This is a genomic window from Flavisolibacter ginsengiterrae DSM 18136 (genome assembly GCF_059568575.1).
In genome coordinates, this window is sequence record NZ_JCANTR010000010.1 from 1 (window position 1) to 57,671 (window position 57,671).

59 protein-coding genes and 1 tRNA gene (1 of these 60 running past the window's edge) are annotated in these 57,671 nt (G+C 42.7%); 33 read left to right on the plus strand and 27 right to left on the minus strand.

The genetic code is table 11. The features are described 5' to 3' along the window. The 5 genes from BP74_RS11520 to BP74_RS11540 all read left to right on the plus strand — a co-directional run. The coding region (locus BP74_RS11520; RefSeq protein ID WP_496374220.1) for a hypothetical protein at positions 1-451 on the plus strand (451 nt) is incomplete at its 5' end. A 257-nt stretch (positions 452-708) separates the two neighbouring features. Next, positions 709-1,146, plus strand: coding sequence for an SgcJ/EcaC family oxidoreductase (locus tag BP74_RS11525; RefSeq protein WP_496374222.1), 438 nt, complete (start codon positions 709-711; stop codon positions 1,144-1,146). Positions 1,147-1,317: 171 nt separating this feature from the next. Further along, entirely contained in the window at positions 1,318-2,280 is a 963-nt protein-coding gene (locus BP74_RS11530; protein WP_496374224.1) for a prenyltransferase/squalene oxidase repeat-containing protein, read from the plus strand. A gap of 364 nt (positions 2,281-2,644) precedes the next feature. Beyond that, positions 2,645-3,982: a PKD domain-containing protein gene (locus BP74_RS11535; RefSeq protein WP_496374226.1), complete on the plus strand. Its 1,338-nt coding sequence runs from the start codon at positions 2,645-2,647 to the stop codon at positions 3,980-3,982. A gap of 222 nt (positions 3,983-4,204) precedes the next feature. Further along, the gene (locus BP74_RS11540) at positions 4,205-4,759 is read left to right on the plus strand and encodes a hypothetical protein (RefSeq protein ID WP_496374228.1); all 555 of its coding nucleotides are present in this window, start codon (positions 4,205-4,207) and stop codon (positions 4,757-4,759) included. A 129-nt stretch (positions 4,760-4,888) separates the two neighbouring features. Here the strand turns inward: BP74_RS11540 and BP74_RS11545 are convergent, their stop codons facing one another. Further along, positions 4,889-5,863: an acyltransferase family protein gene (locus tag BP74_RS11545; RefSeq protein WP_496374230.1), complete on the minus strand. Its 975-nt coding sequence runs from the start codon at positions 5,861-5,863 to the stop codon at positions 4,889-4,891. Positions 5,864-6,101: 238 nt separating this feature from the next. On the opposite strand from BP74_RS11545, the gene BP74_RS11550 reads away from it, so the two are divergent. After that, on the plus strand, positions 6,102-6,758 hold the full coding sequence (locus tag BP74_RS11550) for a hypothetical protein (protein WP_496374232.1): 657 nt from the start codon (positions 6,102-6,104) through the stop codon (positions 6,756-6,758). Positions 6,759-6,997: 239 nt separating this feature from the next. Continuing rightward, positions 6,998-7,408, plus strand: a complete 411-nt coding sequence (locus BP74_RS11555; RefSeq protein WP_496374234.1) for a VOC family protein — start codon at positions 6,998-7,000, stop codon at positions 7,406-7,408. A gap of 221 nt (positions 7,409-7,629) precedes the next feature. On the opposite strand, the gene BP74_RS11560 is transcribed toward BP74_RS11555, so the two are convergent. Then, positions 7,630-8,514: a DUF4382 domain-containing protein gene (locus tag BP74_RS11560; protein WP_496374236.1), complete on the minus strand. Its 885-nt coding sequence runs from the start codon at positions 8,512-8,514 to the stop codon at positions 7,630-7,632. A 347-nt stretch (positions 8,515-8,861) separates the two neighbouring features. Between BP74_RS11560 and BP74_RS11565 the strand changes: the two genes are divergently transcribed. Continuing rightward, positions 8,862-9,260: a hypothetical protein gene (locus tag BP74_RS11565; protein ID WP_496374238.1), complete on the plus strand. Its 399-nt coding sequence runs from the start codon at positions 8,862-8,864 to the stop codon at positions 9,258-9,260. 11 nt (positions 9,261-9,271) lie between these two features. Here BP74_RS11565 and BP74_RS11570 read toward each other — a convergent pair whose 3' ends face one another. Next, entirely contained in the window at positions 9,272-10,786 is a 1,515-nt protein-coding gene (locus BP74_RS11570) for an alpha/beta hydrolase-fold protein (RefSeq protein ID WP_496374240.1), read from the minus strand. Between the two features lie 262 nt (positions 10,787-11,048). Between BP74_RS11570 and BP74_RS11575 the strand changes: the two genes are divergently transcribed. Continuing rightward, complete coding sequence (locus BP74_RS11575) at positions 11,049-11,444, plus strand: VOC family protein (RefSeq protein ID WP_496374242.1); 396 nt, start codon at positions 11,049-11,051, stop codon at positions 11,442-11,444. A gap of 51 nt (positions 11,445-11,495) precedes the next feature. On the opposite strand, the gene BP74_RS11580 is transcribed toward BP74_RS11575, so the two are convergent. The 5 genes from BP74_RS11580 to msrB form a co-directional block, all read right to left on the minus strand. Next, entirely contained in the window at positions 11,496-12,143 is a 648-nt protein-coding gene (locus BP74_RS11580; protein ID WP_496374244.1) for a hypothetical protein, read from the minus strand. Between the two features lie 76 nt (positions 12,144-12,219). Then, positions 12,220-12,293 (minus strand) — tRNA-Thr (locus BP74_RS11585). Positions 12,294-12,376: 83 nt separating this feature from the next. Continuing rightward, positions 12,377-15,223, minus strand: a complete 2,847-nt coding sequence (locus tag BP74_RS11590) for a M16 family metallopeptidase (RefSeq protein WP_496374246.1) — start codon at positions 15,221-15,223, stop codon at positions 12,377-12,379. 146 nt (positions 15,224-15,369) lie between these two features. Beyond that, entirely contained in the window at positions 15,370-17,271 is a 1,902-nt protein-coding gene (locus BP74_RS11595) for a S9 family peptidase (protein WP_496374248.1), read from the minus strand. 229 nt (positions 17,272-17,500) lie between these two features. Continuing rightward, positions 17,501-18,052, minus strand: coding sequence for a peptide-methionine (R)-S-oxide reductase MsrB (msrB, locus tag BP74_RS11600; protein WP_496374250.1), 552 nt, complete (start codon positions 18,050-18,052; stop codon positions 17,501-17,503). Positions 18,053-18,281: 229 nt separating this feature from the next. Between msrB and BP74_RS11605 the strand changes: the two genes are divergently transcribed. The 5 genes from BP74_RS11605 to BP74_RS11625 all read left to right on the plus strand — a co-directional run bounded on the left by BP74_RS11605 (position 18,282) and on the right by BP74_RS11625 (position 23,247). Beyond that, complete coding sequence (locus BP74_RS11605; RefSeq protein WP_496374252.1) at positions 18,282-18,905, plus strand: adenylate kinase; 624 nt, start codon at positions 18,282-18,284, stop codon at positions 18,903-18,905. 135 nt (positions 18,906-19,040) lie between these two features. After that, entirely contained in the window at positions 19,041-19,526 is a 486-nt protein-coding gene (locus BP74_RS11610) for a hypothetical protein (RefSeq protein ID WP_496374254.1), read from the plus strand. Then, positions 19,523-21,568, plus strand: coding sequence for a phenylacetic acid degradation bifunctional protein PaaZ (gene paaZ, locus BP74_RS11615; RefSeq protein WP_496374256.1), 2,046 nt, complete (start codon positions 19,523-19,525; stop codon positions 21,566-21,568). Before BP74_RS11610 ends, paaZ begins: the two co-directional genes overlap by 4 nt. Before the next feature lie 214 nt (positions 21,569-21,782). Then, on the plus strand, positions 21,783-22,559 hold the full coding sequence (locus tag BP74_RS11620; protein ID WP_496374258.1) for an enoyl-CoA hydratase/isomerase family protein: 777 nt from the start codon (positions 21,783-21,785) through the stop codon (positions 22,557-22,559). 52 nt (positions 22,560-22,611) lie between these two features. Next, positions 22,612-23,247: a DNA-3-methyladenine glycosylase family protein gene (locus BP74_RS11625; RefSeq protein ID WP_496374260.1), complete on the plus strand. Its 636-nt coding sequence runs from the start codon at positions 22,612-22,614 to the stop codon at positions 23,245-23,247. 103 nt (positions 23,248-23,350) lie between these two features. On the opposite strand, the gene fabG is transcribed toward BP74_RS11625, so the two are convergent. From fabG to lptB, 3 genes are all read right to left on the minus strand, one after another. Beyond that, a complete protein-coding gene (gene fabG / locus BP74_RS11630) occupies positions 23,351-24,106 on the minus strand; it encodes a 3-oxoacyl-[acyl-carrier-protein] reductase (protein ID WP_496374262.1) in 756 nt (251 codons plus the stop codon). A gap of 86 nt (positions 24,107-24,192) precedes the next feature. Beyond that, entirely contained in the window at positions 24,193-25,701 is a 1,509-nt protein-coding gene (locus tag BP74_RS11635) for a GH3 auxin-responsive promoter family protein (protein ID WP_496374264.1), read from the minus strand. Between the two features lie 107 nt (positions 25,702-25,808). Further along, on the minus strand, positions 25,809-26,591 hold the full coding sequence (gene lptB, locus BP74_RS11640; RefSeq protein WP_496374266.1) for an LPS export ABC transporter ATP-binding protein: 783 nt from the start codon (positions 26,589-26,591) through the stop codon (positions 25,809-25,811). Between the two features lie 198 nt (positions 26,592-26,789). On the opposite strand from lptB, the gene metF reads away from it, so the two are divergent. Further along, positions 26,790-27,743, plus strand: coding sequence for a methylenetetrahydrofolate reductase [NAD(P)H] (gene metF / locus BP74_RS11645; RefSeq protein WP_496374268.1), 954 nt, complete (start codon positions 26,790-26,792; stop codon positions 27,741-27,743). A 74-nt stretch (positions 27,744-27,817) separates the two neighbouring features. Here the strand turns inward: metF and BP74_RS11650 are convergent, their stop codons facing one another. Further along, positions 27,818-29,746 carry a peptidylprolyl isomerase gene (locus BP74_RS11650; protein ID WP_496374270.1) on the minus strand — a complete coding sequence of 643 codons (1,929 nt, stop codon included), beginning with the start codon at positions 29,744-29,746 and terminating at the stop codon, positions 27,818-27,820. Between the two features lie 7 nt (positions 29,747-29,753). Continuing rightward, positions 29,754-31,175, minus strand: coding sequence for a DUF5106 domain-containing protein (locus BP74_RS11655; protein ID WP_496374272.1), 1,422 nt, complete (start codon positions 31,173-31,175; stop codon positions 29,754-29,756). 259 nt (positions 31,176-31,434) lie between these two features. On the opposite strand from BP74_RS11655, the gene rlmD reads away from it, so the two are divergent. From rlmD to pdxH, 14 genes are all read left to right on the plus strand, one after another. Beyond that, positions 31,435-32,928 (plus strand): 23S rRNA (uracil(1939)-C(5))-methyltransferase RlmD, encoded by a 1,494-nt coding sequence (rlmD, locus tag BP74_RS11660; RefSeq protein WP_496374274.1) that lies wholly within the window; start codon positions 31,435-31,437, stop codon positions 32,926-32,928. Positions 32,929-32,937: 9 nt separating this feature from the next. After that, complete coding sequence (locus tag BP74_RS11665; protein ID WP_496374276.1) at positions 32,938-33,672, plus strand: rhomboid family intramembrane serine protease; 735 nt, start codon at positions 32,938-32,940, stop codon at positions 33,670-33,672. Between the two features lie 35 nt (positions 33,673-33,707). Then, positions 33,708-34,640 carry a rhomboid family intramembrane serine protease gene (locus BP74_RS11670; RefSeq protein ID WP_496374278.1) on the plus strand — a complete coding sequence of 311 codons (933 nt, stop codon included), beginning with the start codon at positions 33,708-33,710 and terminating at the stop codon, positions 34,638-34,640. 120 nt (positions 34,641-34,760) lie between these two features. After that, complete coding sequence (locus tag BP74_RS11675; RefSeq protein ID WP_496374280.1) at positions 34,761-35,882, plus strand: endonuclease/exonuclease/phosphatase family protein; 1,122 nt, start codon at positions 34,761-34,763, stop codon at positions 35,880-35,882. A 168-nt stretch (positions 35,883-36,050) separates the two neighbouring features. After that, complete coding sequence (gene cysS / locus BP74_RS11680) at positions 36,051-37,550, plus strand: cysteine--tRNA ligase (RefSeq protein ID WP_496374282.1); 1,500 nt, start codon at positions 36,051-36,053, stop codon at positions 37,548-37,550. Positions 37,551-37,804: 254 nt separating this feature from the next. Beyond that, positions 37,805-38,413: a DNA-3-methyladenine glycosylase family protein gene (locus BP74_RS11685; protein WP_496374284.1), complete on the plus strand. Its 609-nt coding sequence runs from the start codon at positions 37,805-37,807 to the stop codon at positions 38,411-38,413. 253 nt (positions 38,414-38,666) lie between these two features. Further along, the gene (locus BP74_RS11690) at positions 38,667-38,813 is read left to right on the plus strand and encodes a hypothetical protein (RefSeq protein WP_496374286.1); all 147 of its coding nucleotides are present in this window, start codon (positions 38,667-38,669) and stop codon (positions 38,811-38,813) included. A gap of 175 nt (positions 38,814-38,988) precedes the next feature. Beyond that, complete coding sequence (locus tag BP74_RS11695) at positions 38,989-39,246, plus strand: hypothetical protein (protein ID WP_496374288.1); 258 nt, start codon at positions 38,989-38,991, stop codon at positions 39,244-39,246. Positions 39,247-39,311: 65 nt separating this feature from the next. Further along, the gene (locus BP74_RS11700) at positions 39,312-39,932 is read left to right on the plus strand and encodes a class I SAM-dependent methyltransferase (RefSeq protein WP_496374290.1); all 621 of its coding nucleotides are present in this window, start codon (positions 39,312-39,314) and stop codon (positions 39,930-39,932) included. 113 nt (positions 39,933-40,045) lie between these two features. Next, positions 40,046-40,255 carry a hypothetical protein gene (locus BP74_RS11705; protein ID WP_496374292.1) on the plus strand — a complete coding sequence of 70 codons (210 nt, stop codon included), beginning with the start codon at positions 40,046-40,048 and terminating at the stop codon, positions 40,253-40,255. Positions 40,256-40,428: 173 nt separating this feature from the next. Next, positions 40,429-41,013 carry a nuclear transport factor 2-like protein gene (locus BP74_RS11710; protein WP_496374294.1) on the plus strand — a complete coding sequence of 195 codons (585 nt, stop codon included), beginning with the start codon at positions 40,429-40,431 and terminating at the stop codon, positions 41,011-41,013. Positions 41,014-41,232: 219 nt separating this feature from the next. Beyond that, on the plus strand, positions 41,233-41,946 hold the full coding sequence (pyrH, locus tag BP74_RS11715) for a UMP kinase (protein ID WP_496374296.1): 714 nt from the start codon (positions 41,233-41,235) through the stop codon (positions 41,944-41,946). Between the two features lie 73 nt (positions 41,947-42,019). Next, complete coding sequence (locus BP74_RS11720) at positions 42,020-42,976, plus strand: hypothetical protein (RefSeq protein WP_496374298.1); 957 nt, start codon at positions 42,020-42,022, stop codon at positions 42,974-42,976. Between the two features lie 33 nt (positions 42,977-43,009). Further along, on the plus strand, positions 43,010-43,654 hold the full coding sequence (pdxH, locus tag BP74_RS11725; protein ID WP_496374300.1) for a pyridoxamine 5'-phosphate oxidase: 645 nt from the start codon (positions 43,010-43,012) through the stop codon (positions 43,652-43,654). A gap of 69 nt (positions 43,655-43,723) precedes the next feature. Here pdxH and BP74_RS11730 read toward each other — a convergent pair whose 3' ends face one another. The 4 genes from BP74_RS11730 to BP74_RS11745 form a co-directional block, all read right to left on the minus strand. Further along, a complete protein-coding gene (locus BP74_RS11730) occupies positions 43,724-43,846 on the minus strand; it encodes a 30S ribosomal protein THX (protein ID WP_496374302.1) in 123 nt (40 codons plus the stop codon). Between the two features lie 147 nt (positions 43,847-43,993). Continuing rightward, a complete protein-coding gene (locus BP74_RS11735) occupies positions 43,994-44,314 on the minus strand; it encodes an HU family DNA-binding protein (protein WP_449401670.1) in 321 nt (106 codons plus the stop codon). A 243-nt stretch (positions 44,315-44,557) separates the two neighbouring features. Next, a complete protein-coding gene (locus BP74_RS11740; RefSeq protein ID WP_496374304.1) occupies positions 44,558-44,914 on the minus strand; it encodes a DUF4286 family protein in 357 nt (118 codons plus the stop codon). 66 nt (positions 44,915-44,980) lie between these two features. Then, positions 44,981-45,751 carry an exodeoxyribonuclease III gene (locus BP74_RS11745; RefSeq protein ID WP_496374306.1) on the minus strand — a complete coding sequence of 257 codons (771 nt, stop codon included), beginning with the start codon at positions 45,749-45,751 and terminating at the stop codon, positions 44,981-44,983. Positions 45,752-45,833: 82 nt separating this feature from the next. On the opposite strand from BP74_RS11745, the gene BP74_RS11750 reads away from it, so the two are divergent. Further along, positions 45,834-46,625 (plus strand): LOG family protein, encoded by a 792-nt coding sequence (locus tag BP74_RS11750; protein WP_496374308.1) that lies wholly within the window; start codon positions 45,834-45,836, stop codon positions 46,623-46,625. Between the two features lie 26 nt (positions 46,626-46,651). On the opposite strand, the gene BP74_RS11755 is transcribed toward BP74_RS11750, so the two are convergent. The 4 genes from BP74_RS11755 to BP74_RS11770 form a co-directional block, all read right to left on the minus strand. Then, positions 46,652-46,963 carry a DUF952 domain-containing protein gene (locus tag BP74_RS11755; protein WP_496374310.1) on the minus strand — a complete coding sequence of 104 codons (312 nt, stop codon included), beginning with the start codon at positions 46,961-46,963 and terminating at the stop codon, positions 46,652-46,654. A gap of 15 nt (positions 46,964-46,978) precedes the next feature. Then, the gene (locus BP74_RS11760) at positions 46,979-47,971 is read right to left on the minus strand and encodes a 2-hydroxyacid dehydrogenase (RefSeq protein WP_496374312.1); all 993 of its coding nucleotides are present in this window, start codon (positions 47,969-47,971) and stop codon (positions 46,979-46,981) included. Positions 47,972-48,081: 110 nt separating this feature from the next. Beyond that, positions 48,082-48,795 carry a LytR/AlgR family response regulator transcription factor gene (locus tag BP74_RS11765; RefSeq protein ID WP_496374314.1) on the minus strand — a complete coding sequence of 238 codons (714 nt, stop codon included), beginning with the start codon at positions 48,793-48,795 and terminating at the stop codon, positions 48,082-48,084. Continuing rightward, a complete protein-coding gene (locus BP74_RS11770; protein ID WP_496374316.1) occupies positions 48,770-49,909 on the minus strand; it encodes a sensor histidine kinase in 1,140 nt (379 codons plus the stop codon). The genes BP74_RS11765 and BP74_RS11770 overlap by 26 nt, the downstream gene beginning before the upstream one ends. A gap of 230 nt (positions 49,910-50,139) precedes the next feature. On the opposite strand from BP74_RS11770, the gene BP74_RS11775 reads away from it, so the two are divergent. After that, entirely contained in the window at positions 50,140-51,561 is a 1,422-nt protein-coding gene (locus BP74_RS11775; protein ID WP_496374318.1) for a vanadium-dependent haloperoxidase, read from the plus strand. Between the two features lie 182 nt (positions 51,562-51,743). On the opposite strand, the gene BP74_RS11780 is transcribed toward BP74_RS11775, so the two are convergent. From BP74_RS11780 to BP74_RS11800, 5 genes are all read right to left on the minus strand, one after another. Further along, on the minus strand, positions 51,744-52,244 hold the full coding sequence (locus tag BP74_RS11780; protein ID WP_496374320.1) for an SRPBCC family protein: 501 nt from the start codon (positions 52,242-52,244) through the stop codon (positions 51,744-51,746). A gap of 497 nt (positions 52,245-52,741) precedes the next feature. Further along, positions 52,742-53,257 (minus strand): DUF6691 family protein, encoded by a 516-nt coding sequence (locus BP74_RS11785; RefSeq protein ID WP_496374322.1) that lies wholly within the window; start codon positions 53,255-53,257, stop codon positions 52,742-52,744. Positions 53,258-53,262: 5 nt separating this feature from the next. After that, positions 53,263-53,820: a YeeE/YedE family protein gene (locus tag BP74_RS11790; protein ID WP_496374324.1), complete on the minus strand. Its 558-nt coding sequence runs from the start codon at positions 53,818-53,820 to the stop codon at positions 53,263-53,265. A 185-nt stretch (positions 53,821-54,005) separates the two neighbouring features. Continuing rightward, complete coding sequence (locus BP74_RS11795; RefSeq protein WP_496374326.1) at positions 54,006-54,311, minus strand: rhodanese-like domain-containing protein; 306 nt, start codon at positions 54,309-54,311, stop codon at positions 54,006-54,008. A 241-nt stretch (positions 54,312-54,552) separates the two neighbouring features. Continuing rightward, positions 54,553-54,966 (minus strand): putative signal transducing protein, encoded by a 414-nt coding sequence (locus tag BP74_RS11800; protein WP_496374327.1) that lies wholly within the window; start codon positions 54,964-54,966, stop codon positions 54,553-54,555. Positions 54,967-55,096: 130 nt separating this feature from the next. On the opposite strand from BP74_RS11800, the gene BP74_RS11805 reads away from it, so the two are divergent. Beyond that, entirely contained in the window at positions 55,097-55,648 is a 552-nt protein-coding gene (locus BP74_RS11805; protein ID WP_496374328.1) for a GNAT family N-acetyltransferase, read from the plus strand. Between the two features lie 89 nt (positions 55,649-55,737). Here the strand turns inward: BP74_RS11805 and BP74_RS11810 are convergent, their stop codons facing one another. Further along, a complete protein-coding gene (locus tag BP74_RS11810) occupies positions 55,738-56,562 on the minus strand; it encodes a hypothetical protein (RefSeq protein WP_496374330.1) in 825 nt (274 codons plus the stop codon). A gap of 276 nt (positions 56,563-56,838) precedes the next feature. On the opposite strand from BP74_RS11810, the gene BP74_RS11815 reads away from it, so the two are divergent. After that, on the plus strand, positions 56,839-57,671 hold the beginning of the coding sequence (locus BP74_RS11815; protein WP_496374332.1) for a PAS domain-containing sensor histidine kinase. It continues 1,552 nt past the right edge of the window; the window shows 833 of its 2,385 coding nt (coding positions 1-833); it begins with the start codon at positions 56,839-56,841; its stop codon lies off the right edge, out of view.

Here is a 57,671-nt window from a genome sequence, read left to right on the forward strand (position 1 = left end):
GCGAAGGACCCTTGCCAATCTATGCAGGAAAAAAGGCATTGCCTATGCCCATGAACGGATAGGCGATGAAGAAGTGTTACGCAGGGTACACAGCTTTTTAGACTCGCTTCACTGTATGGCGATAAGTGCAGCAGATTTTGAGTTATGTATTCCCATGCTGGTTAAAGAGGCAGATGCCAGGTCTAGCAGTAAACTCAAAAAGCCTGTGAAAGAGAAAAAGGAAAGCGTGACCTTCATTATGAGTGAGCCACCAACAGCAGATGATAAGGAATTACTCACGCATGAAGAATATGACTTTGACTGGAATGTGGTGTTTGCAGGAGCGTTTCCAAAAGACTATGAGATACCGATTGCCATGGCTCTGCGCGTAAAGGAGCGATTCAGGGGACTAAAAACAGTGCTGGTAAAGCCAAGAGAAAAGATCATGGATGAATGGGTACCGTTGGAATAGAAACTACTGAAGATTTTTAATTGTCAATTGTAAATTGATATCCCTGAATTGAATAGATTGATGAGGTAGGATAAAGAATTTTGGATATTGCTTTTAATTAGTTTGCCAATAATATTGCGGTATCAAAACACAACCCATTATTTGCATGTTGGCAAAGAGAACCTATTTATAATTGAAAGTTCTCCTGACAATACCAGGGAGAATACAATGGGATGGCTGATTGGCACAATGCGCAATAGAATTAAAAACAGTATTACATGGACGACACAGCAATTAAAGAATTACATAGGCAACTTCTGACTTTTTGGAATAATCAAGATGGAGTTGGCATGGCTTCTTTGTTTAGCGAAGATGCAAATGTTGTGGGATTTGATGGAAGTCAAATGAATGGACAATTACAGATTGAAACAGAACTAAAAAGAGTTTTTGCTCATCATAAGACAGCAAGATATGTTTGGAAAATTGAAGAAATTCGATTCTTAAATTCACAGACTGCCTTACTAAGAGCAATTGTTGGAATGGTTCCACCAGGCAAAAATGAACTGAATCCAGCAACGAACGCTATTCAATCCCTAATTGCTATTAAACAAAATGATCTTTGGAAAATTGCACTTTTCCAAAATACTCCTGCGCAGTTTCATGGACGTCCAGAATTAGTTGACTCCATGACAAAAGAACTGAGTAAGTTAATATAGATACCATCTAAAAATTTACGAACGTACAACAAGGACTCCTGTCGTGCTGCGGGTTAACATATCCTGGTCGATATATTGCTTTACAGCTGTAGTCCCAGTTAAACAAACATAACCGAGCTTTGGAATATCTCATGCTTAAGGGATAATGGTGACCTTACAAATCTTAATATAATGTGGCTGGATATTTTCAAATATGACCCGATAGCTCCCATGGTTGAACATACAAACAAAGCAGTTTCACTCTCGGCACAAAGGGATCTATTACATAAAACAATTTCAGTACAGGAATTGTGGCAGCTTACTGAGCCCCAAAATATTTTAAGAAAGCAAAATAAAAATGGTTCATGGGATTATCCGGGTGCAAAAGAGCATATACGGACAAAAGAAAATTATAACCAATTGGAGACTTACAGAAATGTAGGGATCCTAATTGAAAAGTTTGGATTTACGAAACAACATTCAGCCATACAAAAAGCAGCCGAATATCTTTTTTCATTCCAAACCAAAGAAGGTGATTTCAGAGGTATTTACGGCAATCAATATACCCCTAACTACACGGGTGGTATTGCAGAACTATTAATCAAGGCAGGTTTTGAAGAGGATAAGCGAATTGATAAAGTGTTTGATTGGCTCATTGCCATCCGGCAATCAGACGGAGGATGGGCCATACCTTTCAGGACAACAAAAAATAATATCCATATCATTTCGACTAATGACCCGGTCATAGAACCGGATAAACTACAACCTTTTTCCCACATGGTTACAGGTGTTGTATTAAGAGCTTTTGCCGCACATTCATTCTACCGGAAATCAACAGGGGCAAACAAAGCAGGCAGGCTGTTGTTATCAGGCTTGTTCAAAAAAGATAAGTACGGGGATAGAGGGGAAAAAGAATATTGGTTAAGGTTCACTTTTCCGTTTTGGTTTACAGACCTGGTTTCTGCCCTTGACTCACTTTCCTTATTGGAGTTTTCAAAGAAAGACCCTGAAATAGAAAAAGCCCTTCACTGGTTTGTAACGCATCAAGGAAAAAAAGGATTGTGGAATTTGCGAATAACTAAGGGTCAAAACAAAGATGTTACCCAGGCATGGCTTTCGTTGGCAATCTGCAGGATATGTAATAGGTTTCTATGAAAATAAGTTTCCTGCAAAGACGAATTCTATATTCTGGTGGTTAGCGTAGAAACATTGGTATTGCCAATGTTGGGACCTGACATGAACTAATCAAAAATCCTTTCGCATAAATCCCAACGGAGGCTTTGCCATTTATATAAATTGTCTTATCTTTTAATATGTTTTCAGCACCCTTTGCTAACTGCAGCACATCCTAAAATGTCGCATTCTTACCACTAATTACCCTTACCGGACCAGAACTTTATACCAGGAAAAGATGTAAAGAATTCCTAAGAAATACCGCATTACCCAATTCTTTTGAGAGTCCTCAGTGAAACCTGGCAAGGTGCGCAGGAAAACGTATTCAACACCTTAATTATATAAAATGAAATGGACTTTATTACCAATATTGTTTGTAGCAACAAGCATAGCTATTCTTATCCCTGCTTGTAAAAAAGATAATTCTTGTGAAACCTGCGGTAAAGACAACAAGCCACCCAGAGCTTGCGCAGGCCTGGACCAAACCATTACTTTACCTTTAAATTCCGTGCATTTAAATGGCCGTTGTTCCACTGATCCCAATAATGATATTGCGGGTTACCTCTGGACAAAGATTTCTGGACCTGGCCTGATCAGCATAGACAATGCAAGGGATGTTGAAACACAGATAAGTGGCCTGGTAGAAGCCACCTACCTGTTTCAATTGAAAGTTACAGACGCAGGCGGATTGTTTTCGATGGATACCGTGCAGGTGGTTGTAAATCCTCAATCAAATGTTGTATATCAACCAGGCAATGATTCGCTTGTAAATATCTACGTGGCAGGAGACCTAAATGGCCAGGCTACTTATTGGAAAAATGGCCAGCCTGTAACACTAAAAAGCAAATCTAATAATTCCGGTGCCACTTCGATTGCTGTTGCGGGCAGCGATATATATGTGGCCGGGTGGGATGGCGATGGTTTTGTACAACGTTTTAATATAGCCAAATACTGGAAAAACGGCGAACCGGTGGAGCTGACCGGTCCTACAGGTGCAGGTGCGAATTCTATCGCGGTGTCAGGCAACGATGTGTATGTAGCGGGGTGGGAAGTTAAAGGATCCGCGTCCATAGCCATATACTGGAAAAACGGACAGCCAGTTGCACTCACGGATGGAACAAAGGAAGCCGAGGCCAGATCCATTATTGTTGCAGACGGCAATGTGTATGTTGCTGGTTATGAGAATGGGGTAGCCATGTATTGGAAAAATGGCCAGGCAGATGCCCTTACTGATGGAACTCAACAGGCTTTTGCCTATTCTATAGCTGTTTATGGCGGTGATGTATATGTTGCCGGATCACAGTCTAATGGAACGGCGCACGTAGCCAGGTACTGGAAAAACGGCCAGCCTTTTACACTAACCAACGGTTCAGCAGTTAATGCTACTGCTAATGCTATAGCTGTTAACAGCACTGGTGTGTATGTTGCCGGGTGGGAAGGCGACTGGGTTGGAAGGGCAGGTGGGACAGGAGCTGTAGCTAAGTACTGGAAAAACGGCCAGGAAGTGCAACTTACCAACGGATCAAGTTACACTTACCCCACTTCTATAGCTCTCTTTGGCAGCAATGTATATGTGGCAGGAACTGAATCTTATACGGCTTTATATTGGAAAAACGGGCAAACCGTACCTGTTACCGTGTCCAATAACGCCTGGGCAACTAGTATATTAGTTGTACCGAAGTAAATCAGCGGGGCAGGAATTGTTCTCTGTTTCTCAGACAACAATAATTAAGAAAAAACGGTCCTGAGCTTAAAACCAAAAGCTATGAAATTCGATGCCATAGAATAAAATTGTATAATGCCGATAAGGAGCGCATCCTCTTTCCAGGGTCCATCAAAAAATGTATATTAGAGCCATTACAATCATTTTAAACCATCCTCAAAAACTGGTTGTTGGATTGACAATATGATCAGAATTTTTACGGTCTTAGTAATTGTTTGTGTTTTTGCTTGTAACAAAAAAGATGCTTACGTGAATGCTCCCGGGATATTAATGTCTCATGTATGGTATCCCTACAAAACAGCAATCATCACCGTTGACAGTGTTTCTATTGCAACTGTGGATGTTTCGGGCAATACCCAGGTTCAAAAAAATGTAAAAAGATCCGATACCTCTTATGTACTATCCCAGTGTGTGCAGCAATCATTTTACCATTTTGAACAGAACGGAGCTTTGACCATCAATGACATGTGTAATACTTCCCAACAGCCATTACATGCCTCATGGACAATTACACAGACCAATATGATGACGATTCCTTTTCCATGGAATACAACATCAGGGTATGGGGGCTTTATGCCGGGAAGCGGACAACTAATGCAATTGGATAACAGGCAATTTGTTTTCAACACAGCCAGTGGAAGGTCAACCTATGCCAGCTCAACAAACGCAGATGGTTCAAAGGTTTATGAAATGCATGCTATTTCCATTAATGAAAGCATCACTTTTAATAGTTTATAGAAATTCGCGGGCAAAAATTTAAACTTCCCGTCGCCATTTTTTTCCCAGGTATTTCCTTACCGGTATATCGTAAAACCGCATTACCAAATAAGCAATCAGAATCAGCAACATGATCCCCGGTATGATGATTTAGGGCAGATCCTCTACCAGTGGTTTCTGAGTTGTATAATAATTACCAAAGATCCAAATGACGGCATAATGTGTCATATACAGAGGATAGGATATATTGCCAGAGAACCGGCAAACTTTTTTCCATTGAGGCGAGAGGCTGGAACCTGCACCAAGAGAAACAACCAACGGAAAAATGATCAGCACTGTCAGTGCCTCTGTCAGCCAGTTCCACTCTGAGCCGGGCATCATAAAGACTACAAACAATACAATGGCCAGCACGGGAAAACCAATCCTGTTTTTAATGATCCAATTGGAACGGTAAAGCAGGAGACCTGCTAAAAAAGAATACGCAACACGGGCACCACCATCCAGGAAGTTGTCTTTTGACCATCCGCCCAGGAGGTTACCTGCCCGGTAACTAACGAAACAAATGCCTGCAGCAGCCAGAATAGTCAAACCAGCAAGGGACCGGCGGCCTATTTTGTAAAAAATAAAAGCATACAATATATTGGCGACATATTCCCAAAAAAGCGACCAGGATGGCGCATTAAAGGCAAATAGGTTAAAGGCCCGTTCCTCCATTAAAGGAAGAGGAACCAGGAAAACTGAGCCAATAAAGAGTAAAGCAATCTTGCCTGCGCTGTAGGCTAAGGGCGCTGCAAAAGGATCCAGGAAAAATCCCAACAATCCCAATACAGAACCCAGGACCACTAAAGGATGCAACCTTATAAGCCTTGACTTAAAAAAAGCGGCTACCCCCATTTTCCGGAACCGGTCATCATAAGCGTAACCAATGACAAAGCCAGATAAACAAAAGAAAAAGTCAACAGCTAAGAACCCATGACCAATAAAGTTTTTGTCAGGATCAGTGAAAATCCATTCCATAAAATGGAAAATAACAACAGCCAGTGCTGCAATTCCTCTTAATCCATCAAGGATGTCAAAATGCTTTTTCGTTTGAAACGGGTCCGGAGCTGGTTTTTCTTCTTTCATCAGATTCAACAAATGGATGTAATGCCAATATTACAAGATCATGGGTCTTACAGTATTGGCCAGGCAATGGTGCTAAATGTAAGCATCAATCTGCTACCACGCGTGGTAGCAGATTGAAATACCAGGCTTTCCAGGTGTTGAAAAAAATAATTGCCCCTGGTGGTTATGTTTTTTGTTTTTGTGTTTACTACAACTTGTTCATCGTATTCATTCATTAAAAATCAGAACAACAAGTAACATGAAAAGCAAATTTACTTCCGCACTTCTCCTCTCTATGAGTGTAGCCTTCCTTGCACTGGAAAGCTGTCAGAAAACCGAGATCCCTACCAATGCCAATCCAGGCAAGGTGAATACTGCCTCTGTCAATGCCATAAGTAAAGGTTCAGTAGGACAAAACTCCCTGGGTAAAAATTCTACAGGTGGAAGTGGAACAAGTACTGGTGGGCACAATGGTGGAAGCAGTGGAGGTGGAACTGTTACCACTACGGATCCGTCACTTGCACCAGCCGATACTACAACTTCACAGCTTCCTGTGGGAGACATCATTACTGCCGGAAGGTGGAAGCTGACTTCTTTTGTCCAGGGCAATGACAACACCACTTCACAATTTGCCAATTATATTTTTACATTCAACAGCGATGGTAGCATGATAGCCGATGATAACGGAAACCAGACCATAGGCTACTGGCACTACCAGGAAGCCATTTTTTATTATGGCATTCCTGTTTATGGCAGCAGTCCTTACGGATTTACGATGACCATTGGATCTGGTCTTCCTTTAACCAGTTTGAATGAAAATTATTTTATCAGTAAAAAAACACTGACCACTATTTACATAGACAGTATCAATCCTAATGAAAATGCCCATATAACCTTTTCTAAGCTTGCACAATAAGAGGTTTCGTTTTTTATTCGAAAAGGGCTATTGCATAATAGCCCTTTTCTTATTGAATGAATCTACAGTGTTGAACATTAGTAATAAATTTAAGGTCAGAACAAAGAATGCAATGCAGGTACGAACCTGGTGAATATTTGCTGGTGTGCATCAATAAAGCAGGAAGTGAAAACCGAAGACAATATAACAGCTGCTACCAACAGCAGATTTCCGGGCAAGTAAAGACAAAATCATAATCAATGAATACTGACCAATCACTACAACTGGATATTTATATCAACTACCCGGGACATTGCGAAGAGGCATTCAGGTTTTACGAAGAAAATCTTGGGGGCAAAATAACCATGATGATGGCTCATCAACAAGCCCCACCCCATTTTCCAAAGGAATGGAAGAAACCAATTCTTCATGCCATTATTGAAATAGGTGGTACCCTTGTCAGGGGTGCCGATGTACCAAATGCCGAACCCATGCGCAGTGCCTATTTAACACTGCGACTGGAAACGGCGGAGAAAGCAGAACATATCTATAACCTGTTTTCGCAGGATGGTGAGATCTTCATGAAGATGGAAAAAACCTTCTTCGCCAATCGCTTTGCCATGCTGCGTGATAAATTTGGAACCTCCTGGATGCTGCTTCATGAAAATTAGGGATCTACTCTTTCAGGTTTAAAAACTGAATATTCATTTTCGTTCGCTGTAAAGTTCTTTAGGATCTGCAATTGTAAGGACTGACGGAACAAAGCATTCCGCCCTATTAGACAACCTTTGGACGTTACGACTCTTTGCCAGCGTATTGCCAATTACCTCGAGGGAAAAGAAAAAGGGTGTCCCGGACATCCGGGGCACCCTCCTGATGTTATTTTAACCTTCTATTGGTGCAAGGTTACCGTTCCGATATTGGTCTCCTTACCAGGATGCAATTGTATACTGTTTAGTGTGGTATCTGCATAGCCATTAGCAGTTGCGTTGACAAACAAATTGGCTGTAGCAGACCTGATGCCCCGTATTTTGAAATATCCATCCAAACGTGGCATGGCTACCAGCGTATCGCCATTACTGATAGTGGAAACAATGGCATTGGCTTGCGCAGGCTGCACCCTTCCTTCAATGGCTGCTGTGGATCCTGGAGTAAACAGGTGAATGCTGGGCCTGAGGTAAAAATGATTATCCTGTTCTTTTATAATGGAGTGCCCTGCATCAAAATCAAGCCATAACTGTAAGTTGTTACGTCCCTGGTTTTCGAATTCATCATCCTTCGGCTTGATAATAATTTGGTGATGATTGCTATGAAGATATAAGGGATAGCTGACACTGTCTGCTACCACGGTATTATGATCACCCAGCGTGATGCGCACTTTACGAATGGCGCCCGCAGGTGTATAACCTGTTGCCAGCAATGTGTCGGTGCCATTGCTCAGATTAAGCAGGTTGTAAACCCCTGGACGAATGGACAAGGTATCCCATTTACCACAGCCGGATCTTTGTTCAGAACTATCTTCATCATGATCATCTTCATGTTCATCGCCGCGATCATCGCTTCTCTTGTCCCGACAACAATCAGGTAAGGTCCAGACTTCTACACGCATTATGTCGATATTGACAGCATCAAACCTGGCAGGGCCATCGGTAAGAAATATTTTAACCTGGCGGGTTCCGGGAGAAGAGGCGCTATTTTCCTTTTTACAGGAGGCCAGCAATAAGGTAAAGACAAGGAAAAGCGAAAAGGTCACGGGGTACCTGTGGATGTTTTTCATTTTTTGTTTTATTAGGTTACAAATTATATGGATACAGGTTTGCTTGTATCCCAGGATTAACGCTGCAACCCAGCAAGAAAAATGCCACTTCCTGCAACCAGGTGCTTACCCGGGTAAGATTGCGAAATAATACGCTGAAAACGGTTAGATATGTACGTTGCCAGGCAGTAAGGAGAGAAAGGCAAGTGGTCCACGGCGCTATACAGCAATGATTATTATACATTCAAAACCATTAATAAAGATGTCTATGTAAAATGCAATGATCAAAACTTAATACGGGTAGCTTTAGCTGCAACCAATGCAACGTTCCATCTTGTTTGCTTGTCAAAGCCTGTAAATGTTATCATATGCCTGGTACTTTTTTAAGGTTGGTATTTATTTTGTCCAGTGTTTTATTCTTTTCATGTAAGAAGGATCGCGATCAGTTTCCCCTAATTACAGGCAGCTGGGAATTGCGTACCAGCTATAATGGCCAGGGAGGGGTTTTGAACTACCCTGCCGGAAATGACAATCTTTTACAATTCACTTCCACCAATTACCAGAGGTATTCAAATGGTGTCATTCAGCAAAGCGGCAGTTACAAGATCATAAAGCATAACTCACAGGTGATGGGAGGTGTAAGAGACAGGATCGTTTATGATAACGACATGGACGCACCTGCCATTATTATTAGCCTGTCGCATGATAGCCTTATGTTCCAGATTGATGCATATGATGGTCCGGGATCGCTGTATGTTAAAGAATAAGCGGTTAATGATTATTGCTTTTTCACATGGCCTTTAAAAGTGCCATTGGGCTGCACGGAAGTAAAACCAGTGGCCTTGTGATCTTCCACCTTGAAATGCACGTTATACCCATTGACATTCTTTAAAGTAAATGTATCAGCGGAAAGCGGCACCATTTCTTCATCCACATCACCGGGCACATTGGCCCAAAGTGCACCATTCTTTATATAAAATGTTACGGTTACCGAAGGTCCTTCAATTTCAAAAGCACCTGTATACTGCTGCAATTCCTTTTCTGACATGGTGAAATTCGGCTTCCCTTCGAGTACATTTAATTTTCGCCTGGTATCTGCATTGAATTGTATAGTCAATGCTTTATTGTAATTAGCCATTGCATTAAGGGTATCTTTTTGTGTGGCAAGCAGATCGGCATAGGAATCATATACATTACTACTGGTGGGATAATTCTCCATGTTCATTTTGAAAAGAGCAGCAGCCTTGGTAAAATTCTTTTTAGACATGGCGTCGTAACCCAGGAAATTGATGAATGATTCAGGGGGCGAAACTTTGTAACCCATTTCCTTTGATACCTGGCTGTAATGTTTCCTGTATTTAGCTACAAGCGCAGCAGAGGTATCGGAAAACTCCTTACCCGTTATATGTATCCGGTAGAAATTAAATATGTACCGCAATCCATCATATTCGCTTACCAGTGGAACTGAGCCATGGTTATCATCTGCATAGTATTTACTGGCATATTGCAAATTGTTTTTCGGGTTGGCCTTTATGTATGTATCCAATGCAAAAATGGAACGTATGTGCCGGGTTTCATCAGAAGTATCCTTTTTCATTTGCTGCAATGTCATTCCATCAGGCATGGTGTTGGCGATACCGATGAACAATTTGGTTCCGTCATACCTGTTCGAGGATAACTTCTTTTTTACCGCTGCAAGAAATCTTTGATGATCGTACCACATGCTGGGGTCAATAGCTATATAGGCATTGAATAACCCGGGATGATTGGCGAGAGCATCGATAACGGTTAAACCTCCAAATGAGTGCCCTACCAATACCTTATAGGGCGCAGCAGGATATACAGAGTCAATATGAGGCACCAGTTCCTTTTCAATGAATGCAAGGAAATTTTTGCCACCACCTGAATTTTTAGAGAAGTTGGAATCCATTGCTGGCAGATCACTGGCAACATGCGTAGGTGTAAGGTCCCTGGTTCTGTTCGTATTGGGAATACCCACTACGATCATCTCCGGCAATACCGTATTGCCATTGACCTGGCTTAGTTGCTGGATCAAGCCTGTTACAGAAGGAAAATGCCCATCGCCATCCAGCAGGTAGAGCACAGGATAGCGTTGCGTAGCTACATGATTAGGCGCTGTTATATCCGGTGTATAAACCCAGACCTGTCTTTTTTCACCCAAAATGGTGGAGTAAACGGTATCGATTTTCCCGATCACTATTTTATTGTCGGCCTGAGCCTGGACAGCTAATGCGATGAATAAGCCAGGCAGTAAAAGCAATAATTTTCTCATGCGTTTGTTTGGTTGTATGTAATTGAATGAAGGTGAGGGGGCGAGGAATAGTGTAGCTTTTATAAGCTCACCAGTTTCCATTGCATGAGCGACACTATCTATCCCTTTATCCAAATTTAAAACTTAAGTACAAAAACTCTTATTAATATATTAGGTACACTACCCTCTTGAATAGTATAACGCCGCCTAATATCCTCTATCAGCAATTCACGCCATTTTGTTTAAATTAATTTGAACAACTTTGACTTCAAATTTCTTTACCATGAAGGATATTAATAAAACCTTCTTCGCCCCGCAGCTTTTTATAAAGAATGGAACAAAGGATATCAGTTTTTATGAAAAGGCTTTTGGTGCCATCGAGCGGATGAAACTGACTAATGACGATGGCAGCATACATGTGGCTGAATTAGCTATTGATGACACCATATTTCATCTACACGAAGAAACATCGAACCCCCGTCATTTTAACCCGCAAAAACATAATGGCACTACCGTTATTATCGGCCTATTTGTTCCGGATGTTGATGCAGTCATGGGTAAAGCGGTGGAGGCAGGTGCGGTAGTATCATCTCCTGCACAAAGCTATGACTACGGCTACCGGCAGGGCCAAGTCATAGATCCATTTGGGCATGTGTGGATGATAGAAATGAAAATATAAAGGTCATACCTACACGAAGAAAGACAAAAAGACATTCATTTTATTGTAGTCCTAAACAGTAAAGCGTATTATATCATGCTTTACTTCCAGTTTATAATTTTGATTTTCCCCACGGATGTATTCGGCCAGGGCTTCAATCCGGGGATAATCTCCTTTCCCGACAAACAACCTGGCGTCGTCAATCAAAATCACATGCTCATAAACACCCTGATCCAATATGGCATGTAGTTCCTCGAATATGGGACAGTCCTTATCTCCTTTGGCAGTTTTACCTTCTGAGTAATGACCATCCAACCAAAATATGGCAGGTTCGTTTACAGTCTTTAAAATTTCCGGGAGTTGTTTTCCACTGTCTCCCTGGACGATCAACACATTTCTGTCATTCTTAAATCTCTTCTTTGCTTCCAGGTACAATTCATTACTCAATTCAATGGAAATAAGTTTTTTGAAACTACTTTTCTGAGCCTCCACCATATCACCCAGGTAAGTTCCTGTTTCTATAAATGTTGAATAATTATGGCGCTGCTGGTATTCTTTAATGATTCTTTGTTTCACCACATGAGGTGGTGGAACAGGACAACCATTCCTTTCCCATTCTTCCATTATTGCTGCTTCAGTTTTAATACCTGGTCTGTTTGGTTGATACTGAAAGCGAAACCTACCGAGTATATTCCTGAACGTTTTTTTCATAGGTTTCATTGGTAGTGATTTATACTGGTATAATATAGAATATCATCATAAAATGACTGGCGGAAGTATGATGTATAAAAAGTAGAGCCATCTATCGGAATCGAACCGACGACCTGCTGATTACGAATCAGCCGCTCTGGCCAACTGAGCTAAGATGGCTTGGGAAGAACAGGTAAACATTCCAGTACTAATTTAAAAAATCCTGCACCAAAATGCCAGCCTGTTCTCCTGATAGTGATCAGTTAAAAGGTCTTTTTTACACCACCCGGTACCTTGGCATTCTCAGGGTATAAAACTGCCTTCACATAATTGTCCATGGTTAGAAATTTCTGTGCTGCCTTTTGCAGGTCGCCAACCGTTAATTGATCAACCTTCTGCTCATAGTCCAAAATGTTTTCAGGATTTACCTGGTCAATGAAGGCACGGGACAAATTATCCAGCCAGTAATTATTTTCCTGCAACTGTGAACGGTAATGCTTCTTCCATGTTTCTTTTACCTTATCAAGATCCTTTTGCTCCACTCCTTTCTGTTGCGCATTTTTGATAATGGTCAGCAAGGCATTGGTGAGTTTGTCCACGTTTTCGGGTCCCGTAGGTATGGTTGCGGAAACGGAATAATGCACATACGGTCTTTTTTGAATGGCGCCTCTTAATCCGCCACTATACATACCTCCCAGTTCTTCCCTGAGCTTTTCGATGATGGAAATATTCAACACATCGAGCAATGCCTGGAAGGCCATGTTTTCCTCGCGGCTGTATTGGGTTTCGCCCGTCCACAGCATAGTAATAAGAGCTTTTTCCTCCTTCCCCTTTTTAATATTCGCTTCAACTACACCCTTAACCGGCCGAATGTTATTGTCCTTAAACAAGTGGTCCGAAGGTGTGGCGGGTAAAGAGCCCAGGTACTTCTCCAGCAATGGTTTGGCCTTTGCCAGGTCAATATTGCCTACAAAGGTGAAATGCATACCATCGGCATTGCCAAACACCTGTTTGTAAATGGATAATGCTGTATCCAGGTTCAGGTTATTGTACTCTTCTTCTGTAGGAATGACACTGACCCATGGATTGTTGTTATAAACGATCTTCATTAGTGTATCCTGGTAAAAGGCCTGGGGATTGCTTTTCATGAATTGCACCATGCTCTTCTCCTTGGTCACCATGGATCTGAACAGGCTCTCATCCTTCCGGGGCTGTGTAAGATACAGGTTGACCAGCTGCAGGAATGTTTCAAAATCCCGGACACTGCTGCTGCCTTCTATTCCTTCTTCATGTTCATTGATATACGGTGTTACTTCAACTGTTTTTCCTGACAGGAATTTCTGAAGGTCCGTGGGTGAAAGGTCTTTCACTCCCATTTCATTTACCACGTTGGCTGCATGTTTGGCGTTATCCTTTTCAGCTAACGGAAACCGCTGATAACCACCCCAGCGCCAGGCATCCATCAATACCTGGTCATTTTTATAGGTAGTCGGCTTGAGTGTAACCGTCACTCCATTGCTCAACGTAATATTGGTAGTACCCAGTTTATCATTCTTTGTTTCGGAAGTGATCTTTCCAGGTGTTGGTGTTTCACTCATCAGGTTTTGCGCCACCGCCTTTTCCTCGTAAGGTTTTACTTCCTGTTTAGTTGCAGCAATCATATCGGACAAAAGCGCCTCATTGGAAGGTAGTTTGTCTTTCATTTTCGAGGGTGCCATCAGCAAGGCAAAAGCATTTTTATTATCAGGCATCTTCCTGGCTACAGCATTGATCTCTTCTGCGGTGATACCTGGCAAGACCTGGCTAATGAATTTGTAGCGGTTCTCAACACCTGGTATTGGTTCGCCCTGCAAAAAATTATTCAGGTATCCCTGCACCAACTGTGCAGATTGCAATTTATCTTTTTCATGAAAGGCTGTTTCAGCGCTGTTCAACAGGGAAGCTTTTACCCTTTCAATCTCTGTAGGTAGAAAGCCATATTTGCGGGCCCTTTCCGTTTCTGCTACCACGGCGTCCAGGGCTTCCTTGGATGTATTATTTCCCAATACTGCAAAAGACACAAAAGCTTCGTACCCGCGGATAAACGATTGCTGGCCGGTGAAAGCATATACAAAAGGTGGATTCTCTTTGGTGGTCAGTTCCTGCAGGCGCTCGTTGATCAGTGAGTTCACCAGGTCATTAACCAGGTCCTTGCGATAGTCGGCCCATGTCTTTATTTTTTGAGCAGGTCTCAGGTAGTTGATCACTTCCAGGATGGTGTTGGTATTCTCTTCATCTGTCAGTACCATGGCCTCTGGTTTTGTTCTTGGTTTTATAGGGATGATGGAGGGACGCGGTTTGCCTGCGACAGGATTTTTAAAACTGCCGAAATGAGCTTTGATCTTTTTTTCCGCTTCTGCAGGGTCAATGTCACCCACAACGATAACTGCCATCAGGTTGGGGCGGTACCATTGTTTATAAAAGCGCTGCAGCGTGGCGGGCTGGAATGTTTTTAATATGGAGTCCGATCCAATAGGCAGGCGTTCTGCATACAGGGAGCCATTGAATAATTTAGGGAAATACTGGCGCAGCATTCTTTGCTGGGCACCCTTGCTCAGGCGCGACTCTTCCAGCACTACGCCCCTTTCCTTGTCAATCTCTGATTTGTCCATCAGGTTATTGAAGGCCCAGTCTTCTAAAACTGTAAATCCCTGTTCCACGATCTTAGGATCATCTGTTGATATGGGAAGGATATACACGGTTTCGTCAAAGCCTGTGTAGGCATTCAGATCTGCACCAAACTGCACCCCAATCTTTTGCAGGTAATTCACCAGTTCATTCTTCGGAAAATGTTTGGAGCCATTGAAGTTCATGTGCTCCATAAAATGCGCCAATCCACGCTGGTCCTTATCTTCCATTACAGAACCTGTATTCACAGCCAGGCGCAGTTCCACCTTATTATCAGGGAGGGTGTTTTTTCGAATGTAATAGGTCAGCCCATTGGATAGTTTGCCAACCCTGACATTAGGGTCTACAGGAACAGGGGCTGATAAATTGATCTGAGCGATGGATTGTAATCCTGTAAGGAATACAAGCAGGAAGACATAACAATGCCGGAGCTTCAATATCATAAGAGTTTTGTTAGAATACTAATATAATCGAATTGTTCTATTTGAAAACGGGTATATAAAATTTAAAAGAAGGATAAACGTTGAACAGTTGTATAAAAAAGTTAGCCCTCTAACCAGAGGGCCAACATTATTCCTATTCATTTTTCTTAAAACGCCTTCTTCTTTTCTGAAGAAGCGGCACCATTTCCTGAAAGGTATTTGTCCAGGAAATCGAGGGTGACCTTTGCTGCCTTTATCTGGTTCTCTTTTTTGATGAAGCCATGGCCTTCATCAGGGAACAGAACATATTCCACCGGCGTTCCGTTTTTGCGGGCCCCGGCCACTATCTCATCACTTTCAACCTGCAAAACACGTGGGTCATTCGTTCCCTGTAGCACCAGGAGTGGCGTTTTGATCTTATCCGTATTGAACAAAGGTGAAATATTGTGCAGTCTCACACTGTCTTTTTCAGGATCACCCATTTCCTCATACAAAGCTTTTTTAAAGCTTTCCCAGTAAGGCGGAACGCTTTTCAGGGTACGTAACCAGTTGGTGACACCAAACAGGTCCACACCTATTTTAAATTCATTGGGGTACTGGATGATTCCTGCCAGTGACATGAAGCCACCATAGCTGCCACCATAAATACCGATCTTATTGGGATCAATATAGGATTGGGATGCCAGCCATTTTTTACCCCATACGCAATCCTTAAGGTCCTTATCACCATGGTTCCGGTTATCCATTTTGTAGTACGACTTACCATAACCACTACTGCCCCTGTTGTTAACAGCAAGTATGGCATACCCATGATTGACAAAATATTGAATGGCCTGTGAATAACCGGCACGACTTTGTCCCCCAGGACCACCATGCACCCATACTAATGCCGGCACCCTTCTTCCGGCAGATGCCTGTTTGGGCTTATAAAAAATGGCAGGCACTTCCATACCATCAAAAGACTTAAACCGAACCACCTGTGTATCCACCAGGTCATTAGGATTGATCTCCGGGTTCAGTGCAGATGTCAGCTTTTGCATCTTACGGGTATCGAAATTATACCACCACAGGTTAACGGGCGAACGATCGCCGGCTACGTAGATGATCATGTTTTTTTCTGACGGCGAAATGCTGACACCCTGTACATTCCCCTCCTTAACTGCAGGAAAAGGAATTTGTTTCCCGGTATGGTGATCAAAGAATAATACCTTATTGCGACCATCCTCATTGATGCCAATAACGTGATATTTACCGTTTTCGCTGAGGTACATATACATCACATCCCATTTATCGGAATACACGGTTTCTTTTTTACCAGTGGACATGTTGTATTTCATCAAACGGGCAAATTCATTATCCTCATTGGTGAGGTAATAAAAAGCACTGTTATCCAGTTCAAATGCCTGTGGGGAATAGGTGGCTTCGTCTTCGACAGAGATCTTTTTCAAATCACCGGACTTCCTGTCCAGCAGGTACATTTCATTTTTATCCGTGGTGATATTCTTCACCAGTAATATGTGATTCTCATCCGGCGAGATGCTTCCCACATCAAATCCCTTATCGTTGGTATAGAGCAACTCTGGTTTCCAATCGGCAATGCTCATTTTATACACATCAAAGTATTTGGGATCACGAACATTGGATTGGTAGTAGAACGCTGTTTTGGCCTTGTTCCATCCAAAGAAACCAGCCTTTTCTTTTTCCCCGGGTGTCAGGTCCCTGGTAGAATCGCCTGATTGCAGGTAAATGTGATCATTTTCGTTACCGCCCTTGTCAGCAGTATACAGGAAGGCATTAGATCCCGGGATATAATCGATCATGAAATAGGACTCTTTGGTAGATTGTGTTAGGGGCTTCTTTACTTTGGAAGCCAGGTCCAGTTCGTAGACATTGAAGATGCCCGTACTGTTGTCATGCAGGAGGATCTTATTTTCCTGCTTATTAAAATTGCCACCGCCAAAATTGATGGTCTTGTAAAACTGTTCAATGGTGTACTTTTTTACAAATTGCTGTGCGTTCAGGGTTTGAATGAATAATAAAAAAAAGAGGGAGAACAATGCCCGGTTCATATGCATAAGTTTTAGTCCTTAAAAGTTAGTGCATTAAATAACCGGGGCAAAAAAATATATGATGGAAGGAGAAAGGGTGAAAAGATGATAGGTTAAAAGATTAAAATGGAAGGAATTAGGTTTGAGGATAAATAAATTATTAGTTTGTATGAATACGTAGGTAATTCATGAATTGCCACAATTCAGGAAATCCAATTCTCCCCAAAAATCCAGTTCGATCCCAAAATTCCTAATTCTCTTTTTTGTACTGCTTCTCCGCTTCCTGTGCTTTTTTAAAATCCAGCACTACCCCATTGATGCAATAGCGAAGACCTGTGGGGGGCGGACCATCATCAAAAACATGTCCCAGGTGCGATTTGCACCGACCGCACATCACTTCGGTGCGCTTCATGCCATAGGCATTATCAGGCGCGTAGATGATGCTACCCTTGCTCACCGGCTGGTAAAAGCTGGGCCAGCCACAGCCGCTTTCAAACTTGGTATCGCTTACAAATAAAGGGTTGCCACAAACGGCGCAATAGTAAGTGCCCTTGTCTTTAATATTTTCCAATGGGCTGCTCCAGGGCCTTTCAGTCCCTTTTTCCCTGGCCACCTGGTACACATCTGCTGGAAGGATCTTTTTCCATTCCGCATCGGTCATCGTTACTTTCGAGCTGTCAGAATGGGAATATACCGGGTTATTTTGATTGGTTGAGTCCATTGTTGCCTGTTTTTTGGATTGAGAATAAGTGCAAAACTGCAATCCCAATGCCAGTGGTAATAAAATAAGTATTCGTTTCATGAAAAAGGTTATTCCAAATTTACGAAGAATGAAAAGGAGCGGTTTTGTAAACAAATGTGAAAGCCTTGCTGCTGCCTGGGTTGCTGAACATACCTATTTATAATAGCATGTTCTTTTACTTAGGTGCTATTAATGTATAACCTAACGAAAATCATATGGCTGCAGTAGCAATGAACCCCCGGCGAAGCGCTTTTTCCTTATATTTGTTTTTCAAGCTTAGGAAGCGTCTATGTTCAATTTGATCTTATTTGGCCCCCCGGGAAGTGGAAAGGGCACCCAATCCGAAAAAATAGTAGAGAAGTTTGGTTTGATACATTTATCAACAGGTAATTTGCTGCGCCAGGAAATAGCTGATAAAACCCCGCTGGGTCTTGAAGCCAAAAACTTTATGGACAAAGGGCAACTGGTGCCAGACGAAGTAGTGATCGGTATGATCGACTCTTCGCTGGAAAAGCATGCGGATGCCAGGGGTTTCCTGTTTGATGGTTTTCCACGCACGATCGCCCAGGCAGAAGCCCTGGACAAATTGCTCGCACTGAAAAAGACCGGCATTTGTAAAGTGCTGGCCCTGGAAGTGACAGAAGATGAACTGGTAAAAAGACTGGTAAAAAGAGGCGCCACCTCCGGCCGCAGTGACGATACGGACGAGCAGATCATCAGGAAGCGCTTTAGTGTGTACAAACAGGAAACGGAACCAGTGGCTGCCTATTATGAAAGCAAGGGTAAGCTGGAACGCATACATGGTGAAGGGTCCGTGGAAGATATCTTTTCGAAACTCAGTGGTTGCATCACCACAGAAATGGATAATCTCTCCGCTGCCATTGCCGAAGGCAACAACAGTGACGAAGCATAATTAATAATTTACCTCATATTTTATATAAGCCCTGCACTGGTAGGGCTTTTTCTTTGCTCCTGTACCTGAAACAGGGGACCACTACTCACCGGGCCGCAATTTTTACCTAAATTGGCAGCTACTTACAACTTGCATATGAACGAAGAGAAATTGCAATTTCTACAACACAGGCTGGTAACCCTGTTACGCCAGGTTCCCAGTGACACCCCTCCGCAATGGGGAAAAATGACTCTTCAGCAGATGGTTGAACATTTTTCTGACTCCGTACGCATTGCATCCGGGAAAACAAGCTATACAGATATTGTAACACCCGAGGAGGACCTGGATAAAATGAGGAGCTTTTTGGTTAGCGAGAAACCATTCAGGGAAAACACGATGAATCCATTGATGCCGGAAGTGCCGGCACCTGTACGAAACAAATCGGCAGAAGAGGCGATCAACGAACTGAAAACGGAAATAGCAGATTTCTTTTCCTTCTTTGACAGGAACCCTGTCCAGGCCACCCGTAATCCTATTTTCGGCGACCTGAACTTTGAAGAAAATGTGCAATTACTCTACAAACACGCCCTGCATCATTTAAAGCAATTTGGAATAACCCTTGAAAAAGAAACACAGGCATGAAGAAACTCGGGAATTATATTACAGGTAAATGGATAACTGGCGACGGTGAAGGACAACCACTCTATGATGCTGTAACGGGCGAAGCCATTGCTGCCGCAACTACCAAAGGACTTGATTTTGCAGCAGTGCTCCGGTACGGACGCGAGGTGGGTAACCCTGCCCTTCGCAAAATGACTTTTCACGAAAGGGGACGCATGCTGAAGGCGCTGGCTACCTACCTCATGGAAAAAAAAGAAGGGTTTTACAACATCAGCTATCATACAGGAGCCACGAAAGCAGATAGCTGGATAGATATTGAAGGCGGAATAGGCAATCTATTTTCCAATGCCTCTCTCCGACGAAAGTTTCCTGACCTGCCCTACACAACTGATGGTGATCCTATCGGCTTGAGCAAGGGAGGCAATTTTATGGCACATCACCTCTTGGTTCCCAAGGAAGGCGTGGCTGTTCACATCAATGCCTATAATTTCCCCGTCTGGGGCATGCTGGAAAAATGCGCGGTCAACTGGCTGGCAGGGGTGCCCGCTGTAGTAAAGCCCGCAAGCATTACATCCTACCTTACCGAAGCCGTAGTAAAAGAGATCATTGCCTCAGGCATACTGCCTGAAGGTGCCTTGCAGCTGCTTTGCGGAAGTGCCGGCGACATGCTGGACCATGTGATGGCCCAGGATGTGGTAACCTTCACCGGATCAAAAACCACAGGCCTGATGCTGAAGTCGCATAAGAACATCCTGGCGGAAAGCGTGCCTTTCAATATGGAAGCCGATTCGTTGAACGCACTGGTATTAGGTATGGATGTAACACCAGGCAGCCCGGAGTGGGATATTTTTATTAAAGAAGTTCGCAAAGAAATAACAGTAAAGGCAGGGCAAAAATGCACGGCTGTAAGGCGCATATTTGTTCCACAACATTTACTGGAAGATGCGACTATTGCGTTAGGTAAAGCTTTGTCTCAAACTGTAATAGGTAACCCGCTTAACGATAAGGTAAGGATGGGGTCATTAGCCAGCCTGGGGCAGAGAGAAGAAGTGCGACAGAATGTTCAAAAATTGTTGGCCAGCGCACAAATAGTGTACGGATCTCTTGATAGCCTGGAAGTAATCGATGCGGATGCCAGTAAAGGCGCTTTCATTTCCCCTATATTGCTATTAAACGAACAACCGTTCAGATCTGAAGCGGTTCATGATATTGAATGCTTTGGTCCTGTAAGTACCATCATGCCTTATGAGGATATAGGGGAAGCCATTGCACTGGTTAAAATGGGAAAAGGTTCTCTTTGTTGTTCCATTGTTACCAATGATGATCGTATAGCTACCGAATTTGTGATAGGTGCAGCCACACACCATGGAAGGATATTGGTATTGAACCGCGATGATGCCAAAGAAAGCACGGGGCATGGTTCTCCGCTCCCATTGCTGGTTCACGGAGGTCCCGGTCGTGCGGGTGGAGGAGAGGAAATGGGTGGCATTAGGGGCGTGAAGCATTACATGCAAAGGGTGGCCATCCAAGGATCACCAACCACCATTACCGCCATCACGCAATCTTTCCAGCCCAATGCAAGAGGCATCCAAACAGATGTGCACCCCTTCCGTAAATATTTTGAGGAACTGCAGGTAGGTGACCAGGTGATAACAGCTAAAAGAAAGATTACCTCTGAAGAAATAGATGCCTTTGCCGATTTAAGTGGCGATCATTTTTATGCACATAAAAAAGGTACTGATTTCACTGGAACCATGTTCGAGCAACAGGTGGCTCATGGATATTTTATCCTAAGCGCAGCTGCCGGATTGTTTGTTGATGGCAGTGAATTGGGGCCAGTGTTGCTGAATTATGGAATAGATGAGCTGCGGTTCACCAAGCCGGTATACCCTGGTGCGGAACTGACAGTGAGGTTTACCTGCAAGGAAAAATTGCCACAAGACCCCAAAGATGAAAATGATATTCCAAAAGGCATTGTCAAATGGCTGGTGGAAATGCTGGATGAAACAGGGGAACATGTGGGTATAGCTACCATCCTGACAATGGTGAAAAGAAAACCCTAATCATTGATTCATTATATAAACAGGCACAGGATTCCCCACCTTGCCTTTATTAATGCAGGCATTATTTTTTGATACCTGTATTAAATTAATATTGAATAAAATAACGATACACGACGGTCATTCTTTAGCAAAGAATCTTGCGGGTATTCAATAATTTTGAAACAGGCAAGGAGGTATAACCTGAACTTCTTTCCATCTTAATAAAATTGTAGCTATGGCAAAAGACATGACCAACGGATATGTAAACACAGAAACGCACAATGGAATAACCACAATAGAATTCTTTCATCCACAAAGCAATTCCTTACCCTATAGGTTGCTGGAAGACCTGGCAAATGAAATACACGCTGTAGGCACTGATAAGGAAACGAAGGTCATTATTATTCGCTCCTATGGCGACAAAGCATTTTGTGCCGGCGCTTCTTTTGATGAACTGACTCAAATAGAAAATGAAAAAAAAGGTTTTCATTTCTTTAGCGGGTTTGCCAATGTGATCAATGCCATGAGAAAATGTCCCAAGATGATCATTGGCCGCATTCATGGCAAATGTGTGGGTGGCGGGGTAGGTCTTGCTGCAGCTATGGATTATGCCATTGCCCTGGAAGGAGCAGAAATAAAACTCAGCGAACTGGCAATTGGTATAGGTCCATTTGTAGTGGGTCCTGCCATACAAAGAAAATTAGGCCTCTCTGCTTTTTCGCAATTAGCCATTGATGCCGGAATGTGGCGCAATGGAGACTGGGCGCGCAGGAAAGGATTGTATGCAGAACTGCATCCTTCCATAGAAAGTATGGATGAATCCATATCAAGACTTTCCGGCCAACTGGCAAAGAGCAGTCCTGATGCCATGGCCGCACTTAAAAAAACGCTTTGGCAGGGAACAGAAGATTGGGACGACCTGTTAATTCACAGGGCCGAGATCAGCGGAAAACTGGTGCTAAGCAATTTCACCCGGGAAGCCATTACCAAATTCAAGAATAAAGTTTCCTAAGGATACAATTACATTGTAAGGGCTGGCACACTGCCAGCCTTCTTTTTATTCCATGATTGAACGATTCACTGAAGCAACATTGCCGGGATTATATAAAACTATCATTCAAAAGGATGAACAGCTTGGCATGATCGTGAAGGAGTATGGGCATCCTCCCCTATGGATACGACCTAATAATTTTGAAACACTGGTGCTTACCATATTAGAACAACAGGTATCGCTGGCATCTGCCTACGCAGCCTACAAAAAATTAAAGGAAAAGATCAGTAACATCACTCCGCATGCATTACTCCAGTTGTCAGATGATGAATTACGCAGTTGCTATTTAAGCCGCCAAAAGATCGTTTATACGCGGGGGTTAGCCAGGGCCTTAACAGGGGAATCCATCAACCTGCGGAAGCTGCAGCATCAGCCAGACGAAGTGGTGCGGCATGAATTAAAAAAGCTAAAAGGCATTGGCGACTGGACGGTTGACATATACCTGTTGCATGCACTGCGTCGCACTGACATCTTCCCGGTTGGCGACCTGGCACTGTTGAACGCTATTAAAATGGTGAAAGGAATAGATAAGCTTTCAAAAGAACAGGCTCTTGAGATGGCTGAAGCATGGAAACCCTATAGATCTATCGCCACGATGCTTTTCTGGCATTATTATATCAAAAAGAAAAACATCCGGATACTGCATTGAAACATTTAATCAATTATCCCAACTCATAAAAATATAAAAGCACTTCCGGGGAAGCGCTTTTATACAATATCCAGGAAGGTTTTTTATCAACCTTATTTTCTACTTACATATACAACCCACCATCCACACTCAACACCTGTCCTGTTACATATGCACTCAGGTCTGATGCCAGGAATAAGGTAACATTAGCAATATCATCGGTAGTTCCAAAGCGTCCCAGCGGAATGCCTGCCTTGTATTTATCGGCTTGCTCACCTTCTTTCAGGTATCCTGTCATATCAGTTTCTACAAAGCCGGGAGCTATGGCATTGCAACGGATGTTGCGCCTGCCTAATTCTTTTGCCACTGATTTGGTAAACCCGATAATACCAGCCTTGGAAGCCGCATAACTGCTTTGACCGGCATTACCCATTAACCCGATCACGGAGCTCATGTTGATGATGCTACCTGCCTTGGCCTTCATCATGGGACGAATAACCTGCTTGGTCATATTGAACACACTTTTGAGATTGATCGTCATTACATCATCCCATTGTTCCGGCGTCATGCGTAAGAGTAAATTATCTTTAGAGATACCTGCATTATTTACACAGATATCTACCTGTCCAAACTCTTTGATCACGTTATTCACCAATGTCTCACACTCGGCAAACTCCCCTGCATTGCTGCGATAAGCTTTTGCTTTCACACCTATTGCCACCAGCTTTTGTTCCAGGGCTTGTGCTTTTTCAGCGCTGCTTTCACTTACATAGGTAAAGGCAATGCTGGCGCCCTGCTCTGCCAGTTTCAAAGCAACTCCCTCTCCTATTCCACGGGCAGCCCCCGTAACAATGGCAACTTTTCCTTCCAATAATTTCATGCGTTAATTTTTACAGGCAACAAATGTAGGTAACAGGCAGAAATTACATCGGAGAAATTGAGAAATGAATTAGAATACTCTTATGCTTACAGCATAAAGGACTTGATATCGTCCAGGATAGTTCTTTCGTTAGACAATCTTGGCACCTTGTGTTGTCCGCCAAGTTTTCCCTTGCTGCTAAGCCAGTTGGTGAAAGTATTGAGTGGCACTGATTTGATCAGGGGCATCCTTAAGGCTATATCCTTATATCTTTTGGCTTCATAATCGCTGTTGATGTTCTTTAAAGCTGTGTCAAGTTCCGAGGTAAATCCTGCCAGGTCCTGGGGTTCTTTTTCAAATTCAATGAGCCATTCATGGGCACCATTACCTTCTTCTGAAAAATACACAGGTGCTGCGGAATAATCTTTCACCACTGCCCCGGTTTTTTGACTGGCAACAGCAATTGCCTTATCCGTATTATCAATAATGATCTCTTCGCCAAAAGCATTCATATAATGCTTGATGCGACCGGAAACCTTGATGCGGAATGGATCCAACGAAACAAATTGAATGGTGTCTCCCACCAGGTAACGCCACAATCCTCCATTGGTAGTTATCACCAATGCATAGTTTACCCCAGTCTGCACATCGTCAAGCTGAATGGTTTCCGGAAACTCTTTCCCGTATTCACTGAGTGGCATGAACTCATAGAAGATACCATGATCGCACATCAGCAACATACCTTCTCTTGTAACATCGTCCTGCGCCGCAAAAAATCCTTCAGATGCATTGTACATCTCCAGGTAATTAATAGGCGCACCAATTAATTTTTCAAACTGTTGCTTATAAGGAACAAAGCTTACTCCACCATGCATATACAGTTCAAGGCTGGGCCATACTTCTTTAATGGTATCCTTTCCTGTTATCTCCAGTATACGCTTTAACAGGACAATAAGCCAGGTGGGCACCCCAGCCATGGAGGTTACGTTCTCTAATATGGTTGATTGGGCAAGCTTTTCAATTTTACTTTCCCACTCGTCCATCAAAATTATGGAGGTATCCGGTGTCCTGATCCAGTTGGACCAGAATGGAGAATTCTGTACAATAACCGCACTCAGATCGCCATAATGCACTTCTTCATTCACCTGGCTTATCTGGTGACTGCCTCCAATAATGAGACTCTTACCCGTGAGTAGATCACTTTCGGGATGAGTGGCGTAATAAAAGCTTAATACATCTTTCGATGCCTTGTAATGATTATCCTGCAGACTTTCCTCGCTGACAGGGATGAATTTACTTTTGTCGCTGGTGGTGCCGCTGCTTTTGGCGAACCAGGATATTGGAGTGTTCCACAGTATATTTTCTTCCCCCTTCATCATCCTGTCTATATAGGGTTTCAGGCTATCGTACTCCTGTATGGGTACTGTTGATTTGAAATCCTCCAGGGATTGTACGTTTGAGAAACTATGCTTTCTGCCAAACTCCGTGTACTGTCCTGCAGCCAGCAGATCCTGCCACACATCGAACTGGTTTGTCGCCGCATCACTCATCCATTTTTCTATGGACCAGAGGCGCCAGCGGGCAAAACGCGATATGGCAGGGCTAAGCAACTTCATGAGTCGGGGCAAAATACGAAAGAAGAATCATTTAAAACGGAAAACAAGCCAATGGCAGGTATAGCGGACTGAGCCATAGATGCAGGTTTTAGCTCATATAAAGCGCTTTACAGGCTGTCAGTTAAAGCTTCGGGATTAAAATCCTGCATCAGGTAATCTTTCCTTTTCAGCTCAAAATTTCTTCCCAGGTATAGTTTCTTCACCTGCTCGTCTTCGGCCAGTTCTTCGGCCGTGCCATGTTTGAAGATTTTGCCTTCAATAAGCAGGTAAGCCCTGTCACAAATAGATAGGGTCTCGGTAACATTATGATCGGTGATCAATATGCCAATATTCTTAAACTTTAATTTAGCCACAATAGCCTGTATATCTTCCACGGCTATAGGGTCAATTCCCGCAAATGGTTCATCGAGCAATATAAATTTGGGATCAACTGCCAGCGCCCTGGCGATCTCAGTTCTCCTTCTTTCACCACCGCTTAATACATCACCATGGCTTTTGCGCACATGTGACAGACGGAATTCTTCCAGCAATGATTCGAGCTTTTCTTTTTGTTCCTTTTTAGGAAGCCTGGTCATTTCAAGGACGGCCTTAATATTATCTTCTACACTGAGCTTACGGAAAACAGAGGCTTCCTGTGGAAGGTAACCAATCCCCATCTGTGCCCTTTTATACATAGCCAAAGGAGTGATGTTCTCATCATTGAGGAATACTTCACCTTCATCTGGCTTGATCAAACCTACCACCATATAGAACGTAGTAGTCTTTCCCGCTCCATTCGGACCAAGCAATCCCACGATCTCGCCTTGCTTGACCTCTATGGAAGTATGATTGACAACAGTCCTGTCTCCATAGCGCTTTACCAGTTCATTGGTATGTATTCTTATACTCAAAAGAAAGTTTTGGTAAAAATAATTGTTTCAAAGGTTGCTGAACAGTTAAACAATAGGTAGGTGCAGAAAGGATATATAAAAAACTTCAATCGAATCGGCTGATTTATAATTAAAAGGGGTTAACTGATCTATATTACTCATGGTCCTTTATCTTGTGCCCTGCCAACTTATCAACTTTACCTAAGTTTGCGGCTCTTTATGAAAGTTATCGACCACATCAGGAATGGCGAAGGAACACTGATCTCCTTCGAAATATTACCTCCACTTAAGGGCAAGGGTATCAATGCGCTTTGGGAGCATTTGGACCCTTTACTGGAATTCAATCCTTCCTTCATCAATGTTACCTACCACAGAAGCGAAAGCATGTTCAAACGCAAAAGCGATGGCACCTTTGATAAGGTTGAGGTACGTAAACGGCCAGGTACAGTAGGTATTTGTGCTGCCATTCAGAACCGCTACAAGGTTGACGCGGTAGCACACCTTATTTGCGGAGGGTTCAGCAGGCAGGAAACCGAAGATGCCCTGATCGACCTGAACTTCCTAGGTGTAGATAATGTACTTGTACTTCGTGGAGATGCACCCAGGAATGAGACTTTCTTTGAACCTGAACCAGGAGGACACCGTTTTGCCATTGAATTAATGCACCAGGTGATTAATATGAACAATGGGATCTACCTTGAAGAAGATCTTAAGAATGCTGTGAAGACAAATTTTTGTATTGGCGTAGCAGGCTATCCTGAAAAACATTTTGAAGCGCCCAACATGCAAACAGACCTTCAATACCTGAAGGCAAAGGTTGACGCAGGTGCAGAATATATTACTACGCAAATGTTTTTCGACAACAAGAAATATTTTGACTTTGTAACGTCCTGCCGCAATGCAGGTATTACAGTCCCCATCATACCCGGACTAAAACCTGTAAGCTCTAAAAAACAGCTTACCGTAGTGCCAAGAACCTTTCACGTGGATATTCCGGCAGAACTTTCAGGTGAAATATTGAAATGCAAAACGGATGCAGATGTAGAGATCGTAGGAACGGAATGGCTGCTGCAGCAATCAAAAGAATTAAAGGCAGCAGGCGTACCCGTGCTGCACTACTATACTTTAGGAAAACCAAATATCATTTCTAATGTAGTGAAAGAGATCTTATAGTAGTGACAAAGATCTTATAATAGAAAAGAGACCTCTAGGGGGTCTCTTTTCTATTATTGCCTAAATTGTAAAGCTTAATATCTTTTCGTTTTCTTCAGTTCTTCCAGTGCTTTCTGGTTCATTACAACCGGGTATTTTTTTTTCAATTTTTCCAGCCAATCCTTTTCAAGTTGTGACTGGTAATCTGTGATCACCAGTCCTTTGGCATCAGCAAAATTGCGGGGTTCTGTCTCCGGGTAATATTTCAGTATATAAGCAAAAGAAGCTGTGTTATCTGCTTTGTTTACCAATGGAGCTGTAATGGTACCTGGCGTTATAGAAACATGTGCAGGGTTAGGCAATTGCTCCAGTTCAAACCTGGAAGAATCAGCAGCTATCTTTTCACTCCTGTCACTCACCAGTGACCGCCATTGTGATGGGGCTTTTTTTAATTCAGCGGCCAGTTCATTTGCACTCGCCAGGTCGTTGGCATAAAAGATCACCGCATCTGCACTTTGCTTCCAGTTATATTTATTCTTATGTGCATTGTAATAACTGACCAAAGCTGCAGAATCATTTTGGGCTGGTCCCCACACTTCTCTTTGCATGATCTCGAAAAACAGGTTTCCATCCCTGAATTCATTGATCTGCTGGCGGAAGTCATCATTGTAATCTTCCAGGTGTCGCTGGTAATAATCAATGGCGCTGGCATCAATAAATTCGTCCATTACCTGCGCATAGGGTTTTATCCCGCTGCCATCGGCCATGAACCTGAAATTCTGGGCATAATTGATCCAGTCATTCACTGTTATGTTTTGTTTTCCAACCGTGAACAAGGTGGAAGCGCTGGTAAGCTGTAATGCACTTTTTGGCGATTGATGATTGAATACACTGTCAGAGTAAGCCCAAAGTTCTGTATTACTAAACACAGCTTTTTTGAACCTGGCATCCTTCATTATTTTCTTTGCCAGCAAGGATTTGGTGGTGTTGATACGGTCACTTTGTTCCACTTTAGCCTGCATAGCTGCCAATGCCGTAGTGGAAGGTTGAGAAGGTATGGCCACCTTACTGATCCTTTTTACAATATGGTAACCATATGGTGTAAGAAAGGGAGCAGTTACATCACCATCTTTTGATAAGGAAAATACCGTTTTTTCAAATACAGGATCATAGTCACCAGTGCCAAATTCCTGCATTTGCCCATTAGATGCACCAGACACCATATCATTACTAAACTGGGAAGCGAGTTTTCCAAAATCATCACCTTTAAGTATGCGGTTGTACAAAGAGTCAGCTAACTTTTTTACAGCCGACTTTGAAGCTTCATCAGCATCGGGAGGAAAGGCAAGCAGGATCTCGGCTGCTTTCATTCTTCCCAGGGTTTTTCTTTCACCAAGGTTTTTAAAGATATGGTAGCCTGCCTTTGACCGGTATAATGGCGAAGTTTTACCCACTGGCGTAGAGTAGGCAAGGTTCTCCAACTCATAGGGCAGGTTGAAAACCGTAATATATCCCATATCCCCGCCATTGGTTTTAGAGGAGGGGTCATCTGAATATTTCTGAGCCAGGTCCGCAAATGGCTTACCTTTTTTTAGATCTGCCTGCAATTCGGCAACGGTCTTGCGGGCTTCAAGGGTATCAGCGCCCCTGGCGGCAATAAAGATGTGGGCCAGGTGAATATCTTTTTGAGAACGGGCAAATGCCTCTTTTACCAGTTTCTGGGTGCTTTCTTTATCTGTAAGGTATGAAGGCAGGATTTGTTGCCGCAGGCTTTCCAAGTCTGTAACGATCTGTGGTAAGGTATCATATCCTTTGGAACGGGCTTCTGCTATCTTAAGTCTCGATGCGATATAGAGATCAAGGTAATCAAGGAATGCTTTTTCTGTTTTGACCCCTGTATTATTTTTCTGGTAGGCTTTCAGAAATTCATTTACTGAAACAGAGTCCTTCCCATAATGAAATAAAGTTTGTGCTGTAGCCGAAAATGAGGCCCAGAGAAGAGCAAAAGCAATTAGTTTTTTCATAGTTCCTTTAGCGATTTTTGAGCTTGTATTGCAATATTTCATCTACCTGTTCAAACGTCACCTTTTTAGCGATAATACGTTTGTCTTTATCAAGCAGGTACAAAGTAGGAAAAGTTTGAACATCATACAACTGCGAGTAGCTTGGTATATTGGCACTGGTACGTGCCCGGTCATCTTCTTTTGAATAATACACATTCACCCAGTCGGCCAGGTGATGGCTGTCAATAAAAGAGGTCCAGTCCTTCCTGCTGCCATCCGTTTCCTTGGCAAGTGCAAATACTTTTAATCCATAGCCTTTCCATTTGGCGCGGTACATACTATCCAGTTTTGGTAAGGTTTCCTTACAGTGGCCGCAGGTGGGATCCCAGATTGCTACCAGCACAAACGGTGCTTCCACAGCATAAAGGCTTTTTTTCTGTCCAAGGCTATCAGGTAGTTCTATCTCCGCTGCCGGCGAGCCCATAATATTCGCCATAAGGCTATAGGCCCGGTCTGTGATCAGCTTCTTCCCTTTTTCCGTGAGCCATGGATATTCCTTTTGAGCAAAATACTTTTCAAAGAGATGAACAAAGACGGCGTCTTCCCACATGTATTTCTGGTTAAGGTACCTGTTCACAAATTTCAACAACATGAAACGCTGCATTTCATCATTCACGTTGGCATAACTCATCATCCAGTCCATTTCTTTAATGACAGAATCTGCTGCTGGATAAACCAGGTTCTCCATGTATTTATCCACGCGGGCATCAAAGAAAGGCGTACGGGCCAGCCTGTCATCAGACAGGTTCACATCATCCCAATAATGCTTTTTAAAATAATGGTAGGCAAACATCGAATCAGTTTTTTCCGCAGGGTCATTTTTAGGCACCTCTGGTTCCTTCATGGCCTTTAGCAACACGGCCAGGAAACTTTGCGGTTCTTTAGCTATTAACGATTGGCGATAATCCCTGATCTTTTTATTGTATGTTTCTACCTGCGAGGTAAGCTTTAAAGAATCCTCTTTAGCAGCACCTTTTCTTTTTGCCAGCAAGGCATCGATGGCACGACCATTAGTGGTCATAAATTCCTGGTAAGCCTTAAAGGCTACATTCTCCGGTGAATTGGTAAAGCTTACTTTTTGAATATGGGCCGTGTCTCCCTGAATTGAAAACTTCTGATTTTTATCTATCAATATCTCGAAGTTCTGTGCCCTGTCAGGATAGCCAACCAGGTAAATGCCTCCACCCAATTTTTTATTCCCTTTAAAAACGCCCTCACTATTATTGTTCAACATCACCGAATCTACAATGGGCAATTGCCGGCCATAATAATGCCCCAAATAGATCCATTGATTCTTAAAAGGTTTGAGTGTGACCTTGATCTCGTAGCCATTCTGGGCAAAAAGAGAAAGAGAAATAAAAGCAGAAAGAACGGTGGCAGTATATTTCATAGCTTGAATCTATCTCGTAAAAATATCTAAAAAGAGTGCAAACATGGTTAAAGAGTTGCAAAGACAAACAGTATTTCCATGGGTTGAGGAATTTTCTAAAACTATCTATATACTTCCCTGTTCTTATTCACGAGGAGTAAAAAACCTATAGAGTATATAGCTAAAAGGTTTGCCTGGCAGTGTATTTCATTTCTGTTAGAACCTTCTTAAACCGGGAGAGCCTTCCTAAACAAGAGGTCAAAGGCCGTACTTTTACGCCGTGAGAAGCAAAAAGAATATTGTTTTACAGGACGTTCAGGTAGAGAATTATGCTGCGGAAGGTAAGTCCCTGGCGAGGCGGGATGGTAAAGTGATCTTTATAGAAAATGTAGTGCCGGGCGATGTGGTGGATGTGCGACTTTTAAAAAACAAAAAAGACTGGGCTGAAGGTTATCCCCTTGAATTCAAAACCTATTCAAAAGAAAGGGTGGACCCTTTCTGCCAGCATTTCGGTGTGTGTGGCGGCTGCCAGTGGCAAATGCTTCCTTACCAGAAACAATTGGAATACAAACACCAGCAGGTATACGACAACCTCACCAGGATCGGGAAGATCAAACTTCCTGAATTCTTACCCATTATTGGCGCTGAGGAGGATAAGTTTTACCGTAATAAGCTGGAATATACATTCAGCACCAAAGAATTTACCGTTTCCGCACCCCCGCCAAGACCAAGGGACAACCAGGCTAATAACCAACCAGGAATCAGCATTGGTAACGCATTGAATGAGATAGCTGGCAAGCAATCTGCGCCATATATTCCAGGTGCTTTGGGCTTTCACGCCAAGGGTTTCTTTGACAAAGTGGTGCATATTGAAAAATGCTGGCTGCAGGCAGAACCTACCAATGCGCTGCGGAATGCAATCAGGGAATTTGCCTTTCAAAATCATTATTCTTTTTATGATTTCAGGGGACACCACGGCTTCCTGCGTAACCTGCAGGTGCGCATATGCACTACAGGCGAAGTAATGGTAAACGTTGTCTTTGGAGAGGAGGATAAAAAGAAAAGGCTGGCACTCCTGCAGTTTGTTGAACAGCAGTTCCCGCAGGTAACCACTTTGTTATACACCATCAATTTAAAATGGAATGACTCACTGCATGACCAGGAACCGGTTGTGTACAAAGGCAAAGGATTTGTGATAGAAAAATTATCTGCAGGTGCAGGTTCCGAACCCTTTCAATTCAAAATAGGACCCAAATCTTTCTTCCAGACCAACACCCGCCAGGGTGAAAAGCTTTACCAGGTAACAAAGGAATTTGCAGAACTAGATGGATCGCAGGTATTGTATGATCTTTATTGCGGCACCGGGAGCATTGGCATTTTTTGCAGCCAGCATGCTAAAAAGATCATCGGCGTGGAAATGATCGAAGCCGCAGTGGAAGATGCAAAGGAAAATGCATTATTGAATCATATTCATCATGCTGAATTCTACAGTGGTGATGTTATAGATATTTGCAACGATGCATTCATCCAGGCGCATGGCCGCCCCGATGTGATCATTACCGATCCGCCCAGGGCGGGTATGCACGAAAAGCTTGTCAGGAAGATACTTGAAATGGAAGCACCAATTGTGGTTTATGTAAGCTGCAATCCTGCCACCCAGGCCAGGGACCTTGCCCTACTGGATGAGAAATACGAAGTAACCCGGGTGCAGCCGGTTGACATGTTCCCCCATACACATCATATAGAAAACGTAGTACAGTTAAAAAGAAAATAAGAATTCAGGATGAGCAATTTCAAATTTACCCGGCCGGATAATTTCCCTCCCATAGTCAAGAATTTGATCATAATCAATGTACTGGTTTTCATCGCCCAGGTAACACTGGGTCAATATGGAATAACTGAAAGGATCTCGCTATACCCCATCATGCCGGCTGAATTGCACCAGATACTGGTAGCCAATAAGATCTATGAACCCTTTGAGCAATTCTATCCTTACCAGATTGCGACCCATCTTTTTGCGCATTCTCCTCAGATGATCTTTCATATTGTCTTTAATATGTTTGGTTTGTGGATGTTCGGAAGGATACTGGAAAATGTTTGGGGGCCAAAGCGCTTCCTGCTGTTCTACCTGATCTGCGGTGTAGGGGCGGCTGCCTGTCACCTGGCCATCCAGTATTTCAGGTGCCAGGAACTGCTGCAGGCCATCAAGGCCAATGACCCAATTGCCCAAAATTTGATAGGCGCGGCAGCACCTGCACTAGGCGCATCAGGCGCAATAATGGGTATCTTTGCAGCATTCGGATACTTGTTTCCTAATACGGAGTTATACATCATGTTCATACCGGTGCCGGTAAAGGCCAAATGGGCCATGCTGGGACTGGCGGCAATAGACTTATTTGGAGGCGTAGCAAATATCAGCGGCGATAATGTTGCACATTTTGCTCACCTGGGCGGAGCTATCACTGGATTTATTTTGGTGCTTATATGGAACAAAAGTAGCCGTCGACGGTTTTATTAAGTGGCAGATAAATTGCAGTTTCTTTTTTATTCACTATGAGTTACTATCAACAACAAAACAGACATCGCCTGTCTATAGGCCAGGATGGTAATGCGCTCACCTTATTGATCGCCATAAACCTTGTTGTATTTGTGATCCTTGCCTTTATAAAAGTGATCTACTATTTCAGCCAGGGCGATGCAGGCGTGTCAGCGTTTGATAATAATATCTTTCATTGGGTGGCCCTCCCTGCAGACCTGGGCACTTTTATCACCCGCCCCTGGACCTTACTCACCCATATGTTCGTGCATAGCACTGAATCAGTTTGGCATATCCTTGCCAACATGCTATGGCTTTGGGCGTTTGGCTACATATTGCAAGACCTTGCCGGCAACAGGAAGCTGGTACCAATTTTTTTATACGGTGCACTGGCAGGCGCATTTGCCTATATGGCTGCCTATAACCTGATTAATCCCCTGAAACAAAGCCTTCCACTGGCCTATGCCTGTGGCGCTTCTGCAGGTATCATGTCTATAGCTATAGCTACCACTACATTGGCACCAGGCTACAGGATTTTTCCCATGTTGAATGGTGGTATACCCCTATGGGTCATCACAGTTCTTTACCTGATCATCGACCTGGCAACAATTCCTTACAATAATCCCGGTGGACATATTGCCCATATAGCTGGTGCTGCCATGGGCTTCCTTTTTATGCGCATGATGCAACGCGGTAAAGACTGGGGCGCATGGATGAACAATTTCTTTGATTGGGTCAATAATCTCTTTAATCCCGACAAGCCCCAGAAGGGTAAGGTCGTTAAGACTCAATTGTTTTACAAGGCCAGGGTACAGCCATTCATTAAGACCCCCCTTGTAACCCAGCAAAAAGTGGATGAGATCCTTGACAAGATCAACCAGAAAGGTTATAGCTCCCTTACAGACGATGAAAAAGAGATTCTGAAAAGGGCCAGCAAAGAAGATATTTAATCCTCTTGATTGCTCGATGGTAAGCTTCCGGGCCTACCTTTTTCGTTTTCTCGGCAATTGCTGAGCAATTAATTCGTTTTAATAACAGCAATTCCTGAAATTCGTGTAATTCGTCTTCTGATGGGGATCAACTACCGGCGCTCTACCAAAGTATTATTTATTGTCATCAACCTGGTGGCAGCCATTATTTTCCTGCTGGCTTGCTGGGCTCCGTACCTGAACCCCCAAAAATGGTGGGCACTTTCCCTGATAGGACTTGGTTTTGCTTTTCTTGTGGTGACCTTACTGGCTTTTATTTTTTTCTGGCTGGTCTTTAATGCCCGGTATGTATTCATTTCCATTCTTGCGCTGGCTATAGGTTATAAAGCTGTATTGGTCTTCTTTGCTTTTCACAACCCCGATAAATTCGATTACGAAAAGCCTAAGAACACACTCAGGGTGGTCCACTGGAATGTTGGACGCTTTACGGAATGGAGGCGGAATAATAACAAGGGTAGCCAGACAAGGCTCAAAATGATGGACCTTATAAAGGAACAGAATGCCGATGTCATTTGTATGCAGGAATTCTTCCATTCCACCGACAGTATATACTACGACAACCTGGATTATATCCGGAAAGAATTGAATTATCCCTATTATTATTTCTCCTGGGATGGTGATGGATACAAGCAATGGGTGGGACAGATCATTTTTTCCCGGTTGCCCATTCTTGATACCAATATGGTGCGCTTCCCTGCACCCAGCATGCCGGAAGCATTGTTGCAGGCAGATGTCCTTTTTGGCAAAGACACTGTTCGCCTTTATACCACGCATCTTCAGTCCGTAAGATTTGGCAAGGAAGACTTTGAACGCCTTCACCGCATCAAAAAAACGGATGAAACCATGGTGGAAGATTCAAAGAACATCTTTGTAAAACTAAAAAGAGGAGTGGTCAGGCGTTGTATCCAGGCCGACGTGGTAAGACAGGTGATATCATCCTCTCCCTATCCCTATATACTTACTGGTGATTTTAATGATGTGCCCAATTCCTATACTTATTTTACCATCAGGGACCAGGATCTGCAGGATGCCTTCCTGGAGACAGGGTTAGGTGTAGGGCGAACCTATTCCTATATTGCGCCTACCCTGCGTATTGATTACATCTTCACAACCAAAGACTTTGCTATCCGTCAATTCAACCGCATCATTAAAAATTATTCAGACCATTACATGTTGGTGACCGATGTGGCACTCAATAAATGAATAATACCCAGTTAAACTATTATTGACTTTTTCCAGGCATTTATTTTTCGGGGGCTTTCGATTATCTTTGAGCCGTATGATCGTAATTGACACCTATACTTTTCAATGTTGTTGCTGCTAGCTATCCCGGCCCTCCCGCATTTTTACGATCCCATTCAATAGTTATTTATGAGTCAACTGAAAGTATACAATTCCTATATAAGAGATAAAGAAGAGTTTGTTCCCCTGGTTCCAGGACATGTGGGCATGTATGTTTGCGGACCCACTGTAAGTGGTGAAAGCCACCTGGGCCATGCCAGGCCCTACATCACATTTGATGTGGTGTACCGTTACCTGCTGCACCTTGGTTATAAGGTTCGCTACGTAAGAAATATCACAGATGCCGGTCATTTTGAAGAAGAAGGCCGTGAAGCTGAAGACAAGATCTCTAAAAAAGCAGTGATTGAAAAGCTGGAACCCATGGAACTGGTACAGAAGTATACCAACCTGTTTCATTGGGCCATGGCAAAATTCAATACCCTGGAGCCAAGCATTGAACCTACAGCCACCGGTCATATCATTGAGCAGATCAATATGATCAAGGATATCATTAAAGCGGGTTATGCCTATGAATCTAATGGCAGTGTTTACTTTGATGTAAAGAAATATGCCGCTTCGCATGAATATGGGAAACTGAGTGGTCGCATTGTCGATGACCTTCTGGAAACTACCAGGGATCTGGAAGGGCAGGAAGAAAAGCACGACAGGGCAGATTTCGCACTCTGGAAAGCTGCACCACCTGAACATATCATGCGCTGGACCAGTCCATGGGGCGAAGGATTTCCAGGCTGGCATATTGAATGCTCTGCTATGAGTACCAAGTACCTGGGAAAGCAGTTTGATATCCATGGAGGCGGAATGGACCTCTTATTCCCGCATCATGAAAGTGAGATCGCACAAAGTACCATATGCAACCATATTGCACCGGTGCGTTATTGGATTCATAATAACATGATCACCATTAATGGGCGCAAAATGGGTAAGAGCTATAATAATGTGATCAGGCTTACCGAAATGTTTAGCGGCAATCATCCCCTGCTGGAAAAAGCTTTTTCACCGATGACCATCAGGTTCTTTATACTGCAGACGCATTACAGGAGTACTTTGGATTTCAGTAATGAGGCATTAATTGCTGCAGAAAAGGGATTGAAACGACTGATGGAAGCATACGAATGGCTGAAGACAATACCCACAGATGGACTGGTACAAGCTAATGGAAAGAATAAGGAACTGGATGAAAAAGTAATTGGCTTGCTCAATGAATTTGACGAGTTCATGAATGATGATTTCAGTACCGCCAAGGTAATGGCCAATATGTTTGAACTGGTACCTGTGATCAATTCACTAAAGGACAAAACCATAGCTTTTGATAGTCTATCATACGGAACTATGCAGTACCTGCAATCAAAAATGAAGATCTATATCGAGGATATTCTTGGACTCCGCAGTGAATCTGAAGCTGATAACAATAAGCTGAAGGGAGTAATGGATGTTTTGATCAGTCTGCGTAAAGAAGCCCGCAATAAAAAAGATTGGGCAACCTCAGATAAGATCCGCAATCAACTTTCAGATATCGGCATTCAACTCAAGGACGATAAGGATGGCAACATTAGTTGGGTGTTGAGTTAAAATACCACGGTCCGGGATCATTTGATGGCCCGGACCATTTCTTTTTTGCCTTTTGCTCCGGGCAATTTATTCATCTTAACTCCTCTTTTTTCAAAGCAAATATAGATTTTGCATATCACCACACCCTGGTCTCGTAGTGATCAGGAATGCTGATCGTATGAGAGCCATCAGCCGTTGAAGTAATTTCCCTTTGCACCATGCTTTTCAAAACTACATTTGCACTATAACATCCACAAAATTAATACGCAAGCCACATGTCTTATACCCTTCATCTTTCAAAGGATAAAAAACTTTCAAAACTGGTAGCCCAACACGAACCCTTTGCGTTGAAATTCCATAAGAACATTTGCCTAAGGCTTTGTGCATCCATCATGAGCCAGCAATTGTCAACAAAAGTGGCCAGGGTCATTTATCATCGATTCCTTGAATTGTATGGCGGAAATGAACCAACTCCCCAACAAATTGTGGAAACATCTTTAGAAACCCTGCGTGGGATAGGGCTCAGCAATGCCAAGGCCCAATATGTTTTAAACGTTGCCCAGTTTGCAATTGACCATAACCTTGATGATAAGCGATTGAAAAAGATGAGCAATGAGGAGATCATTGAATTGCTCACACAAATCAAGGGAGTTGGCAGGTGGACTGTAGAAATGCTGTTAATGTTTACACTGGGAAGAGAAGATGTATTCGCCGTGGATGATTACGGCATACAGGTAGCGATGAAAAAGATCTACAAACTGGATGATAGCAACAAAAAAGAAATGAGAGAAAAAATGTTGAAGCTGTCTCAAAAATGGTCGCCTTACCGTACTTATGCCTGTCTTCATTTGTGGCAATTTAAAGACAACGTCCCTGTGACCTGAACATGGATCTAGATCCAGTAACTCTTCAATGAGCAACAAACGGGTATTTTGATACATATAATCCCAACTTGTTGACCGAGCTTAAGATAAGTATCAAACTATATTTATGCTGTATTGCTTCCTACTCCATTTGGGGCTGATATGAACAAATAAATCCACACAAATCACTCATTGGGATTGATTTTCATGCATATAATATCTTGAAATAAATACTGGCACAGTATTATCCCTTATAGAGACAAACGAATGATGTATGAAACATGTGTGGGAAAGCTTAATTGGCGAAAATGGTGACAGGCAGGAAACGGCCTACACCAGGAAAACAATACTGATGGTTCTATTATTCCTTACATTTTTTGGCGCAAGCTTTTATGTAATGATCGAAAGCCTTTTCAGCTAATTAACACTCTATATAAATTCCGGGGTAAGCTATTGTGTTTTATGTACTTGAAGAAATGGAAGCTTATCCCTTTTTTTATGCCCCTACCTGATATAATAAATGATCCTATTACATAATTGATATTGACCTGTTAGTGGAACAGGTTTTGCGAGAACATATTGCTTAACGTGTTTGTATGTTATTGAGAGATTTTAAGCGATTAAAACGGTCCTTACAATTGGACCTTTTAGATACAGAAGGGGTAATGCTTGTTGAATGCAGGGGTCTTAGGGTTACCATGGAATTGTATGCATTTCTTGATTATTACGTGGAGGTATTTCGCGGACAGGAAAATAACAAGATCATCATGATACATGCCTTTGATGATACCGAGTGCCTGGAGCCCTATCTTGAACAGATCGACATATCTGGTTTGGTACCTCGTCCTATCTGATATGAAAATACCATCTTACATATTCCTGATACTTTCCATTTTCTATTACGGCAACTTTGCCTAACATGAAGTTTACGCCTCACCTGGAGACCTTTACTATTAAAGACGAGGAATTTCAATTATATGCACCTTCATCTAAAGAAGTGCATGATGCCTATACCAATAAAACAATTGGCTTCCCCTATTGGGCGCAGGTGTGGCCATCTGCTAAGGCACTGGCAGGATTTATCCTTGACCATCCTGAATTAATTAAAAATAAAAAAGTATTGGAACTGGGGGCTGGCCTTGGCTTACCCTCCCTGATCTCCGCCAGGTGGGCTGCATCTGTGGTCTGTTCAGATCATGATCTTACCGCCATTGAATTTGCTGCTTTGTCTGCGCAATACCACCAATTGAAAAATGTCTTTACCTGCATTATAGATTGGGACCAACTTCCTTTAAACCTGGAAACTGATGTACTGCTGCTAAGTGATATCAATTATAAACCGGAAGCATTTGAATGGCAACAGGAATTCATCCTTTCCTTTCTCCAAAAAAATATCACTGTACTTCTAAGTACCCCCCAGCGACTCCTTGCCCGGTCATTTTTAATACCACTGATGAATTTTTGCAGGCAGCATGAAGAGATCATAATACCACACCAGGACAAAGAGGTTATTATTTCAGTAATCGTCTTGAAATCTTAAGTCACTTAGATAACCAAAAACAATTTTTTTAAAATATGCTTTGATTATACCTCCCAATTCATCTATTTTTTCTAAATTAGATTTACTTCTCAGCCAAAACAAGCCACCTGATTATGCACACTTTCCAAGTTGGAGATAAAGTATCATTCCTGAATATTTTCAAGCAAGGACAGGAAGGCCTCATCCAGGACCTTGTAATTGCCGGTGGCAATTATGCTTACTGCATTGAAGGGTATGATTTCATTGTACTGGAAAAGAACATACTGGAAAGGCTGGTGAAGGCAGATAAAAAAAGCCAGAGCTGGAAATACAGGAATAGTTGATCTATACTTTCAATTCCATCATCTCAACTACAGCTTTTTTCATTCCACCAGTTAATTTTTTTTACAATTTTTCAGTAACTTAAGTATTCATTCCTTTCTATGAATGCTGGCTGTACTTATTGAAAATGTTATTTAGGATTCAACTCTTATACATAACATTTAAAACTTCCAAAATGAAACGGCTTCTAATCATTCTGTTAGCATCTTTAGCTCTACCCCTTTTATTAACGGCACAGGATAAGGTCAAGACCAAAACAAAAGATGCCGAAGGAAAGGTTACCAAAATGAAGGACAAAGGAAATATGGATATGAAAGGCGATATGATGGACTATCCTTACAAGCCGGAGTATTCATCTAAATTCCAGTTGGGAAATCCTGCACATGGCAAGCTGATCCTGGATATGTGGAAGGACTGGGATGATAACCAGCTTGACAGGCATGCCGATGCCATATCTGATACCGTAGTTATGCAAACTTCTGGTGGTGAATTGATAAAAGGAAAAGATGCTTTCCTTTCAACTGGTAAACAACAACGCAACACGATCGCTTCGGCTAAAAGTGGAGTAGAGGTTTGGTTGCCACTGAAAAGCGTTGACCGTAACGAAAATTGGGTTGCCATCTGGGGGCATGAAGATGATACTGACAAGGATGGTAAGGTCACTTCACAAATGATACATGAGATCTGGCGGATCAATAAAGATGGAAAGATCGATTTTTACCGCCAATACACAGCCAAGCCCGTTATGCAGCAACAATAAGCATTGTAATGATTGGTAAAAAGCAGGGCAATGCCCTGCTTTTTTATGGGTAGTATGCTATAAAAGCCAATTGTAAACTACCTGGTGCCCAAATTTCCATTGATGGACCCAGGCAAATACTTATAAATAGCCACACAGAAAAACATGGCATTATCCAAAAGTTCAGCGCTCAAACTTCCAACTTCCTTTATCTTCGCAGCGCTTTTATAAACAGATAATATGCTACCTAAATACAAACGTATTCTTCTTAAGCTTTCCGGTGAATCTTTGATGGGTGACAAAAGCTTTGGCTTTGACACCACGGTGCTGGGTCAATATGCCCTGGACATCAAATCAATCGTTGACCTGGGCGTGCAGGTAGCAATTGTTATTGGTGGTGGAAACATCTACCGCGGCATGAACGAAGCTGAAACAGGCATTGAAAGGGCTCATGGCGATTATATGGGCATGCTGGCTACGGTTATCAATGGTATGGCCCTGCAAGCCGCCCTGGAGAAAATAGGCGTATATACCCGCCTGCAAAGCGCCATCAAAATGGAACAGATTGCAGAACCCTACATCCGCCGCAGGGCTATCCGCCACGTTGAAAAAGGCAGAGTAGTGATCTTTGGTGCTGGTACAGGTAATCCTTACTTTACTACCGATACGGCTGGTTCGTTGAGAGCCATAGAGATAAAAGCAGATGTGATCATGAAAGGCACCAGGGTTGATGGTATTTATTCTGCTGATCCTGAAAAAGATCCGGCAGCCACTAAATTCGGCAGCATCACTTTCCAGGAATGTATTACCCGCAAGCTGAATGTAATGGATATGACGGCATTTACCCTCTGTATGGAGAATGAACTGCCCATTGTTGTTTTCGATATGAACAAACCCGGGAATTTACGTAGGGTTGTTACGGGAGAAAAGGTAGGAACACTGGTTACCGTATAAGTTTTAACCCTCATTATCCCTGTTTTAAAAAAAAATCATTAGTTTGTTCACCGAAAACTTACTGAACTAACTGATGTCACTCCTTTCTATTAATCTTAGCCTTCTGGAAATCGGTGTGCTCCTTGCCGGCGCTATTGTGTTAGGGTTAGCCATCTATTTCTTTATTACCAGCCGCAGGTCACTTAAAGAGACCATTGAAAAAACAAATCAAAAAGTAACTCTGCGCCCCGGGTTTTACAACTCCCCTACCTCTGTTCCTTCCAGCATACAGGAAAGGACCATAATTAAAGAATCTCACGAACCTAAAAAAGAGTCAAGAAAAATATATGAAGAAGCACCTGCTGAATATATACCGGCAAAATCAAAGCAGGTTCCTAAAGAAGAATCTATTGATGATCTGAAACAAACTATTCTCCAACAGCAGAAATTGTTGAACAGCTTTTTAAAGCAGGTGGAAGAGATAGAGAATGAAGGCCGTGAAGAACTGGAATTACAGAACAAACACCTGGAAAAAGAAATTGAGAACCTGGAAGCCAGGCTCGAAAAAAAACAGTCCGAATTAGAAGAAGTAAAACAGCAGGCTTCCATGGCGGAAAGAATGGCTGATAAAATTGAAGAAGTTTACCAGGAATTTGAACTGCTGCAATCAAAGATGGCCAGCCTGGAAAAACAAGCTAACCGTGCCAACAACCTGGCGCTGGAACTGGAAGATACCAGGCAGTCATATGAGCAGGTGCATAAAGATCTGCAGCGCAAAGCAGAAAAACTGGAAGAGACCTATGCGGAAAACCAGCGCCTGCAGCAGATGATGAATACTATGGAGGACAAGCTGGCGGAGGCTAACCTGCAAAGACAGCAACTGCACAAAAAAGTTCAGTTTCTTCAGGACCTGAACACAGACCTGCAAACGGTCTCCGACACCAATAAAAAACTGCAAACTGAATTACGTCGTATTGGCGAGTTGGAAAGCATGCTGGATATGATAGCTGAGGAAAGAGATTATTTGCTGAGAAAAGGTTCCGGTAAATAAGCGCCCTTTACCTTTGCGGCATAATACGTTCGTATGAATCCATCCATTGCCGACCTGCGCAAAGACTACTCCTCCGAAACATTACTCGAATCCGACATTGCTCCACATCCTATTCAGCAATTTGACAAATGGTGGCAACAGGCTATTGACAGCCAGGTAGATGAGGCCAATGCTATGACACTTGCCACTGCATCCAGTGACGGCATGCCCTCGGCACGTATTGTCCTGTTAAAAGGATATAACCCGGAAGGTTTTGTATTCTTTACCAATTACAAAAGCTATAAAGGCTTGCAACTGGAAGAAAATCCTAAAGCCTGCCTGATCTTTTTTTGGAAAGAACTCGAGCGCCAGGTGCGCATCATTGGCCTGGTTAACAAAATACCAGGACAGGAAAGTGATGAATACTTTCATTCCAGGCCTATTGGTAGCCAGGTAGGCGCATGGACTTCTCCTCAAAGCCAGGTGATACCCAACCGCTCTTGGCTTGATGATCATTACCAGGAAATGTCCAGGCAAATGGAAAATAAAAAAATTGAAAGACCACCCCATTGGGGAGGATATATAGTAAAGCCCGTGATTATGGAGTTCTGGCAGGGGCGTCCCAGCAGGCTGCATGACCGGATACAATATACCCTGCAGGAAAATGGAAACTGGAAGATTGAGCGTCTTGCACCCTGATGGCAAAGTTGAAAGGTTGATAAGCTGACAAGATACTGGTCCTTACCTACTTATCAACCAGCCAACTGTTTAGCTTTCCTTTTTCTCAGCAGGTTTGTTACCTGTGGTTTTCTTTTCGCTGGCAGGTCTTGCCTTTCCAAAAGAACCTTTAAAGATCTTACCTTTCTTTGTTTTTTTATCACCTCTTCCCATAGTTGTATTTTTTGTTTTGCAAATGTCGTAAAAAAATATCCACCGCTTAAACCTTTAACGTGTTGTGGTGGAGAAATGTATGCCTTGGCACTGGCAGCAAATGAAAAGCCCTGTACATGACAGGGCTTCAATGCATTTGTGCAGCAATTACAATTTGGCTGAAAGCTCTTTACCAGCTTTGAAGCGGGCAACTTTTCTAGCTTTGATTTTGATTACTTCACCTGTTTGAGGATTACGGCCATTACGGGCAGCACGCTTGGAAACAGAAAATGTTCCGAAACCTACTAAAGTAACTTTTCCACCACCTTTCAGGGTCTTAGTAACGGCTTCAACAAAAGAATCCAATGCAGCATTAGCTTGAGTTTTTGTAACACCTGCATCATCAGCGATCTTGTTGATCAATTCAGCTTTGTTCATAGTTGATATTTTAAAAGTTTTGACAGCAACAAAAATAGAGGGTTTTTTTATCCAACAAAATAATTTTACTCATTTTATAAAAATAGTTTTGTCGGCTGAAATCCTTATGGTATAAGGGTTTTACGGAATTTTACGTAGTGTTTCTTACATATCAAACGGCTATGCATTTAACTGAAACCCTTACCCACAGCGTGTTTCAAAGGATGAATCCTGAAATGCAGGCAGGGCAAGGCTTACAGGGGAATATACAATAAAAAGAAAAAGAAAAACTTTACGCGTTCAATTTGTACACATCTATTTCACAACCTGCATGACACTCCTGAATGCGATGAACCGTTCACCCCATTTTTCAAAACTTTTCTTTCTCATATTCGCGGCATGCAACTCTATATAACGGTTGTAATCCGCCTTTGACGCAGCATGGTATTGAATGGCATAAGTTGGCCCTTCCGTATCATCTACTTCCAGCAACCGGACCACTTTATAATCTGTAAAACAACCCGTCTGTAGTATGGCAGGCGAATGCTCTTCCAATATCCACTGCAACCAACGGTCAGCAATAAACGGATCTACCTTTACCGTCACATTATAAATGATGGCAAATTCCTCCTCTCCCTTTCTATTTGCTTCGTCCTGCCCGGTAGTATTCATCTTAATGGATTGATTATTTAATTTAAACAATAGCCTAAAAACTTATCTGTTATCATTCTCTACGGATTATTGAACATCCAGTTCAAGGTAAACAGGACAATGATCACTATGCTTTACATCGGGATAGATCTCCGCATCTTTTATATAAGGACCCAATGGGTCGGTCACACTGATATAATCAATACGCCAACCTTTATTGGCGGCACGCACAGATGGAAACCGCTGGCTCCACCAGGAGTAACGGTGAGGCTCAGGGTGCACCTGCCTGAAACTATCCACCCAACCATTGCTGTACAATTTATCCATCCATGCCCTTTCTTCCGGCAAAAAACCAGATGTGTTCTTATTACCTGCAGGATTATGAATATCTATTTCCTTATGTGCAATATTGTAATCGCCGCACAGCACCAGTTTAGGATGTTCTTTCCGAAGCCCCTGCACATAATCAAAGAATTCTTCCAGCCATTTGTATTTGTAAGACTGTCGCTCGTCACCAGTTGTTCCTGAAGGGAAATAGGCATTGATCAACCGCAGATCACCAAAATCCAATTGTATCACCCGGCCTTCATCATCGCTTACCTGGTGACCTGTTCCGCATTTCACGTAGTCAGGTTTAATTTTCGTAAATACCGTAACACCACTATATCCTTTCTTCTGCGCACAAAACCAATGGTCATGGTACCCCAGGTCATTGAATAACTGCACATCCACATCAGTTTGCTGGGCCTTAGCCTCCTGTATGCATATCACATCAGCAGGATGCGTTTGCAGCCAATCCAAAAATCCTTTTTTAATGGCCGCCCTGATGCCATTCACATTATAACTGATGATCTTCATTTGGCAAAAGTAAGAGAGATCGATCATGGATCATCACGGATGTTCCTTGTGTCCTCCATAGAAATTCTAACCAATATCATTTATGAAGGACATCAAAAATGTTTTACTTTTAAACACAATGGAGCAGCAGATCAAGTCCCCTAAAAAAAAAGTTGAACCCATCATTCCCCCCAAAGAACATGTGTACCTCGATGGGCCAAAAAGCAGGGGCTATGAATTAGAGTTTGCATGGAAAGTATTCTGGGAATTCATCATGGGTTTTCGCAACCTCCACTTCGTTGGACCTTGTATTACGGTCTTTGGTTCAGCCAGGTTTAAAGAAGATAATAAGTATTATGAATGCGCAAGGGAATTTGGTAAACGCATAGCTGGTTTGGGATTCACTACACTGACAGGTGGTGGCCCCGGCATCATGGAAGCTGCCAACAGGGGCGCCTACGAAAACAACGGGCTTTCCATTGGTTGCAACATACAGTTACCCTTTGAACAGGTGGGTAATAAATATGTCCACAAATCACTCACCTTCGAGCACTTCTTTATAAGAAAAACCTTGCTCATCAAATACTCCTACGCCTTTATCATCATGCCCGGCGGATTTGGAACCATGGATGAATTCTTTGAGACCCTTACATTGATCCAAACAAAAACCATCACCACCTTCCCCATCGTGATATTTGGTAAAGAGTATTACAAAGAATTAATGGAGGCTATGGAAGACATGGCTGTGAAGGGAACCATTTCCAAAGAAGACATGAACCTTGTTTTGCTTACGGATGATGTAAGTGAAGCCATGGAACATATCAGTAAATACATCACGACCAACTATAAGATTCGACCCCGTAAAAGACTATGGTGGTTACTGGAGAAAAGATAAGCAGATGCGTTAATTTATTACCCGAATTATTCCAACGAGGTGATACTTTCTACTTCAATGACAGCATCCGTATTAATGGGTCCATAAACATGCGGGAATTCTTCATTGACGGAAGGCGCCAGGTCATACTTCCAGGGAGCAGTAAGTCTATCCGTATCAATTGTTAAACGAACAAGATCTGTTTTTCCTTTGAAGTATCGTTGTAATACCCCTGCCACCTGCTCCGCTTTACTGCAATGAATAAAGTTTTCCAATGCAAGAGAGGGCGCAATGTAAGCGCCATTCTCCGTCGCTTTATTCCATTCTTCCCTTGTAGTAACGTGATAGATGATTGCCATTATGCAAGTATACAACTATGCCTTTACTTCATTGACGCAGGAGCTTCCATTTTGAAAACTATCCAGGTTATTCATAGTTGTTTCCGCAATATTGTGCAGCGCTGTATCAGTTAAGAAAGCCTGGTGGCTGGTGATGAGCACATTGGAGAAAGTAAGCAAGCGGGCTATGACATCATCTTGTAAAATATGCTCAGAGTGGTCTTCAAAGAATAATCCTTTTTCCTCTTCATATACATCCAGGCCAAGGTACCCGATCTGGCCCGACTTCAAAGCATCGATCACATCTCTTGTATTGATCAAAGCGCCACGACCTGTATTGATCAGCATGACACCTCTTTTCATGCTTTCGATGGAATCTTTATTGACCAGGTAATGTGTTTCTGGTGTCAGGGGTGCATGCAAAGAAATAATATCACACTGTTGAAATACTTCTTTCACCGAGGCGAAGCTCACACCATGTTTATCACCCCATTCCTTATCAGGGAAAGGATCGTAAGCCATAAGCCTGCAACCAAATCCCCGGAGGATTTCAGCTACTCTTTTGCCGATCTTGCCAAGTCCAATGATACCCGCCGATTTTCCGTGCATGTCAAAACCAGTAAGTCCATCAAGAGAAAAATTCAGGTCACGAATACGGTTATGCGCCTTTATCAGCTTCCGGTTCAATGTCAACATCAACGCTACTGTATGTTCAGCCACGGCAAACGGAGAATATTCCGGCACCCTTGCCACCCTGATACCATTTTTGGCTGCAGCCTCCAGGTCTACATTATTAAAACCTGCCGACCGCAGTACAATAAATTTAATACCCATCTTACCCAGTTGCTTGATTACTGCTGCCGAAGCATCATCGTTAACAAAAATACAGACAGCATTACAACCCAATGCCATCGAACTGGTTTCCGGACATAGTTGCGGTTCCAGCAACAACAGTTCATGGTGACCTTCAGCCGCTTTCAGCAGATAATCTCTTTCAAACCTGTGTGTGCTATAAACGGCTATCCTCATATGTAAATACTATAGGTAGGGAAGTTACATTCATTTTCAATGCCGTCAATTTCCGAAATGTTCCCTTACTCCACAAATCCAATGCACTCAATCTTCTACCATTAAAGCTTCTATTGCCCTGTAAGCTGCCCAATTACTGCTTGCTTATATAAACGCCCAATCGGTATTTCAGTAGTATGCATTTTCACACAGTTGCTGCAATATCCAGAAATTTTATCCAGGGAAATGATATAAGAACGATGCACCCGCAGGAACTTATGTTCAGAAAGCAGGCTTTCCATAGCGCTGATGGTTTGTTTTACCAGCAGGTGTTTACCGCCGGTAAAGAACAGCTTTACATAATCTTTCCAACTCTCAATGTAAAGAATATCGTCAATAAATATTTTTTGCATCACCTTCTCCGATTTCAAATAAACAAAGGCATTAGGATTGGAAGGATATAACTTTTGTTCGTTAATGGTTTGATGGTTGCCAGATCGCTTAAGCTTGTCAATAGCTTTTAAAAATCTTTCAAAGGACACGGGCTTTACGAGGTAATCCACGGCATCCAGCTCAAAGCCTTCAACTGCATATTCCCTGTAGGCGGTTACGAAAATCACCTTTGGCGGATGCGTTAGGCTGCGCAGAAACTGGGTGCCTATGATCTTAGGCATCTTTATATCCAGGAACATCACATCCACAACTTTAGCATGCAAAACATCCATGGCTTCTATGGCATTAGTGCACACACCCACTAATTCCAATCCACTGATCTGGGAAACATATGATTGCAACACTTTCAGTGCCGGGGGTTCATCGTCAATTAACAGGCAGCGGATCTTCATGCATATATCTTTTGAAATGATCACCTACATTTACACGGGACGCATCATCATGTTCCTGGAGGTTCAGCAAAAGAGATACTACGAAAAACTCCCCCTCGTCTTTCAATTTCAGGTCATGTCTCTCTTGGTACAATAACTCCAGCCGCTTTCGTACATTATTGATGCCCACTCCATTTTCATGAAAGGGAACACATTGGTTCTTACTGTTCACCACTTTGCACTTGAGCTGCTGACCCTTCACCACAATATCGATGCTCATCCACGGCTTTTCCAGTTGCTCGGAAGTGCCATGCTTGAATGCATTTTCCAGGAATGGCAGAATAAGCAGCGGGGTAATGAATTGATCCTGTATATCGCCCTCTATGTTCATAGATATATCAAGCTTTTCACTATATCGCTCCTTTTCCAGATCAATATAATTTTTCATGATGTCCACCTCTTTTTCCAACAGCACTTTTTCTTCCCGGCAGTCATAAAGCATATAGCTTAACAGGGAAGAAAGCTTTAATATCATCTGTGGTGTTTTAGGCGAATTTTCCAGCGCGAAAGCATAAATATTATTCAATGTATTGAATAAAAAATGAGGGTGCACCTGGGCCTTTAGCAACTGCAGTTGTGCAGTGATTCGCTCCTGCTGCGCCAGCATCAGGTCTCGCTGTTTGATGGTCCATAGCTTAAAAAACCTGATGACCATCGGCGTGGCCACTGCGGTGGTCATACAAAGGTAGCTAGAGGGTAGAGGCATTAATGTTTTTTGAGCGTAGATGTGATCTAATTCCAGGTATTGCTGTAAGGGCACATATACGTAGTACCTATAACAGCCATTGATCAATAACCCTGCTATTGCCCAACACACACCTACAAGGAGGAACTGCCACACCTTACCCTGCAAAAGCAAGCGGGGAATGGCCCCATATACAAGAGGGTATCCAAAAAAAATAAAAACAGGCGTCCATACGATCATGCTAAATACCTGGCGGGGGAAAGAATAGCCTGAGCCGGTAACTATCCAGAATATAGCCCATATAACAATGTGACAAGACCAATATGTAAGATGACGCCATACCCTGTACTTAGGAAGGAAAACAAATTCATTGGTTTTGGGCAAGGTCATCGTAAGTAGTTGTTTTTACAATTTACCATTTCTCTTACGCTTTTTCAACAACAAATTAGATAAACTGCAAATATTAGCGACAAACAGCAATGAAATAAAACCAACACCATACAAGGGCCATGGCAGCTTTATATCTTAAAAATTTCACGCATGTCGATTTCGGTTGGAAGCGGCATGCAGAGCATCTTACCTTTTTGCTATCAAATCATTTTTAACCTAAATCAGCTTCTATGCATTTACACGTAAACAACAAACTATTGGTGATGCTATTTGTAGTCATTGCCATTGCATCATGTCAGAAAAATGACCTTTCTGCACCCCCTTCCACAGCCAGTGCCCGGATGGCTAATAACGACACCCGAGGTCATTTAAAACAAACTAAAACTTATACCTCAGATGTCGTTAAAAAATGGCTGGCCGTACAATTGCCCCTATTATATTCCCCTCCAGTTTCTTATGGCGTCAATCCAGGAAGATACATGGCCTATAGCGGTGTGGCGCTATATGAAGCAGTAGTACCCGGAATGCCTGCTTATCAAAGTCTTTACGGCCAACTGAATGAAATGCCCGAAATGCCCAAAACCGAACCAGGCAAAGCTTACCACTGGCCTACAAGTGCCAATGCAGCCTTAGCAGAAATCACCAGAAAGCTATTCACTTTTACATCTGCCACCAATGACGCCGTTGAAAAGCTGGAAACAGAACTCAACCAGGCTTACGCATCAGAAATTGGCGACCCGTCCATTATCGAACGTTCTAAGGCATTTGGCAAAGCAGTGGCCGATAAAATTTTTACCTGGTCCACCACCGATCATCCATGGACCTCCTGGACACCGCTGGTATTGACGGATCACTCACCAGGTAAGTGGTGGCCTGAAAATAACAATCCTGTTATACCCAACGGCCTTGCCTATTGGGGCGACACCCGCACCATGGTGGCCGGCAGTATTGAGAATGTCACCTCTGAGCCTTATACCTATAATGACATGGATAAGAACTCATATTATTACCACGATTACCAAGAGGTGTATGATATTTCGAAACACCTGACCTATGATCAAAAGCGGCTGGCCAAATATTATGATGATCCTGCAGTGAAAGGCTATCCTGCCGGGTCTAGTTATATCTCTGTTTTCAAACAGGTGATAGAACAATTAAACCCAACCTTGGATGTAACGGCCATGGCTTATGCCAAAACCGGTATGTCGCTCATGGATGCCACCATTGGCTCCATGAAAGCCAAATACCATTTTATGCAGGAAAGGCCCTTCCAGTTCATTCGTCGTGTTATTGAGCCCTCCACGGATCCTACTACCTGGTGGAAGCCATTTATACCTACGCCTCCATATTCCGATTTCCCTGCCAACCATGCCACATTCAGCGGAGCGTTTACCTATGCACTCACCAGCATCTTTGGCGACAATGTACATTTCACTAACAGCACCTATAAAGGGCTACCGGCAGTGATAGATGGGGTTTCCGTTGACCTGGGCAGCTATAGTTACAATTCTTTTTATGAATTGGCACATGATATTGCCATCTCAAGAGTGTATGGTGGCATACACACCCGCCATGCTGTAGAAGAAGGCACTAAACAAGGAATGAAGACCGCACAAAATATAGATAGCAAGGTCAGGTTCCGGAAGGATTGATCAGTATAGACTTGCGTCCACTTTGATATTTATAGAAGCTGGACGGATGTAAGCCTGGGTGAATTTCACCCGGGCTTTTCTCTTCATAGCTCAGGCAGAAATTCCACGGCAACCTTTAATTGCCAGGCCCACCATGGTTTTTATTTTCAACCATGATTATTAAGGAACTGATTTTACACTAATTACGAAAACACTAATTCCATTGACTGCCCTCCCGGCCATGCACCAAACAGCTCATTCACCTTTTGAAACCTGAACGAAAAAATCTGTTGAAGCTTGGGCTTTACTATAGGACCATGAACTATATCACCAAGGAAAGAAAAAGGCAGCCGGTAATGTACCAGGTCGGTCATCTCCACACCACCTTCAATTGGCCTAAAATGATGCTGGTGATGCCAGAGTTTATAAGGGCCTTTTCTTTGTTCATCTACAAACATTTGAAAAGGGACCACATGTTTTATTTCAGTCATCCAGGAAACAGGTATGCCCAACATAGGTTTCACGGTATAAGTGATCACCTGGCCGGCATAAGCCTCCTTTCCATACACTTCATTGGTCACCTTGAGGTTCAGAAACGGAGGTGTTATAGCTAACAGGTTGGCAGGATTAGAAAAAAAAGACCATACTGTTTCAATGGTCGCGGGTATTTTTTGAACAGTTTTTAAACTATGCACAGCACTCATCAACCAGTTAATTTATATTTTGTCAATTATTTGTTCAAGTTTCAACATATAAACCTTACACGGGGATTGAAACCTTATAAACATCCCGGAAAGTGTAAAGTTCAGTTATGTTCAATAATAAGGTCAACTCTGTGAAATAGTGTAAAGTTCAGTTATGTTCAATAATAAGGTCAACTCTGTGAAATAATGAACAGGTGCACCCCCTATAGTAAGTAAAATCAACACCTGCTATTTTGGCGGGTTAAAATAGGGCAACCTGGGATTAAAGCCCCTTCTACGGTATAGCTACGTCCTACCTACGGTATAGATACTGCGTGATGATCACGCAGTATCTATACCGTAAATAGGGAGTAGACAGGGCGAAGCTATACCCCAGCATGCTGGTAATTAGCCTTTAATACTTTTAATACTTTGTTTTTATAGCTGAAATAATGTTGCAACCCTGAATTTCAAATTATTGGTTACAAAAAACCTGCAAATTGTCAGGGTAAAAAGGATCAGTGAGGTAGCTTTTCCCTGATCAACCCATACACCCAGGTACCTGCGATTGCGCTAAACAGGGTAATAAATACAATGGTTAGGCCTGTGCCGATCTGGGCAAATAAAGGTCCAGGACAGGCACCGGTGATGGCCCATCCCAATCCAAATATCAGCCCCCCGAATATTTGCCCCTTATTGAATTTTTTGGTGGGCAACAGAATAGGCTCACCATAGATGGTTTTCACCTTGAAGCGCTTGATCAGCCATACGGAGATCATTCCTGTAACCACAGCAGAACCGATGACACCATACATATGAAAGCTTTCCAGGCGGAACATTTCCTGGATACGGAACCAGGAAACTACTTCAGATTTGATCAGTATGATGCCGAAGATCATACCCATGACTGCGTACTTGAAATTGTACCACCAGGGGTGCTTTAATTCAGATTCGTTGATACACATGGCATCCAGCGAACGTACTTCGAAATCAGTATTGACAGGTTCCAATACGTTTGTTTCAATGGTTTTCATACTAATTATAGATTAAGGATAAAGGGTAAAATAAGGTTGGCCATAATAAATCCACCAACCATAAAGAAAATGGTAGCCACCAGTGATGGCCATTGTAAATTGGAAAGTCCCATGATGGAATGCCCGGAGGTACATCCACCGGCATAGCGGGTGCCAAAACCTACCAGGAATCCTCCGCCAATGGTCATGATGGCACCCCTGGCTGTAAGTAATTCTTTCCAGCTAAACACTTCCTTTGGAAGAAATGTGGAATGGCTGTTGATGCCATATTGTTGCAGGTCAGCTGCCAAACGGGGATCAACAGCACCGGGTTGATGATGGAAGATAAACCAGGCTATGGCAGCGCCCCCAAATATGCCGGCCACAAAGAAAAGGTTCCAGATCTCTTTTTTCCAATCATAGGAGAAGAAAGGAATGCTGGCCGGTAAACAGGCGGCACAAATATGCCGCAGGGAAGAAGATATACCAAAGGCCTTGTTACCCAGCAAAAGCAGGGCAGGCACTGTCAATCCAATTAAGGGTCCTGCCACATACCATGGCCAGGGCTGACTAAAAATGTTCATAATGTACTCTGATGTATTTAATAAAACTATCCCTAATAGTTTTACTAAGTTAAAAAAACAAGTGCTGATGCCTGGATGGGAGTTGTTGCAACAAATGGACATGAGCCATGTTGTCTCTTACTTATCCTGTTACATCAGTTTTATTACCACCAATTATAAAAAGCGGCAAATTGGTTCTCATGCCGTTAAACAATCTTATTTAAGCTTAACCAGGAACCACCATTTAAAGCCACGATGCCATGGTTCTCCAAAAAAGATTTAGCTGTACCACTTCTCATTCCACTCTGGCAAACGGTTATAACAGGTTTATTATAATTCCTGACATCCTCCAGGTGCTCTTTCAGTGTATCAAGAGGAATATTTTTAGAACCCTTTATATGCCCCGCCGCATATTCCAATGGCGAACGGACATCAATAATTATGGCTCCCTGCTTTAATACTTCCTGGAGGCCGGGCTGGGATCTTCCTGCTTTATTCATAAAGGTCAGCATACTTAAAATTTTTAATTACTCATTGTATTAAACCATAGTAGATGGTTCAGGTAATTGGAAAGTTTCATATTACCCGTTTCATTTTGCTGATGATTTAAAGAGATGTAAAGTTCTAAAAGATCAACTGGCCGGATAGTGACCTAGGTCACACAATGAAAATTTATGATCAAACCTGCGGTGTAATAAAATGAAAGGGGTTATTTGTTATTTATAGTAACTACATCGGAATAGAACTGTCTCCTTATTTAGGTTCCATTTCCACCGGCTGGTCAAATTCAGTGTGGCAGGAAAAGCAATGCCAGGTTTTATCAGAAGCAACGGCATAATCGCCGAAGAAAAAGCCTGCAAGAGCGCTGAACCAGTTCATAGGTTTACGGGGACTGCTGACAAATTCGATCTCATGGCTGCCGCAATTGGGACAGGCAACAGCATTTTTTCTTTCGTCCGTATACTGCTGCATCAGTTGCAGGGCCCTTTCAATCTGATCTTTGGCCACCATAAGTTTGATGCCACCTACGGCACCTGTCCAGATGGGATTAATGGTTACTGTATTCTCATCCTTGAGCCAGCAAACAATACCTTCCTCCTCGAGCTTGCCCATGATGATATGAGCCTCAATGTAATTGGTAAAACTTTGCAGCAGTATAAAGTCCATTTTCTCTTTATTTGGATCCCGACCAGCAGTGTTACAGTAATCTGAACTAGTCAAAGTTACCTATTTAAGTAATCCACAAACCTCTGCCGTAGAGCTAACTAAGCTGGTAAAAAACTATATTGCCATTCGTATGTTGAAGGCAAGTTTAGTTACTACCAGGGAGCAGTTGCAACAAATTCACGAGTTGAATCAAATGAATTTAAGAACTCACTTAAGTGAACCTGAGCAAAGGGACCAGGGGTTTCTTTCCTGGTCCTATTCACTGGAACTTTTACAACAATTGCACGAACTCGCCAAAAGCGTCATTGTCACCGAAAATGATCAAATAGCAGGTTATGCACTTACTACCCTGCCGGAAGCCAGGAGCTTTCACCCGGAGCTTGACCTGATGTTTAAAGGCTTTGAAGAATTACTATATAAGGGCAGACCAATTTTTTCGTTTCGCTTTTACTGTATGGGTCAAATATGCATAGCAAAAGAATACCGGGGCAGGGGAATAGTGCCGATGCTTTATGAGAAGCATAAAGAAGCGTATAGCGGCGAGTACGACTTCATCCTAACGGAAATATCTACACGAAACGTTCGATCAATAAAGGCACACGAAAAGGTTGGATTTAAGACCATTCACCATCACCGTGACCACCTGGATGAATGGGCAGTTGTGGTATGGGACTGGACATAAGATACTGCCAATGGCATTTCAAATAATAAAAAGGCGGCTTGTGTAGCCGCCAGTTTATCGTGGTTGTTGGTTTTGGATGAGCCTTTATCTTAATTGATTTCTTTGATCCATTGTTGTGCAAAAACCATAGCGGGTTCAATCACTTCTTTTCCTGCACGGAATACCTGTTTCCAATCATAAGCCTTTGCTTCATAAGCAGGATTCACAAACTTCTTTTTCCCATTCACCAGTTTTAATTCTGCGGAAAAATCCACTGTGCTGGCAAGGTCAATAAATTTTTGGAGCCGATACTTTATCAATTGCCTGTAATCGGCCGGGTATTGCTCTTCCCATTGCTTCATACTTTCATCATAGGAGCGCTCATTATTCTCCCTGTTCATTACCTCACTCTGGTAAAAAAGGTCAATCATCTTGCTGTTGGGATCTTTGTAATCCTTCAGGTTATTTTTCAACAGATCCAACATAGGCTGCAATGCCTTGACCATATCAGGTTTCATGGTCTTCATGTTCGTCTCCGTTTCCTTAATAGACTTTTCCATTTCTTCTATCTTCTCTTTCCTGATCTCTTCCTTTGTTTTTACCTTTTGTTCATGCTGAACAGGCTTTGCATTTTTACGCTGTTGTTCATATTGCTTTTTGAAAGCATCGCTGTTTACCTGTTGCTTTACATACACCAGCAGGTCTTTGGCAATGGCAGCCCTGTCGCCGGTCACAATGTTTTTTGCCTTTTCAGCACCATAGTAATGGAAGTATCCATTCAAAAAACTTTCCTCAATATTCCGGATCCCTTTTTCTTTACTGATCCCCAATTGTTGCCATACATCGGTATAGGTCTTATACATTTTAAAAGACATGAATACAAATGAACCGGCAATGAGTAAAAAGACGGCTGCAGTTGCCTTGAAGCCTTGCATAATATTTTTTTTGGTTGTTGGTTGCATGGTTATATATTTTTCTGAGGTAAAATTGGTTGACTCCATGCGGGCAGGCAAATAGCCATTGCATGATTTGAGCAAACCGCAGCATGAATTGGATATTCATTCCTATGTAGGACAAGAATGCCTTTGCCTGTTATTTTATCGTGAGTTTTATAAACTTTAACGAAAAATCTACTGGCGGAACATTATCTATTTTAGATTCGTAAAAATGAACCGAAGGATGCCCATGTATCAATCCCGGTGAATGAATTTATGAATTCTACCATGCCTGTTTCGGATCCTTATATTGATAAAAAGAAAGATTTCATTGATCCAATGGATCAAATAAGCCTTTTGGCAGATGCCATGCCGCAATTGGTGTGGATCGCAAAGCCTAATGGTGAAGTAATCTATTATAATAACCGTGTGTCTGAATTTTCAGGCGCCTACAAGGATGAATCAGGCAAATGGAGTTGGGAAGGATTATTACATCCAGATGATAAAGCACCTACGGAACATGCCTGGAATGAAGCCATAAGAACAGGGGGTATTTATGAAAAAGAGCATAGGGTAAAGATGAAGGATGGCAGGTATTGCTGGTACCTGAGTCGAGCATTCCCTCAAAAAGATCAGCATGGAAACATATTGCGGTGGCTTGGAACCGCTACCGATATCCATGAACAAAAACTGGTAGAGGAAAAAATAAAGGAAGCTGAAGAACGCTGGCGTACGGCACTGGAATCTACGGAAATGGGAACCTGGGAGTATGACCCTTCCAACAAGACTTTTTTTCTTTCTGATGTAGCCAAAAAGATAAGGGGCATCGGACCTGAATTTGATAAACCTTTCGAAATTCACCGGCAGACCATACATCCTGAGGATGTTCAGCTGGTGATCAATGCCATGGAAGATGCATTGGCAAAGGGTAAAGAAAATGTTTTCCAGGTAGCTTACAGGGTTTATAAAAAAGGACAGGAAGAATTATTCTGGATACGATCTATAGGCAAGGTGATCTGCGATAAAGATAACAAACCGCAACGCGTGATCGGTATCATGCAGGATATCACCGGCCAAAAGGCCGCTGAAGAGAAACTGCAATACCTGGC

What these genes read in the sequence shown, in the direction of transcription:
- BP74_RS11620 (WP_496374258.1), top strand. Translation starts at nt 21,783, where the DNA reads ATGGCAAAAGACATGACCAACGGATATGTAAACACAGAAACGCACAAT.
- BP74_RS11635 (WP_496374264.1), bottom strand. Translation starts at nt 25,701, where the DNA reads ATGAAGTTGCTTAGCCCTGCCATATCGCGTTTTGCCCGCTGGCGCCTC.
- BP74_RS11810 (WP_496374330.1), bottom strand. Translation starts at nt 56,562, where the DNA reads ATGCAAGGCTTCAAGGCAACTGCAGCCGTCTTTTTACTCATTGCCGGT.
- fabG (WP_496374262.1), bottom strand. Translation starts at nt 24,106, where the DNA reads ATGAAATTATTGGAAGGAAAAGTTGCCATTGTTACGGGGGCTGCCCGT.
- pyrH (WP_496374296.1), top strand. Translation starts at nt 41,233, where the DNA reads ATGCTACCTAAATACAAACGTATTCTTCTTAAGCTTTCCGGTGAATCT.
- BP74_RS11720 (WP_496374298.1), top strand. Translation starts at nt 42,020, where the DNA reads ATGTCACTCCTTTCTATTAATCTTAGCCTTCTGGAAATCGGTGTGCTC.
- metF (WP_496374268.1), top strand. Translation starts at nt 26,790, where the DNA reads ATGAAAGTTATCGACCACATCAGGAATGGCGAAGGAACACTGATCTCC.
- BP74_RS11530 (WP_496374224.1), top strand. Translation starts at nt 1,318, where the DNA reads ATGTGGCTGGATATTTTCAAATATGACCCGATAGCTCCCATGGTTGAA.
- BP74_RS11625 (WP_496374260.1), top strand. Translation starts at nt 22,612, where the DNA reads ATGATTGAACGATTCACTGAAGCAACATTGCCGGGATTATATAAAACT.
- BP74_RS11550 (WP_496374232.1), top strand. Translation starts at nt 6,102, where the DNA reads ATGAAAAGCAAATTTACTTCCGCACTTCTCCTCTCTATGAGTGTAGCC.
- BP74_RS11690 (WP_496374286.1), top strand. Translation starts at nt 38,667, where the DNA reads ATGAAACATGTGTGGGAAAGCTTAATTGGCGAAAATGGTGACAGGCAG.
- BP74_RS11545 (WP_496374230.1), bottom strand. Translation starts at nt 5,863, where the DNA reads ATGAAAGAAGAAAAACCAGCTCCGGACCCGTTTCAAACGAAAAAGCAT.
- BP74_RS11710 (WP_496374294.1), top strand. Translation starts at nt 40,429, where the DNA reads ATGAAACGGCTTCTAATCATTCTGTTAGCATCTTTAGCTCTACCCCTT.
- BP74_RS11705 (WP_496374292.1), top strand. Translation starts at nt 40,046, where the DNA reads ATGCACACTTTCCAAGTTGGAGATAAAGTATCATTCCTGAATATTTTC.
- BP74_RS11675 (WP_496374280.1), top strand. Translation starts at nt 34,761, where the DNA reads ATGGGGATCAACTACCGGCGCTCTACCAAAGTATTATTTATTGTCATC.
- BP74_RS11565 (WP_496374238.1), top strand. Translation starts at nt 8,862, where the DNA reads ATGCCTGGTACTTTTTTAAGGTTGGTATTTATTTTGTCCAGTGTTTTA.
- BP74_RS11590 (WP_496374246.1), bottom strand. Translation starts at nt 15,223, where the DNA reads ATGATATTGAAGCTCCGGCATTGTTATGTCTTCCTGCTTGTATTCCTT.
- BP74_RS11560 (WP_496374236.1), bottom strand. Translation starts at nt 8,514, where the DNA reads ATGAAAAACATCCACAGGTACCCCGTGACCTTTTCGCTTTTCCTTGTC.
- BP74_RS11730 (WP_496374302.1), bottom strand. Translation starts at nt 43,846, where the DNA reads ATGGGAAGAGGTGATAAAAAAACAAAGAAAGGTAAGATCTTTAAAGGT.
- BP74_RS11805 (WP_496374328.1), top strand. Translation starts at nt 55,097, where the DNA reads ATGTTGAAGGCAAGTTTAGTTACTACCAGGGAGCAGTTGCAACAAATT.
- BP74_RS11580 (WP_496374244.1), bottom strand. Translation starts at nt 12,143, where the DNA reads ATGAAACCTATGAAAAAAACGTTCAGGAATATACTCGGTAGGTTTCGC.
- BP74_RS11525 (WP_496374222.1), top strand. Translation starts at nt 709, where the DNA reads ATGGACGACACAGCAATTAAAGAATTACATAGGCAACTTCTGACTTTT.
- BP74_RS11780 (WP_496374320.1), bottom strand. Translation starts at nt 52,244, where the DNA reads ATGAGTGCTGTGCATAGTTTAAAAACTGTTCAAAAAATACCCGCGACC.
- BP74_RS11655 (WP_496374272.1), bottom strand. Translation starts at nt 31,175, where the DNA reads ATGAAATATACTGCCACCGTTCTTTCTGCTTTTATTTCTCTTTCTCTT.
- BP74_RS11795 (WP_496374326.1), bottom strand. Translation starts at nt 54,311, where the DNA reads ATGCTGACCTTTATGAATAAAGCAGGAAGATCCCAGCCCGGCCTCCAG.
- BP74_RS11760 (WP_496374312.1), bottom strand. Translation starts at nt 47,971, where the DNA reads ATGAGGATAGCCGTTTATAGCACACACAGGTTTGAAAGAGATTATCTG.
- BP74_RS11605 (WP_496374252.1), top strand. Translation starts at nt 18,282, where the DNA reads ATGTTCAATTTGATCTTATTTGGCCCCCCGGGAAGTGGAAAGGGCACC.
- BP74_RS11775 (WP_496374318.1), top strand. Translation starts at nt 50,140, where the DNA reads ATGCATTTACACGTAAACAACAAACTATTGGTGATGCTATTTGTAGTC.
- BP74_RS11670 (WP_496374278.1), top strand. Translation starts at nt 33,708, where the DNA reads ATGAGTTACTATCAACAACAAAACAGACATCGCCTGTCTATAGGCCAG.
- cysS (WP_496374282.1), top strand. Translation starts at nt 36,051, where the DNA reads ATGAGTCAACTGAAAGTATACAATTCCTATATAAGAGATAAAGAAGAG.
- BP74_RS11790 (WP_496374324.1), bottom strand. Translation starts at nt 53,820, where the DNA reads ATGAACATTTTTAGTCAGCCCTGGCCATGGTATGTGGCAGGACCCTTA.
- BP74_RS11535 (WP_496374226.1), top strand. Translation starts at nt 2,645, where the DNA reads ATGAAATGGACTTTATTACCAATATTGTTTGTAGCAACAAGCATAGCT.
- BP74_RS11800 (WP_496374327.1), bottom strand. Translation starts at nt 54,966, where the DNA reads ATGGACTTTATACTGCTGCAAAGTTTTACCAATTACATTGAGGCTCAT.
- BP74_RS11685 (WP_496374284.1), top strand. Translation starts at nt 37,805, where the DNA reads ATGTCTTATACCCTTCATCTTTCAAAGGATAAAAAACTTTCAAAACTG.
- BP74_RS11695 (WP_496374288.1), top strand. Translation starts at nt 38,989, where the DNA reads ATGTTATTGAGAGATTTTAAGCGATTAAAACGGTCCTTACAATTGGAC.
- BP74_RS11555 (WP_496374234.1), top strand. Translation starts at nt 6,998, where the DNA reads ATGAATACTGACCAATCACTACAACTGGATATTTATATCAACTACCCG.
- BP74_RS11575 (WP_496374242.1), top strand. Translation starts at nt 11,049, where the DNA reads ATGAAGGATATTAATAAAACCTTCTTCGCCCCGCAGCTTTTTATAAAG.
- BP74_RS11755 (WP_496374310.1), bottom strand. Translation starts at nt 46,963, where the DNA reads ATGGCAATCATCTATCACGTTACTACAAGGGAAGAATGGAATAAAGCG.
- BP74_RS11665 (WP_496374276.1), top strand. Translation starts at nt 32,938, where the DNA reads ATGAGCAATTTCAAATTTACCCGGCCGGATAATTTCCCTCCCATAGTC.
- BP74_RS11740 (WP_496374304.1), bottom strand. Translation starts at nt 44,914, where the DNA reads ATGAATACTACCGGGCAGGACGAAGCAAATAGAAAGGGAGAGGAGGAA.
- BP74_RS11570 (WP_496374240.1), bottom strand. Translation starts at nt 10,786, where the DNA reads ATGAGAAAATTATTGCTTTTACTGCCTGGCTTATTCATCGCATTAGCT.
- BP74_RS11610 (WP_496374254.1), top strand. Translation starts at nt 19,041, where the DNA reads ATGAACGAAGAGAAATTGCAATTTCTACAACACAGGCTGGTAACCCTG.
- BP74_RS11750 (WP_496374308.1), top strand. Translation starts at nt 45,834, where the DNA reads ATGAAGGACATCAAAAATGTTTTACTTTTAAACACAATGGAGCAGCAG.
- BP74_RS11595 (WP_496374248.1), bottom strand. Translation starts at nt 17,271, where the DNA reads ATGAACCGGGCATTGTTCTCCCTCTTTTTTTTATTATTCATTCAAACC.
- BP74_RS11700 (WP_496374290.1), top strand. Translation starts at nt 39,312, where the DNA reads ATGAAGTTTACGCCTCACCTGGAGACCTTTACTATTAAAGACGAGGAA.
- BP74_RS11745 (WP_496374306.1), bottom strand. Translation starts at nt 45,751, where the DNA reads ATGAAGATCATCAGTTATAATGTGAATGGCATCAGGGCGGCCATTAAA.
- BP74_RS11785 (WP_496374322.1), bottom strand. Translation starts at nt 53,257, where the DNA reads ATGAAAACCATTGAAACAAACGTATTGGAACCTGTCAATACTGATTTC.
- paaZ (WP_496374256.1), top strand. Translation starts at nt 19,523, where the DNA reads ATGAAGAAACTCGGGAATTATATTACAGGTAAATGGATAACTGGCGAC.
- BP74_RS11650 (WP_496374270.1), bottom strand. Translation starts at nt 29,746, where the DNA reads ATGAAAAAACTAATTGCTTTTGCTCTTCTCTGGGCCTCATTTTCGGCT.
- msrB (WP_496374250.1), bottom strand. Translation starts at nt 18,052, where the DNA reads ATGAAACGAATACTTATTTTATTACCACTGGCATTGGGATTGCAGTTT.
- BP74_RS11765 (WP_496374314.1), bottom strand. Translation starts at nt 48,795, where the DNA reads ATGAAGATCCGCTGCCTGTTAATTGACGATGAACCCCCGGCACTGAAA.
- pdxH (WP_496374300.1), top strand. Translation starts at nt 43,010, where the DNA reads ATGAATCCATCCATTGCCGACCTGCGCAAAGACTACTCCTCCGAAACA.
- BP74_RS11770 (WP_496374316.1), bottom strand. Translation starts at nt 49,909, where the DNA reads ATGACCTTGCCCAAAACCAATGAATTTGTTTTCCTTCCTAAGTACAGG.
- BP74_RS11540 (WP_496374228.1), top strand. Translation starts at nt 4,205, where the DNA reads ATGATCAGAATTTTTACGGTCTTAGTAATTGTTTGTGTTTTTGCTTGT.